The organism is Alterotamlana spongicola (genome assembly GCF_035818475.1).
Lineage (GTDB): Bacteria > Bacteroidota > Bacteroidia > Flavobacteriales > Flavobacteriaceae > Cognatitamlana.
Window position 1 is genome coordinate 57,672 of the sequence record NZ_JAYMGV010000001.1, and the last position, 57,671, is coordinate 115,342.

Sequence of the window (57,671 nt, forward strand, 5' to 3'; positions counted from 1 at the left end):
CAAAGCGTAAGGACCTATAAATTTTATAGTTTGCCAATTAAAAGGTACTTTACTAAAAATATCTGTTTGAAATTGTGGTAACCCACCTTTTAAACCTTCACCACCACCATCACGAATAAAGCTTCCAACTGTTGCTACATCTAATTTTCCAAATATTACAATAGCTGAAACTACTAAAATAGCAATTAGGGCTTCCGGTAATTTCTTGTTTAATTTTGGTAACCCAAACATAATCCCCATAGTTAAAGCCACTAACCCTAACATAATGTAAAGTGAGCCCCCTGAAAACCAATCACCATTAGCATCTTTAAACATCCCTAATTGCGACAAAAATATTACAATAGCCAAACCATTTACAAAGCCCATCATTACTGGGTGCGGAATTAATCTGACAAACTTCCCAAGCTTAAAAACTCCGGCCAACATTTGAATAACTCCCATTAATATAACCGTAGCAAATAAATAGTAAAGTCCCAGTTGTTCTCCTTCTGCTCCCATAGCATTGCCTTCAGCAACCAAACTAACCATAACAACAGCCAGTGCTCCGGTTGCCCCACTAATCATTCCGGGGCGACCACCAAAAATTGAAGTTATTAAACCAATCATAAAAGCAGCATATAAACCAACTAAAGGGTCTACACCGGCTACAAAAGCAAACGCCACAGCCTCTGGAACTAACGCTAAAGCCACAGTTATTCCACTTAAAACATCATTTTTTACATTGGTTGCACGTTTTCTAATAAATTCAGTCATGGTAGTTTTTTTGAAGGTGCAAATTTACGGTTAATATATTGGCAGGCAAATAGAAGTATTAGAATTTGCGTTTTCAGAAACCTAAAACGTTTGAAATGTATTAGATGTTATGGTCTGCTAACCAGTTTATCGCTTCTTCTCTTTCATTGAATATTTTAATGTTTTGATGAATATTTCCATTAATATTCATCAAAGTTTCAGTAGACATAACACCTCCAATAGAGTTCACCAACACAGCCATGGATTGTATTTCATCTAAATGCGCAATAATTTTTTGCGCCTCAAAAGTATAAGAGTAAGGATTTTTTTTATTTACGAGTAAAGAAAACGGAGCTTCAAGGTTATTAAGCAAAAAATCATGATATTCATCAACCATAACCTCATCTAAAATAATACCTTCATCTACTATAATCTCTGCTAAATTATTATTTAGCAATTCAATAGTTCCAAACGAAAGTCTATAACTTTTCATAAAAACACTTTTGTTCGAGAGGTTAATAAAAAAAATTATAAACAGCTTCTTCTAAAAACTATTCAATAGCAATCTATTTTTCTGACTATTACTAAGTTAGTTATTTTTTCTGACTTTAAGAAGATTAAGTAAGTATTTTAAGATTTATTTTTGAAACATGAAGCATAACTTTAGTATTTTCTGTTAAAAGAGCAAAATTAAACTCATATTAAGTTAACGTATTACACAAGTAGTTTTCAATTACAGATCAAGGACAAGGCCTTATGCTCATTATACTAATAGCCTAATATTCGCATAAGAATTTTCAAGAGCTTTATTCGCCTGTTTACCGTTTAACCAGGCAACCTTTGTTATACCCTCTTCTTCCTGTGCAAATAAATCACCTGCAAAATTGGTTTTCATTTCAAACCAATAGGTAATCTTTATTTTATAACGTCCATTACGTTTAAATATATGATACGTAGTATTTAAAGGCTTTTTAATTTGTAATCCATTAACTCCGGTTTCTTCTGTAACTTCCCTAACAGCTGTTTCTTCAATAGTTTCATATCGTTCAGCTTTTCCTTTTGGTAAATCCCATTTATCATTTCTATAAATAAACAGTACTTCTCCACGTTCATTATAAACCTTTCCTCCCCCCGCGATAACATTGGGTAATTTCTTCAAAAACTTTTTTAAAAGCTTATCTTTATTTTTATGAATGAGTCTAATCTCTTTTAAAGAAGTTGAATTTAGCTGTCTAATAACCTTAGTCATATTTACAGTGTTGAGTAAATAATTTTTAAAGTTAGTTTCCTGTTCGACAACTGTTGTTAAAATTATTGGTTTATCACCAACAAAAACTTTATACATAGTTATTTGTGATTAACAAATTCAATATGGTAAAAATATCATTTTTACTCACATGGTGTATATTGTTGAAAAATATTTTTATTAAGACATATCAACCTTAATTTAAAATTAAATTTATCCGTAATTTTGTCGACATGATTTTTAACAAAGAAACTGCCAAGAAAACTGCTGAGGTTTTATTGCAAGTAAATGCTATAAAGCTTAGCCCAAAAGCCCCGTTTACATGGGCTTCTGGTTGGAAATCGCCAATATACTGCGACAACCGTATTATTTTATCCTTTCCCCCTATTAGAAACTACATTCGTGAAACTATGGGTAAACATATTGAAAGGCAATATGGAAAACCAGATGTTATTGCCGGGGTGGCAACTGGTGCCATTGGTATAGGCATGCTTGTTGCCGAATATTTAGGACTACCGTTTATATACGTTAGGCCTGATGCTAAGGGACATGGTAGAAAAAACCAAATTGAAGGTTTTGTTGAAAGCGGTCAAAATGTTGTTGTTGTTGAAGATTTAATTAGCACAGGAAAAAGTAGTTTAAATGCTGTTAAAGCTTTAAAAGAAGCCAATATAAATGTAAAAGGTATGGTTGCTATTTTTACCTACGGTTTTGATATAGCTGCTGAGAATTTCAAAAAGGAAAATATTCGCTTACACACTTTAAGTAATTATACTAATTTATTGGAGCAGGCTTTAGAAACTAATTATATTTCTGACAAGGAATTAGATACTTTATCAGAATGGAATTCTAATCCAGATAAATGGAACGCTAATTGATATAAAAGAATCTTTAACAGATAACGTTTAACAGTATTATGAATTTAGAATCTCAAAAAATTAGAGTAAACAAATCACCCGAAGATATATTTAACTTTTTAGCCGACGTTAAGAATTTTGAATCTTTAATGCCCGAAAATATCAGCAAATTTGAAGTTTTAAATGACAATAAATTTCTATTTGCACTTAAAGGAATGCCCGAAATCATTTTAGAAAAGAAAGCGGTTTCCCCACCAAATAAAATAACTCTTGGAGCAGCCGGTGGGAAAATTGATTTTTCACTTGTTGGTACTATTAATAAAATAGATGACACTTCAAGTGATGTTCAATTAAATTTTTCTGGTGAATTCAACCCTATGATGGCTATGATGATTAAGGGGCCTATCAGCAAATTTATTGAAACTCTGGCTACAAATATTCCTAAGGCAATCTAATATAAAAGCGTAATTTCCTTTAGATCAAATTCTTGTATAATATTATCTTCCAGTAAAATCTGAAGATTTCCGGAATTGGAAACGCCTTTTATAAAACCTGAAAACATTAAGCCCTCAGCATTTTTAAATGTTGAGGGTTTATTTTTTCTAAACAAAAGAGATTCATATTCGGTTTTCAAAATTTCAAAATGCCCTGCTTCTAAAACGGCAAAATAATCTTTTAATGTATTCAAAATTTGCAATGCTATTTCATCCAAATCATAGACTTTTCCTGATAACATCTTTAAAGAAGAAGCCCTAGGCAAATTATTGAATTCAGATTGATTGACATTCAACCCTATGCCAATGATTGATGCCGTTACATAGTTTTGTTTTATGACATTTTCAATCAAAATACCACAAATTTTCTTATTTGCTGACAAAATGTCGTTAGGCCACTTTATTTTTAGTTGTGGTATCAAAAAAAAACCTAAGACTTTTTTTATGGCTAAAGCGGTAACCATGCTAATATAAAAGGGGTACTCAAGCTTATATTCTTTTACATCTTTAAACACACTAAACGTAAGATTTTTAGAGGATTGTGATTCCCATACGGTTCCCATTTGTCCTCTTCCATGTGTTTGCTGTTTTGCCATAACAGCAGTAAAATCGTTAATAGGTTCATTAATGTAACGTTCTTTCAAGTAGCTATTTGTGGAATCAGTGGCATCAAGTTTGATTATATTCATATTGAAGTCATTATAGGACTATAAAATCTTATGATTATTTTAAAGTATAAAGAACTAAAAAAATAATAACTTTGCACAAATTAAATATACTTAATGGCGAAAGAAAAAATTAGCGCAGACCAATTAATATCGGTTATAATAAGTGGGATTGAAGATGTAAAAGGGCAGGAAATTAATATTCTGGATTTAAGAGAAATTGAAAATACGGTTTGTGATTACTTTATTATTTGCGAAGGAACTTCAAATACGCAGGTAAACGCTATAGTCAATTCCATTCAAAAAAAGGTAAGCAAAGAGCTTAAAGATAACCCTTGGCACACTGAAGGTGTAGACAATGCAGAATGGGTATTAATTGATTATGTCAATGTAGTTGTTCATGTATTTCAAAAGCATGTAAGAGCATTTTATGATATAGAAAGTCTTTGGGGAGATGCAAAAACAACCCTAATAGAAACCAGTTACTAAAAAAATCAAATGGCAAACGACAAGAAAAATATAAAAGATAAAAAACCTAAATTTAGTCCATATTGGGTCTACGGTACCCTAATAGCCATATTTTTGGGCTTCCAGTTGTTTAGTAGTGGAGGTTATCAAGATGGTAATTTGACTACACCGTCAGACTTTTTCAGATATCTGGAAGACGGTGATGTAGAGCGTGTAGATATTGTAAAAAACACACGGGTTGCCAAAGTATACTTAACAAAGGATGCTGAAAGTAAAGAGGTGCATAAAAATTCAAAACCTCAAACTTTTATCCCTTCGGCAACTAAATTACCTAACTATAGATTCGAATTTGGGGATTTACAAAATTTTGAAAACAAGTTAAACGAAACCACTAGAGATCTGGCAGATAAACCTGTGGTTACATTTGACACTGAAACCAATGATTGGGGCAACCTGTTAATGGGCATATTGCCTTTTATTTTATTAATTGGTGTTTGGATATTTATCATGAGACGTATGTCCGGTGGTGCAGGTGGTGGTGCAGGTGGGCAAATTTTCAATATTGGAAAATCTAAAGCAAAGCTTTTTGATCAAAACACCGAAGTTAAAACCAGTTTTAAAGATGTTGCTGGTTTAGAAGGTGCTAAAGAGGAGGTTCAGGAAATTGTTGATTTTCTTAAGTTCCCTGAAAAATATACAACTCTGGGAGGAAAAATTCCTAAAGGCGCTTTACTTGTAGGTCCTCCGGGTACAGGAAAAACCTTACTAGCTAAAGCTGTTGCCGGAGAGGCTAAAGTTCCTTTCTTTTCGTTATCGGGCTCAGATTTTGTTGAGATGTTTGTTGGAGTTGGTGCTTCACGTGTTAGGGATTTGTTCAAACAAGCTAAAGAAAAATCGCCCTCCATCATTTTTATTGACGAAATAGATGCTATTGGTCGCGCAAGAGGTAAAAATGCCATGTCGGGGAGTAACGATGAACGTGAAAATACCCTAAATCAGCTTTTAACAGAGATGGACGGTTTTGGTACTAATACCAATGTAATAGTACTGGCTGCCACTAACAGAGCTGATATTTTAGATAAAGCATTAATGCGTGCCGGACGTTTTGATAGGCAAATTTTTGTTGACCTACCTGATGTTAGGGAGCGTAAAGAAATTTTTGAAGTACATCTGCGACCTCTTAAAAAAGCAGAGAATCTTGATTTGGACTTTTTGTCAAAACAAACTCCAGGGTTCTCGGGTGCAGATATTGCAAATGTTTGTAATGAAGCGGCATTAATTGCTGCAAGAAACGGTAAAAAGGCGGTTGATAAACAAGATTTCCTTGATGCCGTAGACAGAATTATTGGAGGCCTTGAAAAGAAAAATAAAATCATTACTCCTAGTGAGAAAAAAGCGGTGGCATATCATGAAGCAGGTCATGCCACAGTAAGTTGGATGTTAGAACATGCAGCTCCTCTTGTTAAGGTAACTATTGTACCTCGAGGACGTTCTCTTGGTGCGGCCTGGTACCTTCCGGAAGAACGACTGATTGTAAGACCTGAGCAAATGCTGGATGAAATGTGTGCTGCTCTTGGCGGACGTGCTGCTGAAAAGGTGATTTTCGACAAAATATCAACAGGTGCACTAAGCGATTTAGAAAAAGTCACAAAACAGGCTCGTGCTATGGTTACCATTTACGGTTTGAGTGATAAAATTGGAAATTTAACGTATTATGATTCGTCAGGACAAAGTGAATATGGTTTTACTAAACCATATAGCGAAGAAACTGCTGAGCTTATAGATAAAGAAATATCTAGTATTATTGAAGAGCAATATCAACGAGCTATTAAATTACTGGAAGAAAACAAAGACAAGCTCACTGAACTTGCTGAAGTACTTTTAGAAAAAGAAGTTATTTTCAAGGATAACCTTGAGAAGATTTTTGGGAAACGCACTTTTGAAAAAGAAGACGCTGAAAGTTCTAAAAAAGAAGCCGAAAACGAAGAAGAGTAAGCTGAAAATTATATATTTGTTAAGGTTATAGTAAAAATCTTAAATTAGCCATATTGGTTAGTTTAAGATTTTTTATATTTGGTGAAGCTCTATGAATTCAGTTAATAGCAATAAACTAAATGAGTCTTTTTAGAAAAATTTTTGGTTCCAAATCTAAAAAAACAGAAGAGGAACTAAAATCTGATGACAGAGGCAAATATATGCCTGAAATAAAACTGCCTATAGATGAAAGGTTTACAATAAACTTTAAAGCAAATGGCGGGAAGTTCTTGTATTGTGAAAATTTAAATGAAATCTTCACAAACTTAGGACACATTATTGAGGAAAATGAGTGGCGTGAAAAACCTGTTTTAATACTAGATACAAACTTGGAAGATCAATTTAAAGGCTCAAATTTAAATCCTACTAAAAAGTTAAGCGAGTCTACATTTTTTCTAACTACTTGTGAAAACCTGATTGCCAATGATGGTTCTTTGCTTATCTCATCAAAACAAATATTTGAAAAAAAATTACCCGAACTACCCTTTAACTTTATAGTATTTGCTACTACCAGTCAAATTGTAGAAAATATTGGTGAAGGATTACGCGGAATAAAATCTAAAAACAAACAAAAAATACCCACAAATATTACCACCATTAAGCACTTTAAATCAGGAGACGAAAAAGACTTCTTAAGCTATGGTAGCAGTGCAAAGAATCTATATTTACTACTATTAGAAGACTTATAGAATGAAAGAAACCTTAGTTCGGTCATTTTCAGGATTACTTTATGTAGCATTACTGGTTAGTTGCTTATACTATGAGCAAGCCCTCATTTTATTATTTTTTGTATTTGGACTAATTTGTATGGCCGAATTTAACAAACTCATCCAGCTCAAAAGCCTTATCCCATATGTTATCTTTGTTATACTTTATGCTGTTTTCGGGTATTGGCAAGCCGTTTTAAACACTAGTGCTGGTTTAAATGAAGCTACCCAAATTCTTATGGTAATTTCCATTTTTGTGGAACTATTTTTAATTAAAGATTTGTTTTCTATAAAATCTATTCCGCTTTTTAGCACCAAACGTTTCTTATTAACAACTTTTTATTTGTCCAGTGCTTTTGTATTTCTTGTTCTAATAACAAACTTTTATGAAGCGTATAACCCCAATATTTTATTGGGTGCTTTTATTTTAGTTTGGGTCAATGATTCTTTCGCTTATTTAGTAGGTAAAAATTTCGGGAAACAAAAATTGTTTGAAATCATTTCTCCTAAAAAAACTGTTGAAGGGTTTCTTGGAGGCTTATTCTTTTCATGTGTAGCAAGTTATTTTATTGCTACCTTTACAGAAACATTGAACTTTACTAGCTGGTTAATTTTAAGTATAATTATTAGCGTATTTGGCACCTTAGGTGATTTAATAGAATCAAAATTTAAACGTCAGGCAAAAGTTAAAGATAGTGGTGTAATTATGCCTGGTCATGGTGGGTTACTTGATAGGCTAGATAGTATTATTTTTGCTGCACCTTTTATATATTTATTTTTAAGAATTTTACATTATGTTTCATAAAGAAGGCCATAAAATTATATTTATAACATTCGTTTTTGTTGTTGGGTGTTTTTTATTGGTTGATAGTTTTATAGACATCAACTGGTTAAGGACAATCATTCTGATCTTGCTTTTGGTCTTTTTAATTTTGATCCTTCAATTCTTCAGAAATCCAAAACGACATACCGTTTTAAATGACAAACAAGTCATAGCTCCGGTAGATGGTAAGGTTGTGGTTATTGAAGAAATTTTTGAAAAAGAATACTTTAAAGAAAAACGCTTGCAGGTAAGTGTTTTTATGTCTCCAATAAATGTACATGTTACGCGTTATCCTATTGGAGGGCATGTTATTTTCAGCAAATATCACCCCGGTAAATATTTAGTGGCGTGGCACCCTAAAGCCAGTGAAGAAAACGAACGTACTACTGTAGTTGTTGAAAACGATACTTATGGAAAAGTTCTACACAGGCAAATTGCAGGTGCATTAGCCAAACGCATTGTAAACTATGCCAAACTTAATGATAAAGCCGTTCAGGGAGGCGAATCCGGATTCATTAAATTTGGATCAAGAGTTGATTTATTTTTACCTTTAGACACTAACATTAAGGTGCAGTTAAATCAAAAAGTCAAAGGCGGAGAAAGTATTATTGCAGAAGCAAAATAATGGTTAAAAGTAAGTTAGATATGGAGTTTCAACGGGCCGTTGACAGAGTAAACGCCTACACCGACCCATTTCCAGCAGACACGCTTTTAAAGCTTTATGCCTACTACAAAAAAGCTACAAATGATTATGGTAAGCCCCGAAGCAAAAAACCCATAATTAATGCCTTTAAAACTAATGCTTTATTTCAGGCAAAAGGTCTTTCGGAAGAAGAAGCAAAACAATCATATATTGATTTGGTAAACAATTATTTTCTGTATAGAAAATAATTAGTATAACCATATAAATTCTAATATTTAGCATTAAGCCTAATGAACATTAATCAATTAAAGCCTTTAATTATTGTTTTAACATGTCTGTATATGCAGTTAAATTGGGCACAAGACTATAAATTATCTTTAGAAGACCGACCGGTTTATAAGGCTAAAAAAACCAAAAAAAAGATTATAATTGACGGAAAAATGAGTGAGAGGGTATGGGAAAAAACAGAAGCTCGTACCTTAGATTTTCATTATAAAACTATAAAGCCTACGGACAAGCAAAACACTACATTTAGAATGTTATGGGATGATGAAACATTGTATTTGTTTTACGAAAGTGAGGACAAGTACTTAACTTCGTCAGAAAAAAACAGAGACGGCATGCCTTTTCTTGATGATTGCGCTGAATTTTTTGTTATCCCGGTACCTAATAGTGCTAGTATGCATTTCTGCTTTGAAATAAACCTTTATGAAGCTAAAAATGATGTTGTATTTATCAATAATTTTCACAAAGGGAACAATACCGTTGTTAAAGCATTTAATCCTGATTATCAGGTAAAAGTTATCACCAACGGGACCATCAATGATAATTCTGATATTGATCAGGGCTGGACCATGGAATTAGCCATTCCTATAGAAGCTTTTAGGGGATCAACAGAATTATACCCTCTTAAGAAAGGAACTAAATGGGCATTTTTAGCTTTAAGACAAGAGCGCAATGATCTTGAAATTGGGAGGCGGGTTACATCTACCATCTTCCCTATTTATGATATTTCAAAGGATGCGCATCAACCCAACATGTTTGGTTTAGTAGAATTTATAAACTAAATAAGCAGGCTGCTTATTTGTTTTAATAAAAAAGTATCTTTATAATAGCAATGATTCAAGTTATTCAATTCTATATGAAGCTTACAAGATTTGGAATAGTTTTTGAATTGAAGATTTATCTATAAGTAACAGGATATATAAAAGAAATCAACATGAACATAAAACACGCTCTTTTAGTACTACTGTGTTTAATAGGGCATACCCATTTAAACGCTCAGGATATTACAACCGTTGAAGCCATGGATAGCAGCATCAGTGAAAATTTAGATCTGGAAGCTGTAGCGTCGATCTTTGGAGAATCGGAGGATTTGGAAGATTTTGAAAAAAGGTTAAACGATCCCAATACACAAATCTCAAATTTAGATTTAAATAACGACGGGGAAGTTGATTATTTAAGGGTTATTGAAAATTCCAATAATGGCACGCATGTAGTTACTATACAAGCGGTTATTGCCAAAGATCAATATCAGGATGTTGCTGTTATTGATGTTGAAAAAGATAACACCGGTGAAACCAAGGTACAAGTAGTAGGAGATGTAAGTATGTATGGTCCAAGCTATATTGTAGAACCTGTTTATGTTAGACGTCCCGTAATTTTTGTTTGGTTTTGGGGGCCGCGTTACAGACCATGGAGGTCGCCATTTTACTGGGGCTATTATCCGCCGTATTACCGCCCCTGGAGACCTTACCCGATAAGAACATACCGCACCAATGTTCGTGTGCGCATTAATGTGAGAAACACCTACCGTCGTACTACCGTTAGAAGAAGTAAATCCTCTGTACAAATACAAAACAGAGCAAGACGTAATGATTATAAAGCCAAAGTTTCCAATACAAAACAACCGGCTAATAAAGCCACTAAATCAACGGGCAGACCTGTTCAAAAAGATTGGAAACCTCAGACACAAAAGAAAGGCACCACTCCCCAAACAAAAAATAATAAGGTTTCTGTACCTACTAAAAGACCGGCAACAAAGCCATCGGTTAAACCGGTTACAAGGCCATCTTCTGGTAAACCGGCTAACAGGCCCGCAACCAGACCAACTACACGACCGGCTACAAAACCGACAAACAAACCCGCTGCCCGACCCGCAGCTAAACCGATAAAAAAAGCTACACCCGCAAAAAGATCAACAATTAACTCCAGGTTCTCGAGGTAAAAGGAATATCAAAGTTTGGGATTTTTCACAATATTAAAAGAGAGGTTGGTATTGGTTTAGTGGTCAGGCATTTTATACAATCTATATTGATTACCTATTTGGTAATAGCTGTATAACTAAATTTGATTTTGTGAAAAAAATCAAGTAATTTAGTATGATTCAGCTATAAACTTTTGATTCTCCATAGGTTAATAGAATATCACGGTATAAGATGAATACTAAGTTCAAAATTGCGGCAGCCCAACTTTCTCCTATATTCCTGAACAAAGAACAAACGGTTGCTAAAGCATGTGAAGCAATACAGGAAGCCGGAAAAAAGGGTGCGAAATTAATTGTTTTTCCCGAAGCTTTCATTTCCGGGTACCCGGACTGGGTATGGCTTATTCCTAATAGTAAGGGAGCCGATTTGAATGAACTTTATTTAAAACTTGTTGAAAACGCTATCTCCATTCCTGATGACATGACCAATAAACTTTGCAAAGCCGCAAAAAAAGCAGGTATTAATGTGGTAATTGGAATACATGAGCGCAATACCGAGACTAGCAATACAAGTTTATATAACAGCCTTCTGTTTATTAGTGATATAGGCACTATATTGGGAAAGCACAGAAAATTAATACCAACAGGAGGAGAACGCTTAATCTGGGCTCAGGGAGATGGTTCCTCTCTTAGGTCATATGAAACTGCAATTGGAAAAATAGCCGGGCTTATTTGCTGGGAAAATTTAATGCCATTGGCTCGAAACGCCATCTATGAAAGTGGCACACAAATTTTAGCCTCCCCAACATGGGATAAAAGCGCTAACTGGCTTCAGTCCATGCAGCATATTGCCAGAGAAGGAGGGTTCTTTGTGATTAGCACCTGTATGGCTTTAAGATTGGATGATATTCCTGAAGAGTTTCAATTTAAAAATCTATATCCGGAAGGAAGAGAATGGATAAATGTAGGTAATAGCTGTATCATAGGTCCAAAAGGGCAAATTATGACTGGGCCCTTAGAAGCACAAGAAGGTATTTTATATGCCGAGATTGACCTGCAAGATATTATAAAAGCTAAACGTATGTTTGATGTAGTTGGTCATTACTCAAGACCAGATGTCTTTCAGTTTTCAATTAAATCTACCCCTTAAAATTATCTTGAGATTGTTACTAAAAAATACTAGTTATCAAATTCTATTAATAAGCTCCTACCTCAAAAAGCATTAGAAAACACAGCCTAACAGCCTACATTGCCCCCTAGGGTTGGTTTATCCCAAACTAGCTAAACTAGCTTTTAGGGTTTCAATTTTAGCTAAGGCATCAGCTTCTTTTTTCTTTTCGCTGGCCACAACCTGTTCCGGTGCATTATTTACAAAACGCTCATTTGAAAGTTTCTTTTGCACAGACTTTAAAAAGCCTTCGGTATAGTTTAATTCTTCGGTTAACTTTTTAACTTCGGCCTCTACATCAATAGCGCCAGCCATAGGAATAAAATACTCATTAGATTTCACTCTAAAGGTCAATGCGCCATCAACAGCTTCCGAAGTATAGGTTATAGCTTCTAAGTTCCCTAATTTAGTGATCACCTCATCAAAAGTTTCACCAGTATTTTCATTATTGATTACCGAAAAGCCAATAGCATCTTTAAAGGCTATATTTTTTTGCTTCCTGATGTTTCTAATTCCTGAAATAACCTCCGCAGCAAAATCAAACTCATTAATTAAAGTTTCATTAACCGGTTTAGATTCCGGCCATTTAGCTATAATTAACGCTTCTTCAGGAGTTCTCTTTGCTATAAACTGCCATAGTTCCTCCGTTAAAAACGGCATAAATGGGTGTACTATTTTTAAATTGTCTTCAAAAATAGCAACAACACTTTTTAATGTTTTAGCGTCTATTGGCTGTTTATAAGCTGGTTTAATCATTTCTAAAAACCATCCACAAAAATCATCAAAAATAAGCTTATAGATAACCATTAATGCATCACTTAATCTATACTTACTAAAATGATCTTCTATTTCAACTAAAGCTTTTTGAAATTTAGCTTCATACCAATCTATAGCAATTTTATTTGACTTAGGTTGCTGTATATTTTTACTAACTTCCCATCCATGAACTAAACGGTAAGCGTTCCAAATTTTAGTCCCAAAACCTTTCCCTTGTTGGCAAAGAGTTTCATCAAACATTAAATCGTTTCCTGCAGCAGAACTCAACAGTAACCCAACACGTACACCACCAGCTCCATAAGTTTCAATGAGTTTTAAGGCGTCAGGAGAATTGCCCAACTGTTTAGACATTTTACGACGCTGCTTATCCCTAACCAATCCGGTTAGATATACATTATTGAAAGGCTTTTCACCTTTATATTCATACCCGGCAATAATCATACGGGCTACCCAAAAGAATAAAATATCTGGTCCGGTTACCAGGTCATTCGTTGGATAATAGTACCTTATCTCTTCATTTTCAGGGTTTCTAATCCCATCAAACACACTCATGGGCCATAACCATGATGAAAACCAGGTATCCAATGCATCTTTATCCTGATTTAAATCGTTAACAGTCAGCTGAGAATTTCCGGTTTTCTGCTTTGCCTTTTCCAGTGCCTCCTCAATATGTTCTGCAACAACAAAATCTTCTTTTCCATCACCATAGTAATAAGCCGGAATTTGTTGTCCCCACATTAACTGACGTGAAATATTCCAGTCCCTAATGTTTTCCATCCAATGCCTATAAGTATTCTCAAACTTTTTAGGAAACAGTTTAATATCTTCATCTTCTAAAACCGCTTTAATTGCAGGTTTCACAAGTTCTTCCATCTTTAAAAACCACTGATCTGACAATCTTGGTTCTATGATAGCCTTTGTACGTTCTGAAATACCAACACGGTTGTTATAGTCTTCAATCTTCTCTATTAGCCCTAAACCTTCAAGTTCTTTGACAATGGCTTTTCTAACCACAAAGCGATCCTGTCCTTCAAAATGAAGTCCGTAACTGTTCAATGTGGCATCTTCATTAAAAATATCAACAACCTCTAATTGGTGCTTATCTCCTAAAACTTTATCATTTTCATCATGAGCTGGAGTGACTTTTAAGCAACCTGTACCAAACTCCACATCAACATATTCGTCTTCAATTATTGGTATAACTCTATTGCAAATGGGAACAATAGCTTTTTTCCCTTTTAAATGTGTGTGACGTTCGTCATTGGGATTAATACAAATGGCCGTATCACCCAAAATAGTTTCAGGCCTGGTAGTCGCAATAGTTAGTACCTCATCAGAACCTTCTACCTGGTAATTGATATGATATAATTTGCCTTGTTTATCAACATATTCAACTTCTTCATCAGATAGGGTTGTTTTAGCTTCAGGATCCCAGTTTACCATACGGTACCCTCGGTATATTAAGCCTTTTTCATATAGATCAACAAAAACTTTAATTACCGCTTCACTCATGTCATCATCCATAGTGAACTTTGTTCTTTCCCAATCGCAAGAGCACCCTAGCTTCTTGAGTTGTTCAAGAATAACACCTCCATATTCATGTGTCCAGTCCCAGGCATGCTTTAAAAACTCATCACGGGACAAATCATTCTTATCAATACCCTGTTCTTTCAATTTAGCAACCACCTTGGCTTCAGTGGCAATAGATGCATGGTCTGTTCCCGGCACCCAACAAGCATTTTTCCCCATCAAACGCGCTCGACGGATTAATACATCTTGAATAGTATTATTAAGCATATGCCCCATATGTAAGACCCCTGTTACATTTGGCGGAGGAATTACTATAGTATAAGGTTCTCTTTCATCTGGCTCCGAATGAAAATAATTATGTTTCATCCAGTAATTGTACCACTTGCTTTCTACCTGCCCTGCATCATATTTTGATGGAATTTCCATACTTTGGAATAGTTTTTGAATAATAGATGTGCAAAAGTACTTATATTTCTTTTTCTGTGAAACTATAATGCAATTGATAAAACCAAATAGCGTTGTACTTTAACAATTTTTAAACAGATAGAATGAAAAGCTATATGTACTTTTGAAACCGTAAAATATGTTAACAAACATGCATTATGTCTATAATTTTTGCAGATTATAGGAAAAGTAAGTATGTTTGATTTGTATTTATATCAAATTTATATGAATTGCCCTTGCTAATTATGAAAAAATATTAATAATTAGAACTCTAAAAAATAAACCATGAAACAATTAATTACATTTTTATTTATCGGATTGATCAGTTATTCTGTAAATGCGCAGGCTAAAATTAAATTTAAAACTGAAACCATTGATTATGGGACTGTTGAAAAAGGTTCAAACGGTGTAAGGATTTTTGAATTCACAAATACCGGTAATGAGCCCCTTATTATCTCTAAAGTATCTTCAAGTTGTGGATGTACTATTCCTAAAAAACCAAAAGAGCCAATTTTACCAGGCAAAACAGGAGAAATTGAAGTGAAATATGATACTAATAGAGTTACCCCTATTAGAAAGACCATTACTGTAATTTCTAATGCAGACACCCCAACTGTAGCTTTAAAAATTAAAGGTGAAGTTATAGACCCTAGTAAAATAAACATACTTGAAAAAAAAACTAAAACCGTAATGCAACAATAAAAAGTTGTTTACAATATAAAATGAAAAGCCTAAACTATATAGTTTAGGCTTTTCATTTTATATTAATGTTCCTTAAAGTAATCGTTCTAAATTAAAGCTAAAAGTTAAAATTTTCCCATCTCGTTCCACCTTTAATTTTATTCTTTTATTGACGTCATCATAAAATTTATGGATAACCTGCTGTAAACTATATTGATGCGTTCCTAGTCCGTTTATGCTTAAAATAATATCTCCCTTAAGCAGGCCTGCCTTTTCTGCCGGAGAACCTTCACGTAACTCAACAATAACATAAGCCGGTTTTAACACCAGTTTATACTTAATAGTTCTGTCTATCCTAAAATTGTTCTGGGTTTCATTTCTGTTCATTAACCCATTCTTTCCCACTGCGCTTTTATCTACTTCTCTAACAACTCTGGTTCCCTGATGAGCTAGTTCTATACCACTCCTATTATAACTAAACGCTTCTCTAAAATATTTATTCTTCTTTAAGGTCAATAGTTTCCTTTGATAATCAAAAATTACATCAAACCGCTTTAATATATTACCGGCTAAACTTCCGTTTCTATCCTTAATAATCTTTGCAAAAAATACTGATTTCGTATCGGGATAAGAAACATTTGCATTTTTAAGCACAAAACTTTTTAATGAAAACGTTTCAACTCTGGAACGCTTTCCATATACACTTCCATTGAGCCCATGACCAAGAAAATCATAAAAAAACTTATCACTGGGTTTAAGCCCTTTATCTTCATTTTCAAATAGCCATATAGCATCACTACCTCCTGAATCAATTAATAATTTTACAGGGACATCTTTTTCATTTACCCCAACCAAAGCATATACATAAGGCTTTTTTTTATGAAATTCCAATGAAAACCTTTCGCATGATTTACAAGGTTTATAACTAAACACTTCAGGTTCTGTTAGCTTTATAGTTTTTGTAGAATAATTAATTTCTACAATCAAATCTTTAAATAAATCAAAACCGATAATTCCGTGTACGGGTATCCCTAATCTTGGCGCTAAATTTAAATTAGTATTAAATACAGCATATAGATCTTGATTTAGCTTAATAGCATCTCCTATTTTAAACGTATTGTTTTTTGATTTTAAAGCTTCAACAGACTCTCCCTCTCCTAACCCTCTTAAGTATATGGTTTCGGTGTCCTTAATTTGTAAGGTATCGGAAACATTTAAAAAGTTAAAAATTATAGGCTTACTTACTCCGGTATCCAGCAAAAAGGATAATGTCACTCCATTGACTTCAACCGGGATAATAACCAAATTATTGATTAATTTGAACTTAATCTTATCCGATTTTCGCTTATTTTGAATAACAAATTCATCTTGAGCTGAGGCAAATGGGCTCAAGAACACAAACAAAAATAGTAGTGTTAAACACTTTTTCATGTAAGACTTAGATACTTTGGTCTATATGAATTTACAAATCTTTAAACTAGCACAGGTATTTAGAGTCATTTTTTAAAAAAACTTTAAGATTATTTTCTCAACTTTGCAGATTAAACTGTTAAAATGCCAACAATATCAAAAAAAGGCAAATTAATGCCTGCTTCCCCCATTCGTAAGCTTGTTCCTTATGCTGAACAGGCAATTAAGGCCGGGAAACATATTTACCACCTAAACATTGGGCAACCAGATATTAAAACACCTGAGGTGGCCTTAAATGCTGTTAAGGAAAATGATATTGATATTCTTTCGTATTCCAGATCTGAAGGCTCTGAACAATACCGAAAAAAACTGGCAAAATATTATGCTAAACATAACATTGATGTATCTCATGAAGACATTATTGTTACTACCGGAGCCAGTGAAGCATTACTTTTTCTTTTTAGTAGTATAATGGATCCGGGAGACGAAGTTATTATTTCAGAGCCTTTTTATGCTAATTATATTGCGTTTTCAACCGCAACAGGTGTTAATGTTGTTCCTGCTATTTGCAGTATTGATAATAATTTTGCCTTACCTCCGGTTGATACATTTGAGAAATTAATTACTCCTAAAACTAAAGGAATATTAATATGTAATCCGGGAAACCCTACCGGTTGTCTTTACTCTAAAGAAGACATAGAACAACTTTCCACTTTAGCTATAAAACATGATTTGTTTTTGGTAGCCGATGAAGTTTATAGAGAATTTGTATATGATGGGCACACACATCATTCGATTCTACAAATGGAAGGTATAGATCAACATGCAGTGATTATTGATTCTGTTTCCAAACGTTATAGTATGTGTGGTGCTCGTGTTGGCTGTTTGGTTTCAAAAAACAAAACTGTAATGCAAACCGTTCTTAAATTTGCCCAGGCAAGGTTGAGTCCGCCAACTTATGCTCAAATAGCCAGTGAAGCTGCTCTGGATACCCCTCAAAGTTATTTTGATGATGTTATTAAAGAATATGTAGAGCGACGAAATATTTTAATCACTGAACTGCAAAAAATTAAAGGCGTAAAAGTTGCTGTCCCTAAAGGTGCTTTTTATTGTATAGTGGAATTACCTATTAAAAATTCTGATGATTTTGCACAATGGCTTTTGGAGGACTTTGATGTTGACGGTGAGACCGTTATGGTTGCTCCTGCTGGAGGGTTTTATTCCACACCCAGTGTGGGCATCAACCAAATTAGAATTGCTTACGTACTTAATAAAGAAAGCTTATTAAAAGCTGTAACTATTTTAAAGGAAGCCTTAAACGTTTACAAGGACTAGTGCAAATAAAACAGAATATATCTTTAAAGGCCTACAATACATTTGGCATTGATGTTAAAGCAAAACATTTTGTCTCAATAAATTCTATTGATAATTTAAAACATATTTTGTCTTTAGAAGAATTCCCTAATAAGCTGGTTTTAGGAGGAGGAAGCAATATACTATTGACCAAAGATTTTGAGGGTTTAGTTATTCATATCAATTTAAAAGGACTAAAAATTGTTTCTCAGGATGACAACTTTGTTTATGTAAATGCCAAAGCAGGAGAAAATTGGCATGACTTTGTGTTATGGTGTATTAATAACAACTTTGGAGGTGTTGAAAACTTATCATTAATTCCAGGTAATGTTGGTACCGCTCCAATTCAAAATATTGGCGCCTATGGTGTAGAACTTAAAGATGTTTTTGAGTCTTGTGAAGCCATGTCTTTAAAAACAAAGCACTTAAAGTCTTTTACCAGGGAAGCTTGTGAATTTGATTATAGAAATTCCATATTTAAGCAACAGGTTAAAGGCGAATATATAATTACCAGTGTCACATTTAAACTAACAAAAAAAGATCATAAATTAAGCCTTAACTACGGAGCCATAGCTTCTGAGTTAAATCATAGAGGTATTGAAACCCCCACAATCAGAGCTATTTCTGAAGCAGTGATAAAAATTAGAGAACGTAAATTGCCAAACCCAAAAGAAATTGGCAATAGCGGTAGTTTTTTTAAAAATCCGGTTATTACAAAATCTCATTTTAATATGTTAACCGAAAATTTTAAAGACATACCCTGCTACCCTGTTTCTGATGAAGAAGTAAAAGTTCCTGCGGGTTGGCTTATTGAAAAAGCAGGCTTTAAAGGTAAACAATTTGATAATTATGGTGTACATAAAAAACAAGCCTTAGTGCTTGTTAATTATGGTGGTGCAAATGGGTCTGATATTTTAAAGCTCTCAAAATTAATTCAAAAAACGGTAAAACTTCTTTTTGGCATTACAATTGAAATGGAAGTTAATATCTTATAATAAAAAAGAAATTTCTAAATTTACTTAATCCTAAATACAATATAATTTGATTTCGGCTATAGAAAAAGAAATAGTGAACTTACTGCAAAATGGCGATAAAAAGGCCATTACTCTGCTTTATGAAAACTATGCAGATTCTTTATATGGTGTAATTCAAAAGGTAATTTTAGATGAAAATATTGCTCAGGATGTACTTCAGGAAACCTTTGTCAAAATCTGGAGATATGCTAAAAAATATGATTCTAATAAGGCAAAATTATTTACTTGGCTCTATAGAATTGCTTATAATACCGCTATTGATAAAGTTAGGTCTCAAAAAAATAAAAGTAATAATGAAGTCCAGATTGAGGTTTCAACCGTATATAAAATAACATCTAACGAATTAAATCAGGATGTCATTGATATAAAAAAACATCTAAGAACCTTAGATGAAAAGTATCAAATAGTAATTAATGCACTCTTTTTTGAGGGCATGACGCAGCAAGAAGCTAGCGATGAATTAGGTATCCCATTAGGGACCATAAAATCAAGATTAAAAATTGGGTTACGTGAATTGAAAAAAATTTACGACCCTCAATATACAAAGTCATGAATGAGAAAATAAACCCTTTTCTAAGTTCTGGCCTACTAGAAAAATATCTATTAGGAGAAACGACTTCTGCCGAAACAGAAAAAGTTGAATCTTATATTTCAAAATATCCGGAAGTACAGAACGCATACAATACATTGCAATTCAACTTAGAAGTTGTTGCAAGAAGCAATGCTATTGAAGCTCCAAAAGGCATCTTAAACAAGGTTTTGGATGAACTTGATGAAGCTCCTGTTATTACTTTAAATCAAACAAAAAACAGATACAAAAAGTGGTACAAATATAGTATTGCTGCCAGTGTAGCTGCTTTGATTTTTGCAGGCACTTCATACCTTTTTTATAATCAAAATCAAAAATTATCTGAAGAAAACCAAGTTGTTGTTGATGAAATCTTTGATTTACGTAGTGACATAGAGCAAAACAACAAAATGCTTGATAATGTCATGAGACAGCTTTTAAAGCTTAATAACCCTGAAACTGAAAAGTATATTATAAAGGGAAATGAAAGAGCTAAAGATTTAAAAACCGTTGCTTATATAAATGCTAAGGAAAGAACATCAATGATTGATGTGGTTTCTTTACCGGAATTACCTGAAGAGCAATGCTATCAAATATGGGCTGAGTTACAAGGTAAAATGGTTAACTTAGGTATTTTGAACAAGGCTGACAGGCAACTTAGAAATATTCCTTATATGGAAGATGCTTTGGCTTTGAGTATTACTATTGAGCCTAAAGGCGGGAACAGTATTGCTTCTGTTGAAAATTCAGTAGCCCAAATTAGTTTACAATAAAAAATTCACTGATATAAAGAAAAAGCCTTATCTAAAATAGATAAGGCTTTTATTTTTATAAATAATTCTTGATTTTATTCTTTATCAAACAGGGCTTTATGGATAATCCCTGCGACTATTGCGCCTGCTATTGGCGCCACCCAAAACAACCAAAGCTGTGCCGTATATTCACCTCCAGCAAATAAAGCCTGACTTGTTGACCGTGCAGGATTAACAGAGGTATTAGTAATTGGAATACTTATTAAATGTATTAAAGTTAAGCCTAAACCAATTGCTATAGGAGCAAATCCTTGTGGGGCTCTTGAGTTTGTACTGCCAAGAATAATTAAGAGGAAAAACATAGTTAACAAAAACTCGGCAATTAAAGCAGCAGTTATAGTATAACCATCCGGTGATAAATCACCATAGCCATTAGCAGCAAACCCTCCAATACTAACAAAATCAGAGTTACTTGTTAAAATCAAATACAATGCTCCTGCCGCTACAAAAGCACCAACTAACTGTGCTACAATATAGCCAACCAAATCTTTAGCTTCAAACTTTCCGCCAGCCCACAGCCCAAAAGATACAGCCGGATTAAAATGTCCTCCGGAAATATGACCAACAGCATAAGCCATAGTTAATACTGTAAGTCCAAATGCTAAAGAAACGCCAACAAAGCCTATTCCTAATTCCGGGTAACCAGCAGCAAAAACGGCGCTACCACACCCTCCAAAAACAAGCCAAAAGGTTCCAAAAAACTCAGCAAATAATTTTTTCATAATTAAATAATTTAAATGGTTAGTGTTTTAAATGTACGAATTATTAGTCATAGGACACTTAATTATTAAAAAAGTCACTGGATTTTTAGCTTAAATTCGTTTAAACATTATAAGCTAAAAGCATTATCTTTGCACAAATATTTACAAAATTTCAAATGAAACTTCTCGTCATAACTATTGTTCTTTTAGGATTAGGAATTGCTGGTATCGCCATTAAAATTTGGGCTAAAAAAGACGGTAAATTTGCCGGAACATGTGCAAGTCAAAACCCGGTGTTAAATAAAGAAGGGGAAGCGTGTGGATTTTGTGGAAAAACACCTGATCAATTTAGTGAGTGTAATGAACCACAACATTCATAAATAATTTATGGGGGGTCTTGATATTGTTTTCTACACATTTGTTGTTGTAGTTATTATTCAAGTTATATTTTACCTGTTCTTATTTAGTAGATTTGCTTTTCTTAAGCCTAAAAAAGCTATTCCAAAAAACATTCCGGTTTCAGTTATTATTTGCGCTAAAAATGAGGCAAGCAACTTAAAAACCTTTCTACCTTCAGTTATAGCTCAAAATTATCCTGAGTTTGAAATTGTTCTTATCAATGATGCGTCAAGCGATGACACATTAGATGTTATTCAAGAATTTTCTAAGGCTTATAAAAATATTAAGACCGTTGATGTTAAAAGTATTGAAGCATTTTGGGGAAATAAAAAATATGCTTTAACACTGGGTATAAAAGCAGCTAGTTATGACTATTTTCTATTTACCGATGCAGATTGCAAGCCACTCTCAAAGCATTGGATAAAAGAAATGAGCGCTCATTTTGATAATAAAAAATCTGTTGTTTTAGGTTATGGCGCCTACTCTAAAATTAAGCATTCATTTTTAAACAAACTGATTCGTTTTGAAACATTGGTAACAGCCGTAAATTATTTTTCTTTCGCTTTAGCAGGCAGTCCTTATATGGGCGTTGGTAGAAATCTGGCCTATACAAAAAAAGTGTTTTTTAAAGCTAACGGATTTATAAACCATATAAAGGTTAGGTCCGGAGATGATGACTTATTTGTGAATCAGGTTTCAACAAAAGAAAACACTGCAATAAGTATTTCAAAAAACAGTTTTACAATATCAAAACCAAAAACAACATTTAAAACCTGGTTTAGACAAAAAAGACGTCATATTTCAACCGCCAGGCACTATAGAACAACACATAAAATATTACTGACTTCTTTATACGTTTCAAATTTGTTTTTTTGGGTATTGCCAATAGTACTTTTTATTTACGTGTTCAATTGGCAAATAGTGTTGGGGTTATTTTTATTCCGAATTATATTACAATCTATTATTCTTGGTCAGTCTGCTAAAAAACTAAATGAAACTGACCTGTTGGTTTTTCTTCCTTTTTTAGAAATTTTTCTTATTCTACTACAATTAACTATCTTTATAAACAATCTTATTTCAAAACCTAACCATTGGAAATAAAGAAAGCTATTCTACTGGCAAAAGCAAACGACCAAAAAGCCTTTAATTATTTATTAGACACCTATTGGGATGCTGTATATGGTTTTCAGCTTAAACGTACTCAAAATGAAAATGATGCTGAAGATATTACCATTCAAACCTTCTCAAAAGCTTTTGACAGAATAGAAACTTTTGACGAGAAGTATACCTTTAAAACCTGGCTGATTTCCATTTCTAAAAATATTCATATTGATTTATTGAGAAAAGAAAAAAATTCCATTTCACAGGTAATATCGAAAGACGATCAAGAAGCTTTTCAGGTTTTAGATGAATCTCCTTCTCCGGAAGACAAACTCATTACAGAACAACATTTGGCAAAGCTATTACGTGATATTAAAAAACTAAAACCGCATTATCAGGAAATTATAAATTTAAGATATTTTCAAGAATTGAGTTATAAGGAAATTTCTCAGGAATTGGATGAGCCAATGAATAATGTCAAGGTTAAGCTATTACGCGCCAAAAAACTACTGGCCGAAATTATTAGAAAAAAGTAAATGATCAATAAGCTTAAAAACCTCGGGCCTGGTCTTTTATTTGCCGGAGCAGCCGTTGGAGTATCACACTTAGTGCAGTCAACACGAGCCGGAGCAGATTTTGGTATGGGGTTACTATGGGCCTTACTTTTAATAAATCTTTTTAAGTATCCGTTTTTTCAATTTGGTCCAAGATATACTACAGCTACCGGAGAAAGTTTATTGGAGGGTTATAAAAAATTAGGAAAAAGTGTTTTAGCTATATATTACATATTAAGCTTGGCTACCATGTTTACTATACAAACTGCAGTAACTATTGTTACTGCTGGTTTGGCAACCACTTTATTTGGAGACTTTATAAGTATTAAAGGCTGGACTATAATCATACTTTTCATTTGCTTGAGCCTACTAATATTTGGCAAATACAAACTGTTAGATCAATTAATGAAAGTTATTATTATTACCCTAACTGTAAGTACTATTATTGCCATAAGTGTTGCTCTTTTTAATACAGAGACTGCCTTGGTTTTTAAACAGGTCTTACCGCAAAACAGTATAGAAATAGCTTTTTTAATAGCCTTTATGGGATGGATGCCAGCCCCGTTAGATATAGCGGTATGGCAATCGTTATGGGTAATTGAAAAAAACAAAAACACTAAGAGCTATAATACAAAGTCGGCACTATTTGATTTTAATGTAGGCTATCTAAGCACCATTATTTTAGGTATTGGTTTTGTTCTTTTAGGAACTTTAGTTATGTTTAAAAGTGGAGAAACATTTAGTAATTCAGCAGATACTTTTGCCAGCCAATTAATTAACATGTACACTAGTAATCTGGGAGATTGGGCATATATCATCATTGGTGTAGCAGCTTTTACTACCATGTTTAGTACCACATTAACAACTCTGGACGCATCGCCCAGAGCCATGGCAAAAACAACACAACTGCTTTTCAAAAGAGCATCAAGATTAAATTACTCGTTTTGGATTGCTTTACTTACTTTGGGTACTATTTGTATATTTTTATTTTTAGCATCCGAAATGGGTTTTCTGATAAAAGTAGCGACTATACTATCATTTATAACCGCTCCTTTTTATGCTATAATAAATTATAAATTAATCTCAAGTAAACACACACCTAAAGCATGGCAACCCTCAAAATTCTTACATATTTTAAGCTTTACGGGTATTGCTTTTTTGATAGGCTTTAGCCTTTGGTATCTCACTACCCTATAAGATAATTTAAAAGAATACTTCGTATCTTTGCGAGCATATTTTAAAATTATGGATAGCAAAACTGCGTCAAATATATTACCTGAACGCCAGGCAAAACCTAAATGGCTTCGTGTAAAACTTCCAACCGGAAAAAAGTACACTGAATTAAGAGGTTTAGTGGACAAATATAAACTGAATACTATTTGTACTTCGGGAAGTTGCCCTAATATGGGAGAATGCTGGGGAGAAGGCACTGCAACCTTTATGATTTTAGGAAATATCTGTACGCGGTCATGTGGCTTTTGCGGTGTAAAAACGGGACGGCCAGAAACTGTTGACTGGGATGAACCTGAAAAAGTAGCACGTTCAATTAAAATTATGAATATTAAACACGCTGTTTTAACAAGTGTAGATCGTGATGACTTAAAAGATATGGGAAGTATTATGTGGTCTGAAACTGTTAAAGCTGTTAGAAGAATGAACCCAAATACGACACTTGAAACCCTAATTCCTGATTTTCAAGGTATTGAAAAGCATATCGACCGCATCATTAATGTATCGCCAGAAGTTGTATCCCACAATATTGAAACCGTTCGCCGTTTAACCCGTGAAGTTAGAATTCAAGCACAATATGACCGAAGTATGGGGGTTTTAAAATATTTAAAACAGCAAGGGCAACGAAGAACAAAATCGGGAATCATGCTTGGATTAGGTGAGACCAGAGAAGAAGTCATTCAAACACTTCATGACCTAAAAGCCAATGATGTAGACATAGTCACCATTGGCCAATACCTCCAACCCAGCAAAAAGCATTTACCAGTAAAACAGTTTATAACCCCTGATCAATTTAAAGAATTTGAAGATATTGGCTTAGAATTAGGGTTCCGTCATGTTGAAAGTAGTGCATTGGTAAGATCTTCTTACAAAGCCCAAAAACATATTAATTAGTTATGATTAATGTAGCTATCAATGGTTTTGGCAGGATAGGTCGACGTGTTTTTAGATTACTACAAGACTATGAAAACATTCAGGTTGTAGCTATTAATGATTTAGCTGATTCTAAAACCTTAGGCCATTTATTAAAATATGACAGTATCCATGGGGTTTTTAATGGCGACGTTTCTTCAGACGAAAATCATATTATAGTTAATGGTAATAAAATTCCATTATTAAACAAAAATCATCCTAAACTAATAAATTGGGAGTCTTTTAATGTTCATTCTGTAATTGAATCCACAGGAAAATTCAAAACAAAATCAGAATTAAGTTATCATTTAAAGCATGGTTCAGAACAAGTTATATTAAGTGTTCCTCCCATAGAAGATGATATAAAAACCATTGTTTTAGGAGTAAATGACCATATCATTGAAGGCACTGAGACTATAATTTCTAATGCATCATGTACCACAAATAATGCGGCGCCAATGATTGATATTATAGACAAACTCTGTGGCATTAATCAAGCCTATATTACAACTGTTCACTCCTATACTACAGACCAAAGTTTACATGATGAACCTCACAGGGACTTACGAAGGTCCAGAGCAGCTGGCCAATCTATAGTTCCAACCACAACCGGAGCAGCAAAAGCTTTAACCAAAATTTTCCCTAAGCTTTCAGATGTCATTGGAGGGTGTGGTATTAGAGTTCCGGTAATTAATGGTTCATTAACTGATATAACCTTCAATGTTAAAAAAGAAGTAACCATTGAAGCTATTAATAAAGCTTTTAAAGAAGCGTCTGAAAAAAAATATAAAGATATTATTGAATATACTGAAGACCCTATTGTTTCCATCGATATTGTAGGAAACACTCATTCGTGCGTTTTTGATTCGCAAATGACCTCTGTTATTGATAAAATGGTAAAAATAATAGGTTGGTATGATAATGAAACAGGATATTCGCAAAGAATAATTGATCTTTTGTGCAATTTGTCGATAAAAAAGAGTGTTTTATCGATAAAATAATTATATTTGTCGGTAATATTGATTAAAATGTCCCAATTAAAAAACTACATATACGTCATAGTTCTACTGTTAACCTTCGGGGTTTCAGCACAAAAATCTATAGATGAAGATCCGGAGATAGCTCAAAATAATATCAACTATCGCATTACGCAATCTCAGGAAGAACTGGAAAATTATAACTATTACAATGCCAATAAAAGCCTTGATGAAGCATTAGGTTTGGCTGAAAAAGTAAATAATAAAAAAAGTATTGGCCTTATTTATGCTTTAAAAGGCAGATTGCAACTCATAATTGATGAAGAAGACAAAGCAATAAAATCTTTAAACAAAGCCATTGAAGTTCAAAGAATTATAAATGATAACATAAACCTTGGGACTTCCTATAAGATATTTGGAGATGTTTATTTGGCTAAAAAGGATTATTATTCTGCCTTAGACTCATATAGAGCGGCAAAATCTAAGTTTGGAGAAGAAGAACTTAATGAGCAATTAGCTGAAACGCTATTAAAAGAAGGTAAAACGTATATTGAATTAAAAAATTACAATAAGGCAAGAGATGTTATAGAACAGTCATTAGCCATTGCAAAAAAATATGATTACCTCAACATACAAAGTGAAGCGTTAATCAATCACTCTATTGTTTACAATAAATTAGGAAATAATGAAAAAGCCGTATCCTCTGGTATTGAAGGTTTAAGAATAGCTGAAGATAACAAGTTTAATAATATACTTAATCAGGGCTATTTAATAATTAGTGAGTTATATAACAACACCGGTAATTATAAATTATCAAGAAATTTTTTAAAGAAACACTTAAAGCTTTCTGATTCTATTAGAAGTATAACCAAATTTCATTCCCCAAAAGATCAAGAAACTCAATACTTGCTTAATGAAGAGATTGAAAAGAACAATGAAATTGTTGAAAAATTAGAACAAGCCGAAGATGATAAAAATATGGGTACCTTAATTTCAATATTAAGTGTAGCCTTGATTACTATATTATCACTGTTAACCTTGTCTTTATATAAAAACAATAATATTAGACTAAAAACCAATAATATGCTCCACAAAAAAAATGGAGAACTTATTATTGCCAAGGAAAAAGCAGAATTAGCATCAAAGACCAAAGCTAATTTCTTATCTACAGTAACGCATGAATTAAGAACTCCTCTTTATGCTGTTACAGGATTAAGTAATATGCTTTTGGACGAAAACCCTAAACCAGAACAAATACAGCATTTAAAGTCTCTTAAATTTTCTGGTGACTACCTTTTAACATTTATCAACGACATTCTTCAAATAAACAAAATTGAAGCTAATAAAGTAGATATTGAGCCAGAGTCATTTAACCTCAAGAAGAAAATAAATAATATTATTTTAGCTTTAAACAATTCTGCTCAGGATAATAATGTTAAAATCCATTTTGAATATGATAAAAACTTACCTGAGAACTTTATAGCTGATCAATTAAAAATTTCTCAAATACTTATCAACCTGATAGGAAACTCCATTAAATTTACTAAGGATGGAGACATTTGGATACGTGTATATAAAATTGAAGAAGCAGGAAAAATACACACCTTACGCTTTGAAGTAGAAGACAATGGTATTGGTATTAGCCAGGAAAAACAAGATCATATGTTTGAAAGTTTTTCCCAGGGTTCTATTCAAATCAATCGTAAATACGGCGGTACAGGTTTAGGATTATCTATTGTAAAAGGTTTAATAGATATTTTAAAAGGAAAAATATATGTGAAAAGTGAATTAGAAAAAGGAACCACGTTCTATTTTGAAATTCCTCTTGAACATACTACGGTTGAAGAAGCAAAAGAAAAGAAAGTCAATTATTTTGATGGTAATGCAGAAGATTTAGATCTTACTAAAGTTAAAATATTAGTGGTTGAAGACAATAAGATCAACCAAATGATTACCAAAAAGATTCTTACCAAAATGGAGCTTAAATGCGACATAGTTGACAATGGAGAAGATGCCGTTGATATGATTAAAGCCAATGATTATAACATCATTTTAATGGATATTCACATGCCTGGAATTAGTGGTATTGAAGCAACAAAGATTGTGAGATCTTTTGATAAAGAGCTTACTATATTTGCACTAACCGCAGTTACCATTGAAGATAAAATGCACGAGTTTGAAGAAGCCGGTTTTACAGATATTATTCCTAAACCGTTTAAACAGGAAGAGTTTGAGAAAAAACTTTATAACGCATTAGCTTCTAAAAATGATACTTCTAACAGCGCTTAATAAAATCTTTAATACGTGCATTAAACTTTGAGCTGTCATTGATCACTACTGTAATTGGTAAGTAAAAAAGTTTCCCTTTTAGAGATTCAAATTGCTTCAACCGCATAAAATCTTTTTCAGTTGTAATTATCAATTCTTTTTTATTGAGGATTTTTATATCCTCAGCAGAAAAATTATGATGATCTTTAAAATTTAAATGCTCAAAACTTAACTTTCTTTCTTTTAAAAAATTCAACAAAGGTGTTGCGTTGGCAATACCTGTTACCAAAGTAAAACGATTCAAATCATTAAGGGTTTGAGTTTTATTGTCCGATAATAGTTTATCAGCATATTTTATAGAACTAAAAAACACCTCCTGGTAAGGTTTTGGATCAATTTGTTTTATAATTTCTGCTTTTTCAGTAGCTCCAAGATTTTCAGGACATTTTGTTATAACAATAAGGTTTGCCCGTTTTGCACCGCTTCTAGGCTCTCTTAAATTCCCTGTTGGTAAAACAATATCATTAAAATAAGGGTTGGTATATGTGGTCAGTAAAATATTAAACCCTGCTTTAACTTTACGGTGCTGATAAGCATCATCCAATAAAATAACTTCCGGATTAGAACTTTGTAATTTTTTAATTCCATTCTGCCTATCAGAATCAACAGCAACCAAAACATCGCTTTTAAACTTACTAAAAAACTGAAAGGGTTCGTCTCCTAAAGAATCGGCATTAGAACTTTCATTAGCCAACTGAAACCCTTTTGTCTTTCTTTTATATCCCCTGCTTAAAGTAGCCACTTTATAGTTCGCTCTCAAAACATCTATTAAACACTCAATCATGGGGGTTTTTCCAGTACCACCAACACTTAGGTTTCCAACGCAAATCACCGGAAAATTATACGCCTTTGATCTTTTTAACCCAAAATCATACAATTTGTTTCTTAACCAGGTCACTATATAATAAATAGGGACTACAGGTAATAATATTTTTCTCAATAGCTGCATTTAAGCAAAATCAATTTATATCATTATATATTCAGCTTGAAATATAATTATTATATCATAGTAATAATACAAGACCGCTAAAAAATAATTGATTCCTTGTGAAAGTAATTATTTTATCTTTGAATATAAATACAAATACTATGATTGTACAAGATGTAATAGATCATTTAGAAGTGCTTGCGCCATTAGCTTATGCCGAGGATTTTGACAATGTAGGCCTTTTGGTTGGAAGCAAAAAACAAAATGTAACAGGCGTTTTGGTAACTTTAGATACCTTAGAAGCTGTAGTAGATGAAGCCATTTCTAAAAATTGTAATCTTATTGTTAGTTTTCACCCCATCATTTTTAAAGGCCTAAAAAAACTTACTGGTAAAAGCTATGTAGAGCGTGTAGTTATGAAAGCTATTAAACATGATATTGCCATTTATAGTATGCATACAGCATTGGATAACGCTTTACAAGGTGTAAATCATATGATTTGTAGTCAACTGGAATTAACAAATAAACGTATTTTAATTCCACAAAGCGAAACCATAAAAAAACTAACTACTTATGCTCCCCAAAAAGAAGCTGAAGATTTGAGAATAGCATTATTTGCTGCAGGTGCCGGTAGTATTGGAAATTATAACGACTGTAGCTTTAATGTAGATGGCGTTGGCACATTTAACGGCAATGAAGCTTCCAATCCCACTAAAGGAAAAAAAGGATCAATACACAAAGAAGCAGAAACAAAAATCACAGTAACTTTTTCAAAACACTTAGAAACTAATATTCTCCAAGCTTTATTTAAAAATCATTCTTATGAAGAAGTAGCGTATGAAGTAACTACCATTGAAAATAAAAACCAAAATATTGGTATGGGAATGATAGGGGAATTAACAAAATCTATGGATGAATCAAGTTTTCTAAATTATGTAAAAAACAAAATGAAAACGGACTGTATCAGGCATACTTCATTTTTAAATAAAAAAATAAAAAAAGTAGCGGTATTAGGAGGCTCAGGAAGTTTTGCCATTAATGCAGCAAAAGCTGCCGGTGCTGATGTTTTTATTACGGCTGACTTAAAATATCATGACTTTTTCACTGCCGAAGACAGCATTCTTTTAGCAGATATTGGACACTATGAAAGTGAACAATTCACAAAAAATCTTTTAGTAGCTTATCTTACAAAAAAAATCACTAATTTTGCAATCATTTTATCAAAGACAAATACCAATCCTGTTAAGTATTTTTAAAGTATGGCTAAAAAGAAAGAAGTAACTGTAGAAGAGCGCTTAAGAGCTTTATACGATTTACAACTCATAGACTCTCGTATAGATGAAATAAAAAATGTTCGTGGTGAACTTCCTTTAGAAGTTCGTGATTTAGAAGATGAAGTTGCCGGATTAAACATAAGATTAGAAAAACTCGTTGCTAAATTAGAAGTAATTGATAACGATATTGCCGGAAAGAAAAATTTGATTGAAGAGTCAAAAGCATTAATGAAAAAATATGCTGAGCAACAAAAAAATGTTAGAAATAACAGAGAATATAATTCTTTGACCAAAGAAATTGAATTTCAAGAATTAGAAATTGAATTAGCTGAAAAGCATATTAAAGAATTTAAAGCTCAAATTGAGCAGAAAAAAGAAGTGATTTCTGAAACTAAAGACCGTTTAAAAGAACGTGAAAGTCACTTAAAACATAAAAAAGGAGAGCTTGATGATATTTTAGCTGAGACTGAAAAAGAAGAACAAGCTTTATTGCAAAAATCAGAGGAATACAAACAACAAATAGAAGAACGTTTAGTTTCTGCTTATACAAGAATAAGAACTAATGTTAAAAACGGCTTGGCTGTTGTTCCAATTGAAAGAGGCGCTTCAGGAGGTTCATTCTTCACCATTCCACCACAAGTACAGGTGGAAATTGCTTCTCGTAAAAAAGTTATTACTGATGAGCATAGTGGAAGAATTTTGGTTGACGCTGTATTAGCAGAAGAGCAAAAAGCAAAAATGGAAAAAATGTTTTCTAAACTATAAACCCATTTTTAAAACGAATAAAAAAGCCTTCAGAAAACTGAAGGCTTTTTTATTATAAAATTTTCGCCCCTTATTATTAAGGTTTTGTACTTTTATTCGTCTATTGAAAAAAGAAAACAAAACACAATGAAACATATACTCCCTTTATTAGTCCTGGCCTTATTTTTTAGCTGCCATAATTCTGCACAATCAAATAAAAAACAAAATGCTATTGTACAGGCTAAGCCTGTTGAGGTTCCATTAAAAAATGGCAAAGCCAAAGCCTATTTTGCCAGTGGTTGTTTTTGGTGTGTTGAAGCTATTTACGAAAGCGTAAAGGGTGTTGAGGAGTCAATTTCAGGGTATTCAGGTGGACATACAGAACATCCAACCTATGCTACTAGTAATACCGGCAGAACAGGTCACGCCGAAGCTGTAGAAATTATTTATGACCCCAAAATAGTTAGTTTTGAGACCCTGGTGGATGTTTATTTTGCATCACAAAATGTAACTCAGGTTAATGGCCAGGGGAATGATATAGGCCCTCAATATCGCTCAATAATATTCTACCAGAATGACAAGCAAAAAGAAATCATTTTAAAGAAAAAAGAAGCTCTTGCTAAAAAATTGGATGTAAAGATAGCTGCAGAAGTGTATCCGTTTCAAAAATTTTGGATCGCAGAAGAATACCATCAGAATTATGAAAAGCTTCATCCTAACAACAGCTACATAAGAAATGTATCCATACCAAGGTTAAACAGGTTTAAGGCTAAATTTCCAAAAGACTTATTAAAAGATAATCATTAAAAAGCTTACCCTTTTAAAAACAATTTCTTCTTACAACTTGGTTGCCTTTAAGGTAAAAATTAAAGGGTATAATTTATCCTTTGTTACAAACATGCCTGAATTGGTTTCCTCCAAGTCAGGCAAAACATCATAGGGGCTTTCATCATATTCTTTTAAATATTCAATATGCAGACCGGCTTCGGTAAGCGCCGTAATCACCTCCCCTAAACCGTGATTCCAGGCATATTCCTTACTTATCATTTTTGAATTTTGATTGGCATAAGTACCTTCATATTCTTCATAAATAACCTCATCTTGCATATACCCATATTTCATAACCGGTGTATTATTCAAATAATCAAACATCCAAACAATAGGGTGAAATTCAGCCATAAAAAATGTACCATCTTTTTTTAATCTATCTGCAATCATTTTTCCCCAGGGTTTTAAATCTGGCAACCAGCCAATCACACCGTAACTGGTAAAGACTATATCAAATTGATTTTTTACATATTCAGAAGTATCTAAAACATTACAACAAACAAATTCAGCGTCCAGCCCAAGCTCTTTATTTAATGACTTAGCCAGATTTACACCTTCATCACTTATATCTACACCCACACACTTAGCCCCCATCCTGCTCCAACTCAATGTGTCCTGTCCAAAATGACATTGTAAGTGCAATAACGATTTACCTTTTACATCAGCTAAAGCTTCTAGTTCATAAGGCATTAGTGAAGATTTTCCTTTTTTAAAACCTTCAATATTATACATAGCACTTTTAGCATGAACTTTAACCTTGTTATTCCAGGTTACTTTATTTACTTTGAAATAAGTTTTGTTTGTAGACATCTATAGATCGTATCTTGTAATAGACCTCTAAATTATAAAAAATACAATTTACATGCTATTTGTGATTATATGGTTATAAAGTTTTTGTGTAATTTTAGACAAAAACCACCCTTATGCAAAAACCTAAAACTAAGTATCTACCCGTATTATTTTTATTGTTGTTTATAACAACTTATGCTCAAAAAAATGCAACTTCAAAGAGTCAAGACCTTACATCTGGCTTGAACTTCAGAAGTATTGGGCCTGCATTAACCTCAGGTAGAATTGCAGATATAGCCATACACCCAAAAAACGAAAATGTACGGTATGTTGCCGTTGGTTCTGGTGGAGTCTGGAAAACCACAAATTCTGGTACTACATGGAAACCTATTTTTGATGATCAAACCAGTTATTCTATAGGCTGTATAACTATTGATCCAAATAATTCACATACTATTTGGGTAGGTACCGGGGAAAATGTAGGTGGCAGACATGTTGGGTTTGGTGACGGTATTTATGTAAGTTATGATGATGGCGAAACATGGAAAAATATGGGGCTTAAACATTCTGAGCATATTTCTAAAATAATAATTCACCCAGAGGATTCAAATATAATTTGGGTAGCCGCTCAAGGTCCTCTTTGGAGTAAGGGCGGTCAACGTGGGTTATACAAAACAATAGATGGTGGAAAAACATGGAAGAAAACCTTAGGGGATAACGAATGGACAGGAGCAACAGATATAGTTATTGATCCTACAAACCCAAACCTTTTATATGCTGCTACCTGGCAACGGCATAGAACCGTAGCTGCATATATGGGTGGAGGTCCCGGATCTGGTATTTATAAAAGTACTGATGGCGGAGATACCTGGGTAAAATTAACTAAAGGCATACCCGAATCTAATTTAGGTAAAATTGGTTTAGCCATATCTCCTTTTAATTCGGAGATTATTTATGCTGCTATTGAACTAGACAGAAGAAAAGGCGGATTATTCATGTCTGTTAATAAAGGGAATTCATGGACTAAACAATCAAATGCTATTTCAGGAGGAACAGGCCCGCATTATTATCAGGAATTATACGCTTCTCCCCATCATGATGGCAAACTATTCTTAATGAGCAATACTGTTCAAATATCTGACAATCATGGTAAAACCTTTTATAACATGAATGAAAAAGCAAAGCATGTAGATAGTCATGCTTTAGCGTTTAAAAAATCAGATCCTAATTATTTATTATTTGGCACAGACGGTGGCCTGTATGAATCCTTTGACTTAACAAAATCATGGAAGTATATTCGAAATCTTCCCGTTACCCAATATTACAAAGTGGCGGTAGATGATTCTTATCCCTTTTATAAAATTTACGGAGGCACACAAGATAATGGCTCGCATGGAGGCCCCTCCAGAACAACTAAAAAAGAAGGCATTGTAAATTCTGATTGGTGGATTACTCTTACTGCCGATGGGCACCAGTCAGCTACCGAGCCCGGTAATCCTGATATTACCTACGGTGAATTTCAGGAAGGTGAATTATGGCGTATAGATCAAACTACCGGCGAAACCGTTTATATTCAACCACAAGCCAAAGAGGGAGAACCTTTTGAACGATTTAATTGGGATGCTCCTATATTAATAAGTCCTCATAATCCAAAACGACTATATTTTGCTTCTCAGCGTGTATGGCGGTCAGATAATCGTGGAGATTCCTGGAGTACAGTATCCAAAGACCTTACCCGTAATCAGGTTAGATTAGCACAGCCTATCATGGGACAGCAACAAAGCTGGGATAATGCCTGGGATGTATTAGCAATGTCAAATTACAATACCATCACTTCATTAGCCGAATCACCAAAACAAGAAGGCCTATTATATGCCGGTACAGATGATGGTATCATACAAATAACTGAAAATGGTGGTGAAACATGGAGAAAAATTGAGGTTGGCTCTATAAAAGGAATTCCTGCCACAGCATTTGTGAACGATTTACGAGCTGACTTATTCGATGCTAATATTGTTTATGCTGTACTTGATAATCATAAATATGGCGACTTTAAACCCTATGTGATCAAAAGTATAGATAAAGGAAAAACCTGGTCTTCAATGCAAGGAAATCTTCCTGACAGATTAATTACATGGCGGCTTGTTCAAGATCATATTAATAGGAATTTATTTTTCATTGCTACAGAATATGGAGTATATTTTACAATTGACAATGGCAAAAAATGGATTAAATTAACTCAAGGCATACCTACAATTGCCATTAGAGATATTACTATTCAACGCAGAGAAAGTGATTTAGTAGCTGCTTCATTTGGCAGAGGCTTTTTTATATTTGATGACATTGAGGCTATTAGGCATTTTAATACAGCTATGTCTTCATCTGAAAGTATCCTATTCAATATTAAACCGGCATATTGGTATATAGAAAAAGGGGAAATTCATGCGCAGGGTAACGATAAATACAAAGCCCCTAACCCACCATTTGGCGCTGTATTTACTTATTATTTGCCTGAAAAGATAAAATCTCTAAAAGAACAACGTAAAGATTCTGAAAAGGAAGTGATAAAAACCAACAAGAGTATACCATTTCCTGGCTGGAACGCTTTAAATACCGAAGAATTACAACAAAGTCCAAGCATAATATTAACAATAAGAGATGCAAATAATAACGTGATAAACACGCTTAAAGGCTCAAACAAAAAAGGCTTTAATCGTATAAGTTGGAATCTTGAGGTAGCTGATAAAAGCGGGGAAGCATTGAAGCCTCCTAAACCAACAGAGCAGTATTTTAATTTTAGCATTATGGCTACTCCCGGAGATTATACTGTTGCTTTATCTAAACTGGTAGATGGTGAATTAACCGATTTAACCCAACCAAAATCATTCAAGGTTATTCCATTAAGAAAAGGAGCTTTAGAAGGCGCGTCTTACGAAGATATTATAGCTTTTAGAGAAGCCTTTCAACAATTCCAGCAAGACTTAAAATCTACCAATGTAGTTTTATCCAAAGCCCTTTTAAAAGTTGAAGCTATGAAACGTGCACTGGCTAAAGCAAAAAAGCCTTCTAATGCTTTATCTAAAGAGTTACATAACCAGAGAGAAGCACTTTTAAAATTACATCAATCATTAAAAGGCAGTAAGGCAAAGCATGAAATTGGAGAAAAAAATGACCCTGCCCCTAATAATGTTAATTTTATGGCCAAGGCTGCATTAGGATCATCAACCTATGGACCAACTCAATTGCACAAAGCAACATTAAACACAGCTAATAAAAGATTAATTAAAATAAAATCTGATTTAAAAAAAATGGTAGATTCAAAAATTCCTGATCTAGAGAACAAACTAAAAGCCGTCGGTGCACCATGGACAGAAGGTATGGGCCTTGACTAATAAATTATTTTTTTATTAAGCCGTAATTAAAGCATCTAACCTACGACTTATTACGTATATAAAGTATAAATAGTTTTTTCCGCATTTGCGTCTATATATATTAAAGCGCTTAAATCATTGGTTTAAGCGCTTTGTCATTTTTGTATTAATCCTTAAATTCAGATTTCACATGAGATCCGTCACAATAGGGTTTATTGTCTGAGGCCCCGCATCTACAAAATGCAGTTGTTTTATTTTTAGTTTCGGAAATACCATCCTTATTAACCACTTTGAGTGTGCCATAAACTAATAAAGGACCGTTTTCCAAGACTTCAACTTTAGTTTCCAAAACTTCAGTCGTTTTATCGCCCTCTGCATTCATGTAAAAACTTAACGCACCCGAAGGGCAATGCTTTACCTGATTGATTAATGCTTCTGTTTCTGCCTTATCAATATTTATCCATGGTCTTTCCTTGGGACGAAACACATTTGGAAGTCCCTTTACGCAAATTGCAGAATGAATACAGGCCTCAGCCTTCCACACAATAGTAACCTCTCCATTTGTATATTCTTTTACCCTGGCCATAATGTATTGTTTTTCTTAAATATACGAAAAAAACAATGGATATCAATCTTCCTTTTTTGCTTCCATTTCTTAAGTTTTAATTCTTATTTTTGTTAGAAACCCAAAACAAAAATATCTTGTCCAACTACAAATCAGGCCTTGAATATGCTTTAGAGCAAGATCAAAACGACGAATTACAATCTTATAGGAATCGATTTTATATTCCAAAAGACCAAAATGGGAGTGATTGTATTTATATGACAGGTAACTCACTTGGCCTTCAGCCAAAACAGACATCTGCTTATGTTAATCAGGAATTGGAAGATTGGGCAAACCTGGGTGTTGAAGGACATTTTGAAGCAAAAACCCCATGGATGCCATATCATGAGTATCTAGCCAAAAGTATGGCTGAAGTAGTAGGTGCAAAACCCATTGAAGTTGTGGTCATGAATACTTTGACTGCCAACCTGCATTTTATGATGGTATCTTTTTACAAGCCCACAAAAACACGCTATAAAATACTTATTGAAAGTGATGCTTTTCCTTCAGATAAATATGCTGTTGAATCTCAGTTACGCCATCATGGGTTTGATGATAAAGAAGGGCTTATTTTATGGGAGCCCAGAAACGGTGAGGAACTGCTACGCTATGAAGATCTTGAAGCTATTTTAGATGAGCAAGGAAACCAAATTGCCCTGATCATGATTGGAGGTATTAACTATTACACGGGACAATTTTTTGATTTAAAACGTATCACCCAACTAGGGCACCAGTATGGTTGTACTGTTGGTTTTGATTGTGCACACGGGGCCGGTAATGTAGCACTCAATCTTCATGACTCGGGTGCCGATTTTGCTGTTTGGTGTACTTATAAATATTTAAACTCTGGACCGGGAAGTTTAGCAGGATGTTTTGTTCATGAAAGACATGCTTATAATAAAGACCTGAATCGGTTTACCGGCTGGTGGAGTCATAATAAAGACACCAGGTTTAATATGCGTTATGAATTTGACCAATTACCGGGTGCTGAAGGCTGGCAATTGAGTAATCCGCCAATATTGTCTATGGCAGCAGTTAAAGCTTCATTAGACATGTTTAGTGAAGTTGGTATAGATATGCTTATTGCAAAATCGAAGAAACTAACCGGATATTTTGAATTTTTACTGAAAGGTTTGGGTGAAGAAAAAATCAGAATCATTACACCCAGCAATCCCGATGAACGCGGTTGCCAGTTATCCATTCAAGTGAAGCATGCCAATAAAACACTCCATAATAAATTAACAGAAACCGGAGTCATTAGTGATTGGAGAGAACCGGATGTAATACGATGTGCCCCGGTACCATTTTATAATTCTTTTGAAGATGTTTATAAATTGGTAGAACGTTTGAAAACCATATTAAATTGACCTATTATATGGCATATTCCAGAGGGTTTGTAATTATAAGACAAAATAAACAGATTAAATAAAATAAATGAAATCCTAAAACGAGTTAAGGCTAACAAAAATGGCACATAAAAAACAAAACATACTAATCATTGGTGCAGGCCTTTGTGGTAGTCTCTTGGCACTTCGGTTAGGGCAAAGAGGTTACAACGTCAATGTTTATGAAAAACGCCCCGATTTACGGAAAGTAAATATCAGCGCAGGACGTTCCATAAACCTGGCTTTTTCTAACCGTGGTAATAAAGCTATGAAGTTGGTTGGCATGGAAGATAAAGTAAAAGCACTTTGTATTCCAATGAATGGCCGTATGATCCATGATGAGCATGGTAATACATTTCAATCTAATTATAGTGGCAGAGCTCATGAGCATATTAATTCTATTTCACGGGGAGCATTGAACGCACTGTTACTTGATGAAGCAGAAAAGCATGAAAATGTCAATATCTATTTCAACAAAAAATGTAAGTCTGTAAACTTTGTAAAAACTACAGCCCTATTTAAAGACTATAACTCTAAAACCGAGTTTATTGAAGATGCTGACCTTATTATTGCTACAGACGGTGCCGGATCTGCCATGAGAAAAAGTTATTATTTAGGCAAAAAATTCCTCTTTAGCTTTTCACAGGACTATTTAACTCATGGCTATAAAGAACTCAGTATCCTACCGAATGAAAATGGTAGTTACAAGGCTTATAAAAATGCGCTTCACATTTGGCCTCGTGGTAGTTTTATGCTAATTGCTTTGCCTAATTTGGATGGTAGTTTTACCGTAACACTTTTTTTAAGTTATAATGAAGGCAAATACAACTTTAACAATCTCACTAATGAAGCTATTGTTCTGGAATTCTTTAAAGAAGCATTTCCTGATGCTTTAGCTATAATGCCAAACCTCTTAGATGACTTTTTTAAAAACCCAACATCACCATTGGGAACTATTAAATGTTCCCCATGGCATTACAAGGGTAACACCCTGTTAATGGGGGATTCTGCACATGCCATTGTACCATTTTACGGCCAAGGCATGAATGCTTCTTTTGAAGATGTTGTTACGTTTGATCAGGTATTAGACCAAAACCTGGATAATTGGGAGGATATCTTTAAAACTTACGAAAAGAATCGTAAAAAGAACACTGATGCTATAGCTGATTTAGCTATTGATAATTTTCATGAAATGAAAGATCATGTAGCCAATCCTATTTTTCAGGAAAAACGTAAATTGGAAATGGCTCTGGAAAAAGCCTTCCCGGATGAATATGCATCAAAATATTCATTAGTCACCTTTAATGAGCATATTTCTTATAATGAAGCTATGCTAAAAGGAAGAGCCCAGGATAAGGCGATACTGAATATGCTTTCTGATCAAGATATTTCAATGACACCAGATATGACAAAAGAAGACTTAAAAATAATTTTAAATAAAGTAATACAAGAAACCGAAACTGTTCTTGAAGATGATAGAATTGCAGGATTGCATTAAAGTTGTTGTTAGTTTTAACAAAGAAAGAAAACATGAATAATAAAGTAACCCCCAGAGGCGCATACCCACATACAAAGCGGGCCGGAGATTTTATATTTGTATCAGGAACCAGCTCTCGCCGTCCTGATAATACCATAGCCGGAGTAGACAATATTGACACTATGGGTACTAAATATTTAAACATTGAAGTCCAAACACGAGAGGTCCTTAAAAATATTGAAAAGAACTTAGCTAAAGAAGGTGCCGCCTTAAAAGATATTGTAGATATTACCACTTTTTTAGTAAATATGAATGACTTTGCAGGCTACAACAAAGCATATGCTGAGTTTTTTGATATTGAAACCGGACCAACCAGAACAACAGTTGCTGTGCATCAGTTACCGCACCCGGATTTAGTTGTGGAAATTAAGGTTGTTGCATATAAAAAGCTTAATGTTTAAGCCCATGCTAACTATTAAAAACTTTATAAACGGTGAATTTGAAAACCCCATTTCAAATGATTGGATAGATAATTATTGCCCGGCAAATGGCGAAATTTACGGACAAACACCTAATTCATCAAAAGCAGATATAGAACAAGCATACCAGGCCGCTAAAAAGGCCTTTCCTAATTGGTCACAAACCACTTTAGAAGAGCGGAGTAAAATCCTTATTAGGATTTCAGAACTACTTGAGGCTAATTTGCAATACTTTGCTGAAGCTGAAAGTAAAGATAATGGTAAACCTATTCATCTGGCTAAATCTGTTGATATCCCCAGAGCGGCAAGTAACTTCCGGTTTTTTGGCAATGCCATTACACAATTTTCCAGCGAAAGTCATGAAACTGTTGGTAAAGATGCCCTAAATTTCACATTACGTCAACCTATCGGTGTAGTGGGTTGCATATCACCATGGAATCTACCACTTTATCTATTTACCTGGAAAATTGCACCAGCTATTGCAGCAGGTAATTGCGTTATTGCCAAACCTAGTGAAATTACCCCTGTTACAGCTTTCTTATTAGGAGATATCTGCTTACAAGCAGGTTTACCCAATGGGGTTTTAAACATTGTTCATGGCTTAGGGAATTCTACAGGCCAAGCCATCATAGAGCACCCTGATATTAAAGCCATTTCATTTACCGGAGGCACAAAAACGGGAGTAAATATAGCTAGGGTTGCTGCTCCTATGTTTAAGAAATTATCCTTAGAATTGGGTGGTAAAAATCCTAACATCATTTTTGCAGATTGTGATTATGATGATATGTTAGAAACCACCGTACGCTCATCATTTGCTAACCAGGGACAGATTTGTTTATGTGGAAGCAGAATATTTATTGAAGCTTCTATTTATGATACATTTAAAAATGATTTTGTTAAAAAAGTTAAGGCATTAAAAGTGGGGCATCCCTCAAATTCTAAAACTGATATCGGTGCTTTGGTCTCAAAAGGACATCTTGAGAAAGTAAAAAGCTATGTTAATATAGCAGAAAATGAAGGGGAGCGAATTATTTGTGGCGGAAAAACAGTATCTATTGAGGACTATAAAAATGGCTATTATTTTGAGCCCACAGTTATTGAAGTACCCAATAATGAATGCAGACTTAACCAGGAAGAAATTTTTGGACCGGTTGTAACTATAATGCCTTTTAATACAGAAGAAGAGGTACTGCAAATGGCTAATGATGTAAAATATGGCTTATCTGCTACTTTATGGACTAATAGCTTAAAACGAACTATGCATATGACCACTAATATTCAAGCTGGTATTATTTGGGTAAACACGTGGATGTTAAGAGATCTGAGAACCCCTTTTGGAGGTATAAAAGCCAGTGGTATAGGTCGTGAAGGTGGATTTGAAGCTTTTCGCTTTTTTACGGAAACCAAGAATGTATGTATAAAATATTAACCATGAGCATAGAAAAAAGAATGCAAACTAAACTTGTATCTTTTTTTCTTTTATATTAATGTCCTTTAATCACAAACAAATATGAACTTAAACCTAAATAACAAAAATGCCTTAGTATGTGGCAGCACACAAGGTATAGGAAGAGCAACCGCCATGGCATTAGCTGCTGAGGGTGTGAATGTAACCCTTGTTGCCAGAAACAGAGAAAAACTAAAAGCCGTTTTAGCGGAATTACCTCAACATAGAAATCACAGTTATATTGTTGCTGATTTTTCTAATCCCAGAGATTTACAAGAGCAAGTCATCAAATTTATTGAAAAAGAACATGGCTTTCATATTTTAGTAAATAATACCGGAGGGCCAAGAAGCGGTGCTATTTTATCGGCAAGTTTAGATGAGTTTGAAAAGGCCTTTACACAACATATTAAATGCAATCATATTTTAGCTCAGGCCACTATTCCATTTATGAAAAAAGTTGGATTCGGCAGAATAATAAACGTTATTTCTACCTCGGTTAAAGAACCTATTCCCGGACTTGGTGTAAGCAATACCATTAGAGGGGCTGTTGGTAATTGGAGTAAAACACTCTCTATCGAACTTGGTGCTTTTGGAATAACCGTAAACAATGTATTACCAGGATTTACAGATACTGAACGGTTAACCGAAATTATAAAGATTAAAGCCTCAGCTGAAGACACTTCTATTGAAAAAATGACAGAGATAATGAAAAATTATACCCCTGCAAAACGTTTTGCTCAACCAGAAGAAACCGCTAGTGTCATTACATTTTTAGCTAGTGAACCTGCGGCCTATGTGAACGGAATTAACATTCCTGTTGATGGTGGTAGAACAAAAAGTTTGTAACTTTAAACTTAGAATAATTGCGTGAAGGATTGAGGTATTGTTGGAGCTCTTTTTATTTTAGTTTTGTTATGCCTGTATAAGCAGCAATGTTAAAAAATATAAAAGCGACTACCGAAAGCCTGACCCGAACAAATTCAGGGCACGCCCAAAATTTAGAACATATGAGCAAATTAGTTTCTCCTTTAAATTTTAAAGACTGGATTAATGAAAACAGGCATCTTTTAAAACCACCAGTTGGTAATAAGTGTGTTTGGAAAGACGGAGAATTTATTGTTATGGTAGTTGGCGGACCTAATAACAGAAAGGATTACCATTATAATGAAACACCTGAATTTTTCTATCAGGTTGAAGGCAATATGGTACTCAAAATAATAATAGATGGTAAACCTGAAGATGTTCATATTAAAGAGGGAGACATTTACTTATTGCCCGCCAAAGTGCCACATTCACCGCAACGTGTAGCTAATACAGTTGGGTTGGTTGTAGAATATCCAAGATCTAAAAAAATGAAGGATGCTTTGGAATGGTATTGCGAAAACTGCAATAATTTATTATACAGAAAAAAGTTTAAACTTAACGATATTGAAACAGATATGCCTAAAATTTTTGATAAGTATTATGGCAGCGACAAAAAGCGTACTTGTAAAAAATGTGGCACTAAAATGGAACCTCCAAAAAAAGTTTAAAAACATCCTATGAAACGTAAACTTAGAATAAACGGTCATTCTCATTTACTCCCTTACCCGGAGGAAATACCTGATTTTATGCAAGAAAAAGGTATTTTTTGGGTGGATAAAGATAGGAAATTTATGCTTCAAAAAGATTGGAGCAGGCCAGTAACAGATTCCAGCTTTTTCCTTGTTGAAAAACTGGAATGGATGGAACGTAACAAAATAGACCATGCGGTTGTTTTGAACTTATCACAATTATACGGCAATGGTTTACGTGTTGAAGAAATGAAAAAGGCACTTAGATTCCAAAATGATTTTAATGCCCAAGTTCAGCATGATCATCCAAGTAAATTTACATGTGGTTTTGTAGTTCACCCCGGGTTTTTAAGAAGTGCATGTTGGGAAATTGAACGCTGTGTTGAAACACATGGTATGCAATTACTATGTTTACCAACACACTATATGGATACCATTGGTACCTGGCGCTGTATTTTTGATGAAGAAAACGAACCTCTTTTTGAACTGGCAAATAAATACAATTTAGCTGTTGAAATTCACCCATACGACGGAGAAAAATTTATTAAGCTAGAAAATACGTCATGGCGGTTTCATTTAATATGGATGCTGGCTCAATGTGCGGATGCCTATCACTTTTTAACTTTGAATGGTTACCAGGAAAAGTACCCTAATATGCGTACTTGTTTTGCTCATGGCGGGCAATTAGCTCAAATTAATTTAGGAAGACGGATTCAGGGTTTTGATGGCAGGCCGGATTTATTTGAAGGCAAACACCATCCGAGAAAAGCTGTTGGGCATAAAAACATTTTCTTTGACACTTTAGTTCATGATACCGGTGGTCTAGAATTATTGATCAAAAATCATGGATCAAAACAAGTCATTATGGGGCTAGACGACCCGTATCCGCTTGGGGAAATGGAAAGTGAAAAACAATCTTCTTACCCTGGTAAGATTTTAGATTTGGCTATTGAAAATAAGATTATTGATCAAAATGAATATGATGCCATTTGGGAAGGTAATGTAGTGCAATGGTTATGTGGTGATGATAAAGCTTCTAGAGATAAATTAATGAGTAGAATTTTAAACTAGTTAACTCGTACCCTTACAAGCCCAATTGAGAGGCATAACTTTTTATTTATAATTAAAAGAGCGCGATCAAACAAATTATGCATTTTATATCTGAAAAATTAGACGATTATGTTGTAGATCATTCTGAAGATGAACCAGAATTATTACAACAATTAAATAGAGAAACCTACCAAAAAATATTACAACCCAGAATGCTCAGCGGGCACTATCAGGGTAGAGTATTGAGCATGATCTCTAAATTGACTAATCCAAAAAACATTTTAGAAATAGGAACGTATACGGGCTATTCAGCACTCTGCTTAGCTGAGGGCATGCAAAATTCTGGAGAATTACATACTATAGACATCAATGAAGAGTTGATTGACTTTCAGCGCAAGTATTTTGACAAATCTGATTATGGGAATCAAATTATTCAACACTTGGGCAATGCCTTAGAAATTATTCCGGAGCTTGATAGAACTTTTGATTTAATATTTATTGATGCCGATAAAGAGAATTATTCCAATTATTTCAATGTTGTTATAGACAAATTAAATAAAGGAGGTATTATTTTATCTGATAATGTACTTTGGAGTGGTAAAGTAATTGAAGAATTAAAGCCTGATGACTTTTCAACTACAGCACTTTTAGAATATAATAGAATACTCAAAAAAGATAGCAGAATTGAAACTGTAGTTTTGCCTATTAGAGACGGGCTAACTATAAGCAGAAAGGTTTAAAATTTTCGTTTTACTGAGCCTGTAAAGTCTTCCAGGTCGTCTTTTACCTTATCCAGTTCTTTTTTAACATCAGATGTGATACTGGTATCTATACCATTATTCTCTGCAGTTTTAGTTATTTCATGCTTAATGTCGTTAGTAGCATCTTTAAGGGTTCTCATTCCCTTGCCTAATCCTCTTGCTATTTCCGGTAGCCTATCAGCACCAAAAACCATGATGACAATAAATAGTATGAATGCTATTTCTGCACCGCTTATAAATAAAAATGTTGCTTGCTGTATCACAGTACAAATATAGTGAGTTCATAGCATAGTATAAAAAAAGCCGATTCAAAAAATCGGCTTTTAGTATAAATAATCTCTTTTTAACTTTTAATCTTTTCTTTAAACTGATCAAAATCACTTTGCTGCTCTTGTTTTGGCCATGAATTATTTGAAGTATCTACATCTGCGGTTTCTTCATTAGGATCGATCATAATAGATACAATCTCCTTCTCTGATGCTATAACCTTACTCACTTCATTATCGTTAAACCTCCATATCTGTGCAGGGTACGTTTCGGTTTTTTTAGTGCCATCAGCGTAAGTAAACTCTACTATAATTGGCATTACCAAACCTCCCGGTTTTTCAAAGGTTATATTATAGAAAAAATTAGGCGTTTTAATTTGTTGCTGCTCTTCCGGCGTAAAATTATCCATAATATATTCTTTAAGCGGTATAGAATTATCTAAAAGAGAGCCATTTTTTAATTCCTCATTATAATCTTCACTCCCTTCTTCTATCATGTATACCAAAGGCCTTAAGTCTTTCAGGTCCATGCCTCGTTCTTTAACAATATCTCTTACAATTTTGTTAGGTTGGGATGACACATAATATTTTTTAACCTCTTTTAAACCAATATCTACCCAATCTGTAGTATAAAACCAACCACGCCAGTACCAGTCTAAATCAAAGGCCGAAGCATCTTCCATAGTTCTAAAAAAGTCTTCCGGAGTTGGATGCTTGAATTTCCATCTGTTGGCATACTCCTTAAAGGCATAATCGAACAACTCACGCCCCATAACAGTTTCTCTTAAAATATTTAAAGCTGTAGCCGGTTTTCCGTAAGCGTTATTACCAAACTGATAGGTATTAAGTCCCTTGGTCATAATTGGAGCTATATAATCCTGATCACCACTCATATAGGGCACAATCATTTTGGCCGGCCCCCGGTCTGAAGGAAAGTGTTTATCTTTTGGAGATAACGCCGAGGGATACTTTTCTCCAAAATCTTGTTCTGCAACATATTGCACAAACGTATTTAGTCCTTCATCCATCCAGGTCCATTGGCGTTCATCACTATTTACAATCATTGGAAAAAAGTTATGACCTACTTCATGAATTATCACCCCCATCATACCATATTTAACACGATCACTATATGTTCCATCTTCTTTTGGGCGACCATAATTCCAACAAATCATAGGGTATTCCATACCTTGTTGTTTTGCATGCACAGAAATAGCTTTATGGTAAGGATAATCAAAGGTCATTCTTGAGTAAGATTCTAAAGTACTTGCTACAGCCTTTGTGGACCACTCCTCCCACAGTGGGTTTCCTTCTTTAGGATAAAGTGAAACAGCCATCACATCTTTACCTCCTATTTTTACAGCCATCATATCCAATATAAACTTCCTTGAGGTTGCAAAACCAAAATCACGAACGTTTTTAGCTCTTAGCTTCCAGGTTTTTGTTTTCTCTGAGAAGTCTGATTCTTTAGCTACTACTTCATCCTGGCCTACTATAATAACAGGGGTATTAAAAGATTTTTTTGCTTCCTCATAACGCTGCATCATTGTTTTAGAATACACTTCTTTTCTATTTACAAGTACTCCGGTACCATCTAAAACATGATCTGCTGGTACAGTAATGTTTACCTCATAATCTCCAAAAGGCAAGGCAAACTCATCTCTTCCCCAGAACTGTGAATTTTGCCACCCCTCTACATCACTATATACTGCCATTCTTGGAAAAAACTGAGCTATAACATAGGCTCTATTTCCATCCTTAGGAAAATATTCATAACCGGAACGTCCATCTTCAACAACATGATCATTTATATTGTACCACCAATTAATTGAGAATGAAAATTTCTCTCCGTTCTTTAAAACTTTAGGTAATTCAATGCGCATCATAGTTCTATTAATCATATGTGCAAGAGGCCTACCATTGGTATCTTTAACTTCCAGAATATTAAAACCACGTTCTAATGGTTCTTTTAAATATTTTGAGGCAAACTCACCCGGAAGCGCATATGGTTGCATGCTCGAGCCTTCTATTAAAGGTGATTTAGAATCTTTTGCTCTTTTATTCTGATCTAATTGCACCCATAAATACTTTAATTCGTCAGGAGAATTATTGGTATATGTTATAGTTTCAAAACCAGATATTTTTGCATTTTTATCGTCTAAGACAATATCCATTTTATAATCAGCTTGTTGCTGATAATATGCAACTCCTGGGGCTCCTGATGCAGCACGATACATGTTAGGTGTTGAAAACTCATCATATAGTTGCTTAAATTTATTAGTATTGGTATGCCCTTTTTTAGGCTGAGCATTCTCTTGATTTTGAGCTATTAATCCAAATGGAACAAAAAATAAAGAAAGGACGAATAAAATGACTCTTTTCATAGTTTATTTATGATAGTTTAAAAAAATATTGATTTTAACCAATTTTATTATAAAATTGATATAAAAGTTCACGAAAATACTAAAATACCAAAGCAACAAACAGCATTTTAATTAAATTTTAACAAGGCAGTATCTTTTTGTAGAAATAGAATAACGCTTTTTTGTTTAGAGTTAATTTTAGTTTTTATAATGTTTTGCTGATCTTCAAAGACATCAAACAAAACTTTATTGCTTATCTCAAAAGATTTTATGTTATCTACATTTTCTATTTCTAAATAGCATTTCATAATATCGGCATCATATACCTTACCTATAAAAACAAGTTTAGCGTCCTTACCATTTATTTTTATTTTTAGCTTTTGCTGTAGATAGCGTTCAATATATGTATCCACATTAGCTGGTTCATCATCACCTGCAAGGGTTATACTTTCATCATAACGCTCTCTCAACAGTCGTTCAAAATCATCAATAAAAATTCTGGATGTAATTTGAACAGACTTTTTTTCCTTTATATAATCAACTTGCGTAACACTGATATAATATTTATGTATGCTTGTAAATGCTAATAAAGGGACAATTAGCAATAGTAAGATTAACCCACTGTATTTCATGTTTTTTTCGCTAAAATAATTAATTTAAGATACCTTCATAATTCTATAAGCATAGAGTATACTCTATAGTCTCTTCAAAAAGCATTCCAAGTACTTTAATCTTTTTTAAAACTCAAATTTTCTTGATACTGATCGTATTTAACTTTTAAAAATGAGAATATTTCTATATCTGATTTACCGCTGCACCGCTCTATAAAGTTTTTGTCATCCATACAGAAATATAAAAAATCCATTTTCAATTCATCAGCTAAAGGATTAGTTTCAAAAAAATCTTCTGATAATCTGGCTTTAATCCTTTTTATCAGATTGTCTTTTTTTTCCAATCTAATTTGACTTTTAAGCTTTTTTGTTCTTCCTGAAATAGCGTTTATTATAGGGTTTAAAGGTACAATACCTCCTCCCGTTGTAGCTTCATGAAGTCGTCGTTCACTTTGTGTAGCAATCTTCCCTGTATAACCGGGAATGCCAACATCGTAAAAATTTACGGGCGCATCACCTTCTGTATTTTGTACATCAAGCATTAGATCTCCTGTTAATAGCTTTCCAACAACTACCTGATCTAGTTCATTTACTTGTTCTTTTAATTCAACTAGAATAGTCTTTCTTAAAATGATGTCTTTTGAAATGATAATATCTTTGGGTAGGTGTTGAATAGACGAAAAGCTTAAAGTATCATTTAGTTTTACCGAAATTTGAAATTCGCCGTTCTTATTGCTTATTGTAAAAACCTGTGCGGTTTTATTAATAACGTGAATGTTTTCATTATCAATTGAGCTGTCAATCTTTCCAAATAATTCTATAGACTGACTATTTACAACATTTGAGCACAAAACCAGTACAAGACTAACTATGATACATTTCAAAATCTTAAAATTATGCTATAAAGAACGTATTTCATATCTTAAAGAAAACGCAAATAACTCGTAATGTTTTGTTAAAGCTTTGATTTAACTTTTAGAGTTTAAAAATTCTTTACTTTTTATATTTAAAAGCTCCAGAAACTCCATTTCTTTACCATAATTAAGCAACGTGAAATCAAAATCATCACTTTCAACAAATTGAATAAATTCCTGTACACGATGCTCCGGTATACTAAAATTATCTACTAAAAATTCTGAGCCAAAATAATATTTAATGGATTCTATTGGTACATCAGGAACACCTGCTTTCTTTTTATCAACTACACCAGACCTAAATAGAGGTAACAATAATTGATCTACAACATTTACTATATTAAGTCCATTAACCATATGCTGCTGCTGAGAATTCATAGTAATGTTTTTAACCTCGGTTTTATAATCTTTTTCAAAATCATATTCAGAACTATGCTTAACACCAAAATACAATGCATCTAATTTAGGGTTAAAAGGTTTTGCCCCCTCCATATCTGTATCTAAATTTCCTGACAGCCCTTTTGTAAATACCACAACCTCATCCAGCTTATTGATTTCCTCTATTAAAAATAATTTCATTCGTTTTGACTCAAGAATAGCTTCGTTAACTTTAAATGTAATATTCTGGTACTGAAGCGCACTAACCTCAACAATATCATTTAAAGCCACAGCTATCTCAAATGCACCATTATTGTCTGTAATTGTACCTTTATTTGATGAGGTATTGAAAATGGTTATTCCTGAAATATCACTACCCTCAACTATAATCTTACCAGAAACCTGAACTCTGTTAATGGTTTGACAAACAACATTCATAGAAGTTAATACAATAAAGAATAAAACTATTTTTTTCATTTATTTTTTATTTCAAATTACTACTTTAATTTTTATTTCTAAAGCAAAACCATTAAAATTTTAGTATAATTATTTTAATTAGCTTTACACCGAAACTCATTTTAATATGAAAAACATTATCATAGCTAGTACCTCAACAATTCACGGAAGTGATTATCTGGAATATATTTTAGATGAATTAAACGTGTTTTTTAAAAATGCCAATACCATTTTATTTATCCCCTATGCCAGACCTGGTGGGATATCACATGATGAATATACTCAAAGAGTAAAAAGTGCTTTTGAAAAAATTGACAAATCTGTTAAGGGTATTCATGAATTTGAAAACCCTGTTGAGGCTGTAACTAACGCCGAAGCTATCTTTACAGGGGGAGGCAACACATTTGTTTTAACTTATCAACTATATAAAAATAACTTGATTACACCTTTGCAAACAGCAATACATAATGGCACTCCTTATTTAGGAACCAGTGCTGGCAGTAATATCTGCGGGCTTACCATTAACACTACTAATGATATGCCCATTGTATATCCACCAAGTTTTAAGGCCTTGGCTTTAGTTCCTTTTAATATTAACCCGCATTATTTAGATCCCGACACGTCCAGCACACATATGGGAGAAACACGAGAAACCAGAATTAAAGAATTTCATCATTATAATCCTCAACCTGTTATTGGGCTAAGAGAAGGGAGTTGGTTGCTTGTGCAAAACAACTCTATTTTACTTAAAGGCATTTTATCAGCCAGGATTTTTGAATATAATAAATTGCCTTATGAAGTAGCCTCTGGAACTGAATTAAACCATCTAAAATAAAAAAGGTCTCATCTTTTTTGATGAGACCTTTTGAGCGGGAGACCGGGTTCGAACCGGCGACATTCAGCTTGGAAGGCTGACGCTCTACCAACTGAGCTACTCCCGCATTAACTGCATGCAAATATAAACAAACACTATTCTCTTTTCCAAGGAAAAATCACAACTTTTTCAAAAAATGAAAACCCAAAATTTTAAATCCTTCATTAAAATAAAATTTATGAGATAAATGATTGCTTACGTAAGTATTTAACTCAACAGATTCAAAGCCTTTACTTGTTACATAATCATAAATCCAATCAAAAAATTGTTTACCTAAGCCACTACCTCTGTAATCGTCCTCAATAAAAACATGATCGGGTTCAACACTTCTTCCTGAATAATGCCTTGTACAATACCATAGTCCACATACACCTATTAACTTTTTATCATCATAAATACCTGCACACTCGTAGTTTTGAGTCACCATTTCTGAAAATCTTTGTTTTAAGGTTTTTTGAGATATTTTATAATCATTTAGTTTCTCAACCAAAGGAATCACTTCCTTAAAATCTTTTTCATCAATAATTTTAAACACTATAGACATAAAATTTTCCTTATAAGCTAATAATTTGTAAATATAAATTTTATAAGTTTGAAATATATCATCAAAGAATTAATTAGCATAGAAACTTCAAAATATCAAATAAAGCAAATATCAGCAGAAGATACTTATGACGTAAGGCATCCCGTTTTAAGAAGTGGAAAACCGATAGAAACTTGTATCTTTAAAGGTGACAATCTTGAAACGACAATACATTTGGGGATTTACTACAATGGCTCTATAATTGGTGTGTGCTCATTTTTTTACAATTCTCATAAAGACATATCAGAAAGTAATCAATACCAGCTTAGAGGTATGGCCATATTAAAAAAGTATCAGGGCAAAGGTACTGGTAAAACTATTTTAAGCTATGGCGAAAATCTACTTAAACAAAAAAATATAAATTTGATTTGGTGCAATGCAAGAGAGGTTGCTGTTAACTTCTATAAAAGGAATGGGTATCGTACTATAGGTAAATCTTTTAACATAACAGATATTGGGCTACATTACGTTATGAGCAAACCTATATAAGTTTTAATACAATATGTTTTGTGACTTCATTAATTAAAGTGGGTCAAACCTTAAGACGTAAAAATTTTGTAATTTTAATTACAAATATCATTTAAAATGAGAGGAAGAAATTTAAAGGTTAGATTGTTAATTGGTACTGCTATAGCTTTATTTTTTATTTTAAAAAGATGTAGTCAGCAAGAAGTTAACCCTTATACAGGGCGAACTCAAACCATATCAATGACTCCGGATAAAGAAATTGCAATTGGCCTTCAAAGCGCCCCACAAATGGCACAGCAACATGGCGGACTACATCCTAACAATCAATATCAAGCACTGGTAGACAATGTTGGAAACAAATTGGTTAGCAGTAGTATAGCACGAGAAACACCTTACAAATATGAATTTCATTTGCTTAATGACCCTAATACAATCAATGCCTTTGCTTTACCTGGCGGACAGATATTTATCACTTATGCACTATTTTCAAAACTGGAAAATGAAGATCAATTAGCCGGTGTATTAGGGCATGAAATTGGACATGTACTAGGAAGACATAGTGCAGAACGAATCGCAGAAAGTGAGTATTGGCAAGGGTTAACAACTGCGGGGTCTGTTGGGGCAGATATGGGCGGATTAATTAGTGGAATTGGACAAAACACATTACTTACCAATGGAAGAGATGATGAGCTTGAAAGCGATGAACTAGGCGTAAAATTTATGATTAAATCCGGGTATAACCCAGAAGAGATGATTGGTGTTATGAGCATATTAAAAGCCGGCGCCGGGCCTAATCGTGTACCTGAATTCCAAAGTACACATCCGGATCCTGATAATAGGATTGAAAAAATTCAGGAAGCCATAGAAAAGTATAAAAACCAATAAATAAAAAAAGCCTTGTTTAAACAAGGCTTTTTAGAGTGACTAACTCAAAATAATTAATTATATGTATGTGTTTAATTATTTTCTTTTCTTTTTCTTAGCAAGCTTTTCTTTAATAACCGCTAATGCTTCATGTGCTCCATGTAATTCTGCATAATCAGCAGCCGTCTTATTTTTATCAGATCTTACTTTTAATTTAGCACCCTTTGAAATTAATAGTTTCAAAATTTCAACCCTGTTAAATTTTGCAGCATACATAGCCGGAGTCATTCCATTTGACTTTACATTTACATCTGCTCCACGTTCAATAAGTTTTTGGACAGTTTCTATATCACCTTTAGCAATAGAAACACAAAAGGAGTTCACTTTAAAATATGCTTCTACATTGTAATTTTTAACTGAAGGATTTAAGGTCGTAGCGTTCATGCTTACAATAGAAAAGCATAACGCCATAGCGGAAACGATGATTGTTTTTTTCATGATGAAAGATTTTAAGTTTGATTAATGATTTCGTTTTTTGATATACTAAAGAGACGATAATAATTTGAATCTGTTACACAAAAAATAATTTATAACAGATTTTTAACGTTTGATTCACAAATTATTAACGAAAACGTTTTCTTATTAAAACATCCCAAAAAGCCTTAAAAATTAGGGTATTTCAGGGATTTTTATGAGTCTTTTTTAACTAACTTCCGTATCTTTGAGCTGTTTAAAAATTTAACAAAAAATGAATAAAAAAGTTATTTTGATGATTCTTGACGGTTGGGGAAATTCTCCAGACCCTAAAGTTTCAGCTATTGATTATGCCAATACACCATTTATAGATACTCTATACAAAAAATACCCTTTTGCAACTTTAAGGACTGATGGTTTACATGTTGGTTTACCAGAAGGGCAAATGGGCAATAGTGAAGTTGGACATATGAATTTAGGTGCCGGTAGAATTGTATATCAAGATTTGGTAAAGGTTAATTTAGCTGTTGAAAACAAAACCCTCAATAACGAAAAAGTGTTGGTAGATGCCTTTGAATATGCTAAGACCAATAATAAAGATGTTCATTTTTTAGGCTTACTAAGTGATGGAGGTGTGCATTCGCATATTAATCATTTGTTTGGATTAATAGATGCTGCCAATGATTTTGGATTAGAACGCACTTATGTGCATGGTTTTACTGATGGTCGTGATGTGGATCCAAAATCAGGTGCCGGTTTTGTAAAACAATTAGAATCACATATTGAAAACACCAATACAAAAATAGCTACCATATCTGGGCGATACTACGCTATGGATAGAGATAAGCGCTGGGAACGTATTAAATTGGTATATGATGCCTTGGTAAATGGTGATGGTGAAAAGTCTACTAATATTATGGAAAGCATACAAGCTAATTATGCTAACGATGTTACTGATGAATTTGTTAAACCTATGATATCTGTAGATGAAAATAATGCCCCTGTTACCAAGATTAAAAATGGCGACGTGATTATTTTCTTTAATTTCAGAACAGACCGTGGTAGAGAGCTAACCGAAGTTCTATCTCAGGTAGATTTTCCGGAATACAATATGCAAAAACTGGATTTGCATTATGTAACACTAACCAACTATAATGACACTTACAAAAATGTTAATGTTATTTTCAATAAGGAAAACTTAACAGAAACTTTAGGAGAAGTGTTAGAAAAGCACAATAAAAAACAAATTAGAATTGCTGAAACAGAAAAATATCCACATGTTACGTTTTTCTTTTCAGGTGGTAGAGAACAAGAATTTGAGGGTGAACAACGTATTTTAAGAAATTCCCCAAAAGTAGCTACCTATGATTTAAAACCTGAAATGAGTGCTTATGAATTACGAGATGCCTTAGTACCTGAACTTGAAAAAGGGGATGTTGATTTTGTTTGTTTAAATTTTGCAAATGGTGATATGGTAGGCCATACCGGAGTTATGGAAGCTGCTATCAAAGCTTGTGAAGCTGTAGATGAATGTGTTAAAGATGTGGTTACAACAGCATTAGACAATAACTACACTACCTTGTTAATTGCAGATCATGGTAATTGCGAAACCATGATAAACCCTGATGGAACGCCAAACACAGCGCATACTACAAATCCCGTTCCTGTTATTTTAATAGATAATGACTTGACCGATATTAAAGATGGAATTTTAGGTGATATGGCGCCAACCATATTAAAACTTATGAATGTACCGCAACCTGAGGCTATGACCAGACATGCCTTAGTATAAGTTAAGACCTTTTTTGAATATTTTTATAAGCTCTGTATTATAATACAGAGCTTATTTTTTATCAATACCAGCACATACCATCCCAGCATAATATGTCGCTAAAAAATATTGTATTTTTGTTCTAAACCCAAGTTTTATAATTTTAAATGAATTTTAATCAACACTTAATTATTGCAGTTGACTTTGATGGTACCATTGTTGAAGATGCTTATCCTAAAATAGGTAAACCTATGATTTTTGCATTTGAAACCTTGATCAAACTTCAGGAAAAAGGACATCGGTTAATTTTATGGACCTATAGATCAGGAGACCGGTTAAAAGATGCTGTGAAATTTTGTGAAGACAACGGTGTTCACTTTTATGCAATAAACAAAAGCTTTCCTGAGGAAGAATATGACCTTGGTATGAGTAGAAAAATTAACGCAGACCTGTTTATTGATGACAGGAATATTGGGGGCTTCCCTGGTTGGGGGGAAATTTACCAAAAATTAACCAATACTGCTGCTCTACCCAAAAAGAAAAGAGGGTTCTTTGATTTGTTTAAGTAAAATCAGGTATTATACACAAAACCAATCTTAATATTTATTAGGTTAAATCCATTTGACTTTTTAAGTATCTTTGCATTCCTATATTTATAATTTATGATTATTGTTAAAACAAGAGAAGAGATTGAATTGATGCGTGCAAGTGCCTTAATTGTATCTAAAACTTTAGGAGTACTGGCAAAAGAAATTAAACCCGGCGTTACGACACTTGAGTTGGATAAAATTGCTGAAACATGTATTAGAGATCATGGTGCAGAACCGGGATTTTTAGGCTTATATGACTTCCCAAATACACTTTGTATGAGTCCAAACTCACAAGTGGTACATGGTATCCCTAATGGTGATCCATTAAAAGAAGGCGATATCATCTCCATTGATTGTGGTGCTTTGAAAGACGGGTTTTACGGTGATCATGCCTATACCTTTGCCGTAGGAGAAATAGATTCTGAAACCCAAAAACTTTTACAAGTTACCAAAGAATCTTTATATGTTGGTATTAGAGAATTTAAGGCTAACAACCGTGTTGGTGATGTTGGATATGCCATTCAAAAATATTGTGAAAATCATGGTTATGGTGTAGTACGGGAATTGGTAGGACATGGACTAGGTAAAAAAATGCATGAAGACCCTGAAATGCCAAATTACGGAAAACGTGGTCGAGGCAAAAAATTTATTGAAGGTATGGTAGTGGCTATTGAACCTATGATTAATATGGGAACCCATCGTATAAAACAACATAGAGACGGCTGGACCATTACAACCTTAGATAATAAACCATCTGCCCATTTTGAACATGACGTTGCACTTATTGATGGTAAACCAGAACTGTTATCAACCTTTGCTTATATCTATGACGCATTAGGAATAACAAGTAATGAAGAAGATGAATTTCGTCAAGAGGCTTTAGTTTTATAATAATGAGTATAGATTTTTCAAAAGTACCAGGAAAAGAACTTGTAAAAGGAGTAACCGGCAAGTATATACACTCAAAAACATTTACCGTAGGTTATGTTACTATTGAAGAAGGTGCTATTATGCCTTCGCATTCTCATGTTCATGAACAGACCACACAAGTTATTTCTGGACAATTAGAAATGACTATAGATGATAAAACTGAAATTTTAAAAGATGGCATGATTACCATAATTCCTTCTAATGCTACACATAGTGCCCGAGCTTTATCAAAATGCCAGGTTATTGACACTTTTTACCCCATTAGAGAAGATTATAAATAAGCCCTGTTGAAAAAGCTTTTTAAATTTATACTAAACATAGTACCAAGACCTTTATTAATTAGGCTGAGTTATGTTATCCGTCCGGTTTTAGCCTTATGTTTAAAAGGCAATACTTTTGTTGACCCCATTGACGGCAAAGGTTTTAGAACTTTTTTACCTTATGGTTACGGCAATCAACGTAATAATGTGTTATCTCCCTCAACACTTTCGTTAGAACGCCACCGGCTTCTTTGGTTGTATTTAAAAAACGAGACTAATTTCTTTTCAGAAAAATTAAAAGTGTTACATTTTGCTCCTGAACAGG

General features: G+C 33.7%; 60 protein-coding genes and 1 tRNA gene (2 of these 61 cut by a window edge). 43 read left to right on the top strand and 18 right to left on the bottom strand.

Annotated elements, in window-relative coordinates; genetic code table 11:
- The 3 genes from VOI54_RS00260 to VOI54_RS00270 form a co-directional block, all read right to left on the bottom strand.
- A protein-coding gene (locus VOI54_RS00260) for a SulP family inorganic anion transporter (RefSeq protein WP_326280691.1) crosses the window boundary here: on the bottom strand, positions 1–753 show its 5' end (the start). Its footprint begins 861 nt before the window's first position; only the first 753 of its 1,614 coding nucleotides appear in the window; it begins with the start codon at positions 751–753; the stop codon falls past the left edge of the window.
- 100 nt (positions 754–853) lie between these two features.
- On the bottom strand, positions 854–1,225 hold the full coding sequence (locus tag VOI54_RS00265; RefSeq protein WP_326280692.1) for a hypothetical protein: 372 nt from the start codon (positions 1,223–1,225) through the stop codon (positions 854–856).
- Positions 1,226–1,495: 270 nt separating this feature from the next.
- A complete protein-coding gene (locus VOI54_RS00270) occupies positions 1,496–2,077 on the bottom strand; it encodes an NUDIX hydrolase (RefSeq protein ID WP_326280693.1) in 582 nt (193 codons plus the stop codon).
- A 134-nt stretch (positions 2,078–2,211) separates the two neighbouring features.
- On the opposite strand from VOI54_RS00270, the gene pyrE reads away from it, so the two are divergent.
- Positions 2,212–2,856, top strand: a complete 645-nt coding sequence (gene pyrE / locus VOI54_RS00275; RefSeq protein WP_326280694.1) for an orotate phosphoribosyltransferase — start codon at positions 2,212–2,214, stop codon at positions 2,854–2,856.
- Positions 2,857–2,894: 38 nt separating this feature from the next.
- Positions 2,895–3,290, top strand: coding sequence for an SRPBCC family protein (locus VOI54_RS00280; RefSeq protein ID WP_326280695.1), 396 nt, complete (start codon positions 2,895–2,897; stop codon positions 3,288–3,290).
- Here VOI54_RS00280 and VOI54_RS00285 read toward each other — a convergent pair.
- Positions 3,287–4,018: a biotin--[acetyl-CoA-carboxylase] ligase gene (locus VOI54_RS00285; RefSeq protein WP_326280696.1), complete on the bottom strand. Its 732-nt coding sequence runs from the start codon at positions 4,016–4,018 to the stop codon at positions 3,287–3,289. The two genes, VOI54_RS00280 and VOI54_RS00285, sit on opposite strands and share 4 nt — an antisense overlap.
- Before the next feature lie 93 nt (positions 4,019–4,111).
- On the opposite strand from VOI54_RS00285, the gene rsfS reads away from it, so the two are divergent.
- The 9 genes from rsfS (at position 4,112) to VOI54_RS00330 (ending at position 12,025) form a co-directional block, all read left to right on the top strand.
- Entirely contained in the window at positions 4,112–4,483 is a 372-nt protein-coding gene (gene rsfS / locus VOI54_RS00290) for a ribosome silencing factor (protein WP_326280697.1), read from the top strand.
- Between the two features lie 9 nt (positions 4,484–4,492).
- A complete protein-coding gene (gene ftsH / locus VOI54_RS00295) occupies positions 4,493–6,457 on the top strand; it encodes an ATP-dependent zinc metalloprotease FtsH (protein ID WP_326280698.1) in 1,965 nt (654 codons plus the stop codon).
- 119 nt (positions 6,458–6,576) lie between these two features.
- Complete coding sequence (locus VOI54_RS00300; protein ID WP_326280699.1) at positions 6,577–7,185, top strand: LUD domain-containing protein; 609 nt, start codon at positions 6,577–6,579, stop codon at positions 7,183–7,185.
- A gap of 1 nt (position 7,186) precedes the next feature.
- Positions 7,187–8,008 (top strand): phosphatidate cytidylyltransferase, encoded by an 822-nt coding sequence (locus tag VOI54_RS00305; RefSeq protein ID WP_326280701.1) that lies wholly within the window; start codon positions 7,187–7,189, stop codon positions 8,006–8,008.
- Positions 7,998–8,651: a phosphatidylserine decarboxylase family protein gene (locus VOI54_RS00310; RefSeq protein WP_326280702.1), complete on the top strand. Its 654-nt coding sequence runs from the start codon at positions 7,998–8,000 to the stop codon at positions 8,649–8,651. Before VOI54_RS00305 ends, VOI54_RS00310 begins: the two co-directional genes overlap by 11 nt.
- Entirely contained in the window at positions 8,651–8,917 is a 267-nt protein-coding gene (locus VOI54_RS00315) for an acyl-CoA-binding protein (RefSeq protein ID WP_326280703.1), read from the top strand. The genes VOI54_RS00310 and VOI54_RS00315 overlap by 1 nt, the downstream gene beginning before the upstream one ends.
- A 93-nt stretch (positions 8,918–9,010) precedes the next feature.
- On the top strand, positions 9,011–9,736 hold the full coding sequence (locus tag VOI54_RS00320; RefSeq protein ID WP_326280704.1) for a carbohydrate-binding family 9-like protein: 726 nt from the start codon (positions 9,011–9,013) through the stop codon (positions 9,734–9,736).
- Positions 9,737–9,888: 152 nt separating this feature from the next.
- The gene (locus VOI54_RS00325; RefSeq protein ID WP_326280705.1) at positions 9,889–10,896 is read left to right on the top strand and encodes a hypothetical protein; all 1,008 of its coding nucleotides are present in this window, start codon (positions 9,889–9,891) and stop codon (positions 10,894–10,896) included.
- Between the two features lie 211 nt (positions 10,897–11,107).
- On the top strand, positions 11,108–12,025 hold the full coding sequence (locus VOI54_RS00330; RefSeq protein WP_326280706.1) for a carbon-nitrogen hydrolase family protein: 918 nt from the start codon (positions 11,108–11,110) through the stop codon (positions 12,023–12,025).
- Between the two features lie 117 nt (positions 12,026–12,142).
- Here VOI54_RS00330 and VOI54_RS00335 read toward each other — a convergent pair whose 3' ends face one another.
- A complete protein-coding gene (locus VOI54_RS00335) occupies positions 12,143–14,776 on the bottom strand; it encodes a valine--tRNA ligase (protein WP_326280707.1) in 2,634 nt (877 codons plus the stop codon).
- A gap of 303 nt (positions 14,777–15,079) precedes the next feature.
- Between VOI54_RS00335 and VOI54_RS00340 the strand changes: the two genes are divergently transcribed.
- Positions 15,080–15,496, top strand: a complete 417-nt coding sequence (locus tag VOI54_RS00340) for a DUF1573 domain-containing protein (RefSeq protein WP_326280708.1) — start codon at positions 15,080–15,082, stop codon at positions 15,494–15,496.
- 72 nt (positions 15,497–15,568) lie between these two features.
- Here VOI54_RS00340 and VOI54_RS00345 read toward each other — a convergent pair whose 3' ends face one another.
- Positions 15,569–16,906 (bottom strand): aspartyl protease family protein, encoded by a 1,338-nt coding sequence (locus tag VOI54_RS00345; RefSeq protein ID WP_326280709.1) that lies wholly within the window; start codon positions 16,904–16,906, stop codon positions 15,569–15,571.
- A gap of 123 nt (positions 16,907–17,029) precedes the next feature.
- Between VOI54_RS00345 and VOI54_RS00350 the strand changes: the two genes are divergently transcribed.
- Genes VOI54_RS00350 through VOI54_RS00365 form a run of 4 tightly spaced genes read left to right on the top strand, consistent with a single transcriptional unit; the run spans position 17,030 to position 20,613 of the window.
- Positions 17,030–18,220 (top strand): pyridoxal phosphate-dependent aminotransferase, encoded by a 1,191-nt coding sequence (locus tag VOI54_RS00350; RefSeq protein ID WP_326280710.1) that lies wholly within the window; start codon positions 17,030–17,032, stop codon positions 18,218–18,220.
- Positions 18,220–19,233, top strand: a complete 1,014-nt coding sequence (gene murB / locus VOI54_RS00355) for a UDP-N-acetylmuramate dehydrogenase (RefSeq protein WP_326280711.1) — start codon at positions 18,220–18,222, stop codon at positions 19,231–19,233. Before VOI54_RS00350 ends, murB begins: the two co-directional genes overlap by 1 nt.
- A gap of 46 nt (positions 19,234–19,279) precedes the next feature.
- A complete protein-coding gene (locus tag VOI54_RS00360; protein WP_326280713.1) occupies positions 19,280–19,825 on the top strand; it encodes an RNA polymerase sigma factor in 546 nt (181 codons plus the stop codon).
- Positions 19,822–20,613 (top strand): anti-sigma factor domain-containing protein, encoded by a 792-nt coding sequence (locus tag VOI54_RS00365; protein ID WP_326280715.1) that lies wholly within the window; start codon positions 19,822–19,824, stop codon positions 20,611–20,613. The genes VOI54_RS00360 and VOI54_RS00365 overlap by 4 nt, the downstream gene beginning before the upstream one ends.
- A gap of 74 nt (positions 20,614–20,687) precedes the next feature.
- Here the strand turns inward: VOI54_RS00365 and aqpZ are convergent, their stop codons facing one another.
- Entirely contained in the window at positions 20,688–21,374 is a 687-nt protein-coding gene (gene aqpZ / locus VOI54_RS00370; protein ID WP_326280716.1) for an aquaporin Z, read from the bottom strand.
- A gap of 155 nt (positions 21,375–21,529) precedes the next feature.
- On the opposite strand from aqpZ, the gene VOI54_RS00375 reads away from it, so the two are divergent.
- Genes VOI54_RS00375 through VOI54_RS00405 form a run of 7 tightly spaced genes read left to right on the top strand, consistent with a single transcriptional unit; the run spans position 21,530 to position 28,815 of the window.
- Entirely contained in the window at positions 21,530–21,733 is a 204-nt protein-coding gene (locus tag VOI54_RS00375) for a membrane or secreted protein (protein ID WP_326280717.1), read from the top strand.
- 7 nt (positions 21,734–21,740) lie between these two features.
- On the top strand, positions 21,741–22,853 hold the full coding sequence (locus VOI54_RS00380; RefSeq protein ID WP_326280718.1) for a glycosyltransferase: 1,113 nt from the start codon (positions 21,741–21,743) through the stop codon (positions 22,851–22,853).
- Positions 22,844–23,389, top strand: coding sequence for an RNA polymerase sigma factor (locus VOI54_RS00385; protein WP_326280719.1), 546 nt, complete (start codon positions 22,844–22,846; stop codon positions 23,387–23,389). The genes VOI54_RS00380 and VOI54_RS00385 overlap by 10 nt, the downstream gene beginning before the upstream one ends.
- Positions 23,390–24,604, top strand: coding sequence for an Nramp family divalent metal transporter (locus VOI54_RS00390; protein ID WP_326280720.1), 1,215 nt, complete (start codon positions 23,390–23,392; stop codon positions 24,602–24,604). It begins immediately after the preceding gene.
- 48 nt (positions 24,605–24,652) lie between these two features.
- Complete coding sequence (lipA, locus tag VOI54_RS00395; RefSeq protein WP_326280721.1) at positions 24,653–25,531, top strand: lipoyl synthase; 879 nt, start codon at positions 24,653–24,655, stop codon at positions 25,529–25,531.
- A 2-nt stretch (positions 25,532–25,533) separates the two neighbouring features.
- Positions 25,534–26,550 carry a type I glyceraldehyde-3-phosphate dehydrogenase gene (gap, locus tag VOI54_RS00400; protein ID WP_326280722.1) on the top strand — a complete coding sequence of 339 codons (1,017 nt, stop codon included), beginning with the start codon at positions 25,534–25,536 and terminating at the stop codon, positions 26,548–26,550.
- A 27-nt stretch (positions 26,551–26,577) separates the two neighbouring features.
- Complete coding sequence (locus VOI54_RS00405; RefSeq protein ID WP_326280723.1) at positions 26,578–28,815, top strand: ATP-binding protein; 2,238 nt, start codon at positions 26,578–26,580, stop codon at positions 28,813–28,815.
- Here the strand turns inward: VOI54_RS00405 and lpxK are convergent.
- On the bottom strand, positions 28,802–29,803 hold the full coding sequence (lpxK, locus tag VOI54_RS00410) for a tetraacyldisaccharide 4'-kinase (RefSeq protein WP_326280724.1): 1,002 nt from the start codon (positions 29,801–29,803) through the stop codon (positions 28,802–28,804). The genes VOI54_RS00405 and lpxK overlap by 14 nt on opposite strands.
- A 140-nt stretch (positions 29,804–29,943) precedes the next feature.
- Between lpxK and VOI54_RS00415 the strand changes: the two genes are divergently transcribed.
- The 3 genes from VOI54_RS00415 to msrA all read left to right on the top strand — a co-directional run bounded on the left by VOI54_RS00415 (position 29,944) and on the right by msrA (position 32,607).
- Positions 29,944–31,038: a Nif3-like dinuclear metal center hexameric protein gene (locus VOI54_RS00415; RefSeq protein ID WP_326280725.1), complete on the top strand. Its 1,095-nt coding sequence runs from the start codon at positions 29,944–29,946 to the stop codon at positions 31,036–31,038.
- A 3-nt stretch (positions 31,039–31,041) separates the two neighbouring features.
- Positions 31,042–31,821 carry a zinc ribbon domain-containing protein gene (locus VOI54_RS00420; RefSeq protein WP_326280726.1) on the top strand — a complete coding sequence of 260 codons (780 nt, stop codon included), beginning with the start codon at positions 31,042–31,044 and terminating at the stop codon, positions 31,819–31,821.
- Between the two features lie 126 nt (positions 31,822–31,947).
- Positions 31,948–32,607 carry a peptide-methionine (S)-S-oxide reductase MsrA gene (msrA, locus tag VOI54_RS00425; protein WP_326280727.1) on the top strand — a complete coding sequence of 220 codons (660 nt, stop codon included), beginning with the start codon at positions 31,948–31,950 and terminating at the stop codon, positions 32,605–32,607.
- Positions 32,608–32,637: 30 nt separating this feature from the next.
- Here the strand turns inward: msrA and VOI54_RS00430 are convergent, their stop codons facing one another.
- Positions 32,638–33,438, bottom strand: a complete 801-nt coding sequence (locus tag VOI54_RS00430) for a class I SAM-dependent methyltransferase (RefSeq protein ID WP_326280728.1) — start codon at positions 33,436–33,438, stop codon at positions 32,638–32,640.
- Positions 33,439–33,551: 113 nt separating this feature from the next.
- Between VOI54_RS00430 and VOI54_RS00435 the strand changes: the two genes are divergently transcribed.
- A complete protein-coding gene (locus VOI54_RS00435; protein ID WP_326280729.1) occupies positions 33,552–36,809 on the top strand; it encodes a WD40/YVTN/BNR-like repeat-containing protein in 3,258 nt (1,085 codons plus the stop codon).
- Between the two features lie 145 nt (positions 36,810–36,954).
- Here the strand turns inward: VOI54_RS00435 and VOI54_RS00440 are convergent, their stop codons facing one another.
- Positions 36,955–37,374, bottom strand: a complete 420-nt coding sequence (locus VOI54_RS00440) for a (4Fe-4S)-binding protein (RefSeq protein WP_326280730.1) — start codon at positions 37,372–37,374, stop codon at positions 36,955–36,957.
- Positions 37,375–37,490: 116 nt separating this feature from the next.
- Between VOI54_RS00440 and kynU the strand changes: the two genes are divergently transcribed.
- The 8 genes from kynU to VOI54_RS00480 all read left to right on the top strand — a co-directional run bounded on the left by kynU (position 37,491) and on the right by VOI54_RS00480 (position 45,523).
- Positions 37,491–38,759 carry a kynureninase gene (gene kynU / locus VOI54_RS00445; RefSeq protein ID WP_326280731.1) on the top strand — a complete coding sequence of 423 codons (1,269 nt, stop codon included), beginning with the start codon at positions 37,491–37,493 and terminating at the stop codon, positions 38,757–38,759.
- Between the two features lie 100 nt (positions 38,760–38,859).
- Positions 38,860–40,275, top strand: coding sequence for an FAD-dependent oxidoreductase (locus VOI54_RS00450; RefSeq protein ID WP_326280732.1), 1,416 nt, complete (start codon positions 38,860–38,862; stop codon positions 40,273–40,275).
- A gap of 32 nt (positions 40,276–40,307) precedes the next feature.
- Positions 40,308–40,715 carry a RidA family protein gene (locus VOI54_RS00455; RefSeq protein WP_326280733.1) on the top strand — a complete coding sequence of 136 codons (408 nt, stop codon included), beginning with the start codon at positions 40,308–40,310 and terminating at the stop codon, positions 40,713–40,715.
- Positions 40,716–40,719: 4 nt separating this feature from the next.
- Positions 40,720–42,162, top strand: a complete 1,443-nt coding sequence (locus tag VOI54_RS00460; protein ID WP_326280734.1) for an aldehyde dehydrogenase — start codon at positions 40,720–40,722, stop codon at positions 42,160–42,162.
- Positions 42,163–42,243: 81 nt separating this feature from the next.
- Positions 42,244–43,026: an SDR family oxidoreductase gene (locus tag VOI54_RS00465; protein ID WP_326280735.1), complete on the top strand. Its 783-nt coding sequence runs from the start codon at positions 42,244–42,246 to the stop codon at positions 43,024–43,026.
- A 161-nt stretch (positions 43,027–43,187) separates the two neighbouring features.
- The gene (locus tag VOI54_RS00470; RefSeq protein WP_326280736.1) at positions 43,188–43,712 is read left to right on the top strand and encodes a 3-hydroxyanthranilate 3,4-dioxygenase; all 525 of its coding nucleotides are present in this window, start codon (positions 43,188–43,190) and stop codon (positions 43,710–43,712) included.
- Between the two features lie 9 nt (positions 43,713–43,721).
- A complete protein-coding gene (locus VOI54_RS00475; RefSeq protein ID WP_326280737.1) occupies positions 43,722–44,804 on the top strand; it encodes an amidohydrolase family protein in 1,083 nt (360 codons plus the stop codon).
- A gap of 77 nt (positions 44,805–44,881) precedes the next feature.
- Entirely contained in the window at positions 44,882–45,523 is a 642-nt protein-coding gene (locus VOI54_RS00480) for an O-methyltransferase (protein ID WP_326280738.1), read from the top strand.
- Here VOI54_RS00480 and VOI54_RS00485 read toward each other — a convergent pair.
- From VOI54_RS00485 to VOI54_RS00505, 5 genes are all read right to left on the bottom strand, one after another.
- Complete coding sequence (locus tag VOI54_RS00485; protein ID WP_326280739.1) at positions 45,520–45,807, bottom strand: Sec-independent protein translocase subunit TatA/TatB; 288 nt, start codon at positions 45,805–45,807, stop codon at positions 45,520–45,522. The genes VOI54_RS00480 and VOI54_RS00485 overlap by 4 nt on opposite strands.
- An 80-nt stretch (positions 45,808–45,887) precedes the next feature.
- Positions 45,888–48,194: a M1 family metallopeptidase gene (locus tag VOI54_RS00490; RefSeq protein WP_326280740.1), complete on the bottom strand. Its 2,307-nt coding sequence runs from the start codon at positions 48,192–48,194 to the stop codon at positions 45,888–45,890.
- Between the two features lie 107 nt (positions 48,195–48,301).
- Positions 48,302–48,805 (bottom strand): DUF6702 family protein, encoded by a 504-nt coding sequence (locus VOI54_RS00495; protein WP_326280741.1) that lies wholly within the window; start codon positions 48,803–48,805, stop codon positions 48,302–48,304.
- Positions 48,806–48,900: 95 nt separating this feature from the next.
- Positions 48,901–49,668 (bottom strand): peptidase associated/transthyretin-like domain-containing protein, encoded by a 768-nt coding sequence (locus tag VOI54_RS00500; RefSeq protein ID WP_326280742.1) that lies wholly within the window; start codon positions 49,666–49,668, stop codon positions 48,901–48,903.
- 84 nt (positions 49,669–49,752) lie between these two features.
- Entirely contained in the window at positions 49,753–50,553 is an 801-nt protein-coding gene (locus VOI54_RS00505) for a carboxypeptidase-like regulatory domain-containing protein (RefSeq protein ID WP_326280743.1), read from the bottom strand.
- 106 nt (positions 50,554–50,659) lie between these two features.
- On the opposite strand from VOI54_RS00505, the gene pepE reads away from it, so the two are divergent.
- Entirely contained in the window at positions 50,660–51,367 is a 708-nt protein-coding gene (gene pepE / locus VOI54_RS00510) for a dipeptidase PepE (RefSeq protein WP_326280744.1), read from the top strand.
- 33 nt (positions 51,368–51,400) lie between these two features.
- On the opposite strand, the gene VOI54_RS00515 is transcribed toward pepE, so the two are convergent.
- Positions 51,401–51,473: transfer RNA gene (locus tag VOI54_RS00515), tRNA-Gly, on the bottom strand.
- Between the two features lie 51 nt (positions 51,474–51,524).
- Complete coding sequence (locus VOI54_RS00520; RefSeq protein ID WP_326280745.1) at positions 51,525–51,950, bottom strand: GNAT family N-acetyltransferase; 426 nt, start codon at positions 51,948–51,950, stop codon at positions 51,525–51,527.
- Positions 51,951–51,998: 48 nt separating this feature from the next.
- Between VOI54_RS00520 and VOI54_RS00525 the strand changes: the two genes are divergently transcribed.
- Both VOI54_RS00525 and VOI54_RS00530 read left to right on the top strand, forming a co-directional pair.
- Positions 51,999–52,478, top strand: a complete 480-nt coding sequence (locus tag VOI54_RS00525; protein WP_326280746.1) for a GNAT family N-acetyltransferase — start codon at positions 51,999–52,001, stop codon at positions 52,476–52,478.
- 96 nt (positions 52,479–52,574) lie between these two features.
- Positions 52,575–53,342: a M48 family metalloprotease gene (locus tag VOI54_RS00530; RefSeq protein ID WP_326280747.1), complete on the top strand. Its 768-nt coding sequence runs from the start codon at positions 52,575–52,577 to the stop codon at positions 53,340–53,342.
- Positions 53,343–53,417: 75 nt separating this feature from the next.
- On the opposite strand, the gene VOI54_RS00535 is transcribed toward VOI54_RS00530, so the two are convergent.
- The gene (locus VOI54_RS00535) at positions 53,418–53,819 is read right to left on the bottom strand and encodes an ankyrin repeat domain-containing protein (RefSeq protein ID WP_326280748.1); all 402 of its coding nucleotides are present in this window, start codon (positions 53,817–53,819) and stop codon (positions 53,418–53,420) included.
- 250 nt (positions 53,820–54,069) lie between these two features.
- On the opposite strand from VOI54_RS00535, the gene gpmI reads away from it, so the two are divergent.
- The 5 genes from gpmI to VOI54_RS00560 form a co-directional block, all read left to right on the top strand.
- Entirely contained in the window at positions 54,070–55,587 is a 1,518-nt protein-coding gene (gene gpmI, locus VOI54_RS00540) for a 2,3-bisphosphoglycerate-independent phosphoglycerate mutase (protein ID WP_326280749.1), read from the top strand.
- Between the two features lie 146 nt (positions 55,588–55,733).
- Complete coding sequence (locus VOI54_RS00545) at positions 55,734–56,135, top strand: BT0820 family HAD-type phosphatase (protein ID WP_326280750.1); 402 nt, start codon at positions 55,734–55,736, stop codon at positions 56,133–56,135.
- A 93-nt stretch (positions 56,136–56,228) separates the two neighbouring features.
- Positions 56,229–57,047, top strand: coding sequence for a type I methionyl aminopeptidase (gene map / locus VOI54_RS00550; protein WP_326280751.1), 819 nt, complete (start codon positions 56,229–56,231; stop codon positions 57,045–57,047).
- 2 nt (positions 57,048–57,049) lie between these two features.
- On the top strand, positions 57,050–57,367 hold the full coding sequence (locus tag VOI54_RS00555) for a cupin domain-containing protein (protein ID WP_326280752.1): 318 nt from the start codon (positions 57,050–57,052) through the stop codon (positions 57,365–57,367).
- 6 nt (positions 57,368–57,373) lie between these two features.
- A protein-coding gene (locus tag VOI54_RS00560) for a methyltransferase domain-containing protein (protein ID WP_326280753.1) crosses the window boundary here: on the top strand, positions 57,374–57,671 show its 5' end (the start). Its footprint extends 467 nt past the window's final position; only the first 298 of its 765 coding nucleotides appear in the window; it begins with the start codon at positions 57,374–57,376; the stop codon falls past the right edge of the window.

Coding starts and splice junctions, on each gene's coding strand:
- VOI54_RS00265 (WP_326280692.1), bottom strand. CDS start 1,225: ATGAAAAGTTATAGACTTTCGTTTGGAACTATTGAATTGCTAAATAAT.
- VOI54_RS00270 (WP_326280693.1), bottom strand. CDS start 2,077: ATGTATAAAGTTTTTGTTGGTGATAAACCAATAATTTTAACAACAGTT.
- pyrE (WP_326280694.1), top strand. CDS start 2,212: ATGATTTTTAACAAAGAAACTGCCAAGAAAACTGCTGAGGTTTTATTG.
- VOI54_RS00280 (WP_326280695.1), top strand. CDS start 2,895: ATGAATTTAGAATCTCAAAAAATTAGAGTAAACAAATCACCCGAAGAT.
- VOI54_RS00285 (WP_326280696.1), bottom strand. CDS start 4,018: ATGAATATAATCAAACTTGATGCCACTGATTCCACAAATAGCTACTTG.
- rsfS (WP_326280697.1), top strand. CDS start 4,112: ATGGCGAAAGAAAAAATTAGCGCAGACCAATTAATATCGGTTATAATA.
- ftsH (WP_326280698.1), top strand. CDS start 4,493: ATGGCAAACGACAAGAAAAATATAAAAGATAAAAAACCTAAATTTAGT.
- VOI54_RS00300 (WP_326280699.1), top strand. CDS start 6,577: ATGAGTCTTTTTAGAAAAATTTTTGGTTCCAAATCTAAAAAAACAGAA.
- VOI54_RS00305 (WP_326280701.1), top strand. CDS start 7,187: ATGAAAGAAACCTTAGTTCGGTCATTTTCAGGATTACTTTATGTAGCA.
- VOI54_RS00310 (WP_326280702.1), top strand. CDS start 7,998: ATGTTTCATAAAGAAGGCCATAAAATTATATTTATAACATTCGTTTTT.
- VOI54_RS00315 (WP_326280703.1), top strand. CDS start 8,651: ATGGTTAAAAGTAAGTTAGATATGGAGTTTCAACGGGCCGTTGACAGA.
- VOI54_RS00320 (WP_326280704.1), top strand. CDS start 9,011: ATGCAGTTAAATTGGGCACAAGACTATAAATTATCTTTAGAAGACCGA.
- VOI54_RS00325 (WP_326280705.1), top strand. CDS start 9,889: ATGAACATAAAACACGCTCTTTTAGTACTACTGTGTTTAATAGGGCAT.
- VOI54_RS00330 (WP_326280706.1), top strand. CDS start 11,108: ATGAATACTAAGTTCAAAATTGCGGCAGCCCAACTTTCTCCTATATTC.
- VOI54_RS00335 (WP_326280707.1), bottom strand. CDS start 14,776: ATGGAAATTCCATCAAAATATGATGCAGGGCAGGTAGAAAGCAAGTGG.
- VOI54_RS00340 (WP_326280708.1), top strand. CDS start 15,080: ATGAAACAATTAATTACATTTTTATTTATCGGATTGATCAGTTATTCT.
- VOI54_RS00345 (WP_326280709.1), bottom strand. CDS start 16,906: ATGAAAAAGTGTTTAACACTACTATTTTTGTTTGTGTTCTTGAGCCCA.
- VOI54_RS00350 (WP_326280710.1), top strand. CDS start 17,030: ATGCCAACAATATCAAAAAAAGGCAAATTAATGCCTGCTTCCCCCATT.
- VOI54_RS00365 (WP_326280715.1), top strand. CDS start 19,822: ATGAATGAGAAAATAAACCCTTTTCTAAGTTCTGGCCTACTAGAAAAA.
- aqpZ (WP_326280716.1), bottom strand. CDS start 21,374: ATGAAAAAATTATTTGCTGAGTTTTTTGGAACCTTTTGGCTTGTTTTT.
- VOI54_RS00375 (WP_326280717.1), top strand. CDS start 21,530: ATGAAACTTCTCGTCATAACTATTGTTCTTTTAGGATTAGGAATTGCT.
- VOI54_RS00380 (WP_326280718.1), top strand. CDS start 21,741: ATGGGGGGTCTTGATATTGTTTTCTACACATTTGTTGTTGTAGTTATT.
- VOI54_RS00390 (WP_326280720.1), top strand. CDS start 23,390: ATGATCAATAAGCTTAAAAACCTCGGGCCTGGTCTTTTATTTGCCGGA.
- lipA (WP_326280721.1), top strand. CDS start 24,653: ATGGATAGCAAAACTGCGTCAAATATATTACCTGAACGCCAGGCAAAA.
- gap (WP_326280722.1), top strand. CDS start 25,534: ATGATTAATGTAGCTATCAATGGTTTTGGCAGGATAGGTCGACGTGTT.
- VOI54_RS00405 (WP_326280723.1), top strand. CDS start 26,578: ATGTCCCAATTAAAAAACTACATATACGTCATAGTTCTACTGTTAACC.
- lpxK (WP_326280724.1), bottom strand. CDS start 29,803: ATGCAGCTATTGAGAAAAATATTATTACCTGTAGTCCCTATTTATTAT.
- VOI54_RS00415 (WP_326280725.1), top strand. CDS start 29,944: ATGATTGTACAAGATGTAATAGATCATTTAGAAGTGCTTGCGCCATTA.
- VOI54_RS00420 (WP_326280726.1), top strand. CDS start 31,042: ATGGCTAAAAAGAAAGAAGTAACTGTAGAAGAGCGCTTAAGAGCTTTA.
- msrA (WP_326280727.1), top strand. CDS start 31,948: ATGAAACATATACTCCCTTTATTAGTCCTGGCCTTATTTTTTAGCTGC.
- VOI54_RS00430 (WP_326280728.1), bottom strand. CDS start 33,438: ATGTCTACAAACAAAACTTATTTCAAAGTAAATAAAGTAACCTGGAAT.
- VOI54_RS00435 (WP_326280729.1), top strand. CDS start 33,552: ATGCAAAAACCTAAAACTAAGTATCTACCCGTATTATTTTTATTGTTG.
- VOI54_RS00440 (WP_326280730.1), bottom strand. CDS start 37,374: ATGGCCAGGGTAAAAGAATATACAAATGGAGAGGTTACTATTGTGTGG.
- VOI54_RS00450 (WP_326280732.1), top strand. CDS start 38,860: ATGGCACATAAAAAACAAAACATACTAATCATTGGTGCAGGCCTTTGT.
- VOI54_RS00455 (WP_326280733.1), top strand. CDS start 40,308: ATGAATAATAAAGTAACCCCCAGAGGCGCATACCCACATACAAAGCGG.
- VOI54_RS00460 (WP_326280734.1), top strand. CDS start 40,720: ATGCTAACTATTAAAAACTTTATAAACGGTGAATTTGAAAACCCCATT.
- VOI54_RS00465 (WP_326280735.1), top strand. CDS start 42,244: ATGAACTTAAACCTAAATAACAAAAATGCCTTAGTATGTGGCAGCACA.
- VOI54_RS00470 (WP_326280736.1), top strand. CDS start 43,188: ATGAGCAAATTAGTTTCTCCTTTAAATTTTAAAGACTGGATTAATGAA.
- VOI54_RS00475 (WP_326280737.1), top strand. CDS start 43,722: ATGAAACGTAAACTTAGAATAAACGGTCATTCTCATTTACTCCCTTAC.
- VOI54_RS00480 (WP_326280738.1), top strand. CDS start 44,882: ATGCATTTTATATCTGAAAAATTAGACGATTATGTTGTAGATCATTCT.
- VOI54_RS00490 (WP_326280740.1), bottom strand. CDS start 48,194: ATGAAAAGAGTCATTTTATTCGTCCTTTCTTTATTTTTTGTTCCATTT.
- VOI54_RS00495 (WP_326280741.1), bottom strand. CDS start 48,805: ATGAAATACAGTGGGTTAATCTTACTATTGCTAATTGTCCCTTTATTA.
- VOI54_RS00505 (WP_326280743.1), bottom strand. CDS start 50,553: ATGAAAAAAATAGTTTTATTCTTTATTGTATTAACTTCTATGAATGTT.
- pepE (WP_326280744.1), top strand. CDS start 50,660: ATGAAAAACATTATCATAGCTAGTACCTCAACAATTCACGGAAGTGAT.
- VOI54_RS00520 (WP_326280745.1), bottom strand. CDS start 51,950: ATGTCTATAGTGTTTAAAATTATTGATGAAAAAGATTTTAAGGAAGTG.
- VOI54_RS00530 (WP_326280747.1), top strand. CDS start 52,575: ATGAGAGGAAGAAATTTAAAGGTTAGATTGTTAATTGGTACTGCTATA.
- VOI54_RS00535 (WP_326280748.1), bottom strand. CDS start 53,819: ATGAAAAAAACAATCATCGTTTCCGCTATGGCGTTATGCTTTTCTATT.
- gpmI (WP_326280749.1), top strand. CDS start 54,070: ATGAATAAAAAAGTTATTTTGATGATTCTTGACGGTTGGGGAAATTCT.
- VOI54_RS00545 (WP_326280750.1), top strand. CDS start 55,734: ATGAATTTTAATCAACACTTAATTATTGCAGTTGACTTTGATGGTACC.
- map (WP_326280751.1), top strand. CDS start 56,229: ATGATTATTGTTAAAACAAGAGAAGAGATTGAATTGATGCGTGCAAGT.
- VOI54_RS00555 (WP_326280752.1), top strand. CDS start 57,050: ATGAGTATAGATTTTTCAAAAGTACCAGGAAAAGAACTTGTAAAAGGA.